The organism is Paraburkholderia sp. J7 (assembly GCF_905220155.1).
Taxonomy (GTDB): Bacteria; Pseudomonadota; Gammaproteobacteria; order Burkholderiales; family Burkholderiaceae; genus Paraburkholderia.
This window is the reverse complement of sequence record NZ_CAJMYZ010000024.1, coordinates 113,440-157,636: the sequence shown is the minus strand read 5'-3', so window position 1 is coordinate 157,636 and position 44,197 is coordinate 113,440. Positions and strand designations below refer to the sequence as shown.

43 protein-coding genes and 1 pseudogene (1 of these 44 cut by a window edge) are annotated in these 44,197 nt (G+C 64.8%); 20 read left to right on the top strand and 24 right to left on the bottom strand.

Annotated elements, in window-relative coordinates:
• Positions 1 to 135 (bottom strand): annotated as a pseudogene (locus U5A58_RS32525) (acetyl-CoA C-acetyltransferase); the annotation flags it as partial.
• Positions 136 to 269: 134 nt separating this feature from the next.
• Positions 270 to 848 carry a TIGR01841 family phasin gene (gene phaP, locus U5A58_RS32520; RefSeq protein ID WP_321964481.1) on the bottom strand — a complete coding sequence of 193 codons (579 nt, stop codon included), beginning with the start codon at positions 846 to 848 and terminating at the stop codon, positions 270 to 272.
• A 402-nt stretch (positions 849 to 1,250) separates the two neighbouring features.
• Between phaP and U5A58_RS32515 the strand changes: the two genes are divergently transcribed.
• The 5 genes from U5A58_RS32515 to U5A58_RS32495 all read left to right on the top strand — a co-directional run bounded on the left by U5A58_RS32515 (position 1,251) and on the right by U5A58_RS32495 (position 5,596).
• Positions 1,251 to 1,916, top strand: a complete 666-nt coding sequence (locus U5A58_RS32515; RefSeq protein ID WP_321964480.1) for an RNA polymerase sigma factor — start codon at positions 1,251 to 1,253, stop codon at positions 1,914 to 1,916.
• A complete protein-coding gene (locus U5A58_RS32510) occupies positions 1,913 to 2,380 on the top strand; it encodes a hypothetical protein (protein WP_321964479.1) in 468 nt (155 codons plus the stop codon). Before U5A58_RS32515 ends, U5A58_RS32510 begins: the two co-directional genes overlap by 4 nt.
• The gene (locus tag U5A58_RS32505) at positions 2,377 to 2,889 is read left to right on the top strand and encodes a periplasmic heavy metal sensor (protein WP_321964478.1); all 513 of its coding nucleotides are present in this window, start codon (positions 2,377 to 2,379) and stop codon (positions 2,887 to 2,889) included. Before U5A58_RS32510 ends, U5A58_RS32505 begins: the two co-directional genes overlap by 4 nt.
• Before the next feature lie 86 nt (positions 2,890 to 2,975).
• Complete coding sequence (locus tag U5A58_RS32500) at positions 2,976 to 4,442, top strand: DUF1800 domain-containing protein (RefSeq protein WP_321964477.1); 1,467 nt, start codon at positions 2,976 to 2,978, stop codon at positions 4,440 to 4,442.
• Between the two features lie 5 nt (positions 4,443 to 4,447).
• Positions 4,448 to 5,596 carry a DUF1501 domain-containing protein gene (locus U5A58_RS32495; protein ID WP_415774325.1) on the top strand — a complete coding sequence of 383 codons (1,149 nt, stop codon included), beginning with the start codon at positions 4,448 to 4,450 and terminating at the stop codon, positions 5,594 to 5,596.
• A 33-nt stretch (positions 5,597 to 5,629) separates the two neighbouring features.
• Here the strand turns inward: U5A58_RS32495 and U5A58_RS32490 are convergent, their stop codons facing one another.
• The 8 genes from U5A58_RS32490 to U5A58_RS32455 all read right to left on the bottom strand — a co-directional run bounded on the left by U5A58_RS32490 (position 5,630) and on the right by U5A58_RS32455 (position 14,655).
• Positions 5,630 to 7,108 carry a M81 family metallopeptidase gene (locus U5A58_RS32490; protein ID WP_321964476.1) on the bottom strand — a complete coding sequence of 493 codons (1,479 nt, stop codon included), beginning with the start codon at positions 7,106 to 7,108 and terminating at the stop codon, positions 5,630 to 5,632.
• Between the two features lie 89 nt (positions 7,109 to 7,197).
• Positions 7,198 to 8,685 (bottom strand): M81 family metallopeptidase, encoded by a 1,488-nt coding sequence (locus U5A58_RS32485; protein ID WP_321964475.1) that lies wholly within the window; start codon positions 8,683 to 8,685, stop codon positions 7,198 to 7,200.
• The gene (locus tag U5A58_RS32480; protein ID WP_321964474.1) at positions 8,682 to 9,971 is read right to left on the bottom strand and encodes a Zn-dependent hydrolase; all 1,290 of its coding nucleotides are present in this window, start codon (positions 9,969 to 9,971) and stop codon (positions 8,682 to 8,684) included. The genes U5A58_RS32485 and U5A58_RS32480 overlap by 4 nt, the downstream gene beginning before the upstream one ends.
• A gap of 34 nt (positions 9,972 to 10,005) precedes the next feature.
• Positions 10,006 to 10,707 carry an ABC transporter ATP-binding protein gene (locus tag U5A58_RS32475; RefSeq protein WP_321964473.1) on the bottom strand — a complete coding sequence of 234 codons (702 nt, stop codon included), beginning with the start codon at positions 10,705 to 10,707 and terminating at the stop codon, positions 10,006 to 10,008.
• Entirely contained in the window at positions 10,704 to 11,471 is a 768-nt protein-coding gene (locus tag U5A58_RS32470; protein ID WP_321964472.1) for an ABC transporter ATP-binding protein, read from the bottom strand. The genes U5A58_RS32475 and U5A58_RS32470 overlap by 4 nt, the downstream gene beginning before the upstream one ends.
• Complete coding sequence (locus tag U5A58_RS32465) at positions 11,468 to 12,508, bottom strand: branched-chain amino acid ABC transporter permease (RefSeq protein ID WP_321964471.1); 1,041 nt, start codon at positions 12,506 to 12,508, stop codon at positions 11,468 to 11,470. Before U5A58_RS32465 ends, U5A58_RS32470 begins: the two co-directional genes overlap by 4 nt.
• Positions 12,505 to 13,365 carry a branched-chain amino acid ABC transporter permease gene (locus U5A58_RS32460; protein WP_321945863.1) on the bottom strand — a complete coding sequence of 287 codons (861 nt, stop codon included), beginning with the start codon at positions 13,363 to 13,365 and terminating at the stop codon, positions 12,505 to 12,507. Before U5A58_RS32460 ends, U5A58_RS32465 begins: the two co-directional genes overlap by 4 nt.
• 78 nt (positions 13,366 to 13,443) lie before the next feature.
• Positions 13,444 to 14,655 (bottom strand): ABC transporter substrate-binding protein, encoded by a 1,212-nt coding sequence (locus tag U5A58_RS32455; RefSeq protein ID WP_158761461.1) that lies wholly within the window; start codon positions 14,653 to 14,655, stop codon positions 13,444 to 13,446.
• A 252-nt stretch (positions 14,656 to 14,907) separates the two neighbouring features.
• On the opposite strand from U5A58_RS32455, the gene U5A58_RS32450 reads away from it, so the two are divergent.
• Together U5A58_RS32450 and hmpA are read left to right on the top strand one after the other, a co-directional pair.
• A complete protein-coding gene (locus U5A58_RS32450) occupies positions 14,908 to 15,753 on the top strand; it encodes a FadR/GntR family transcriptional regulator (protein ID WP_321938597.1) in 846 nt (281 codons plus the stop codon).
• Between the two features lie 91 nt (positions 15,754 to 15,844).
• Complete coding sequence (gene hmpA, locus U5A58_RS32445; protein WP_321964470.1) at positions 15,845 to 17,056, top strand: NO-inducible flavohemoprotein; 1,212 nt, start codon at positions 15,845 to 15,847, stop codon at positions 17,054 to 17,056.
• 52 nt (positions 17,057 to 17,108) lie between these two features.
• Here hmpA and U5A58_RS32440 read toward each other — a convergent pair whose 3' ends face one another.
• On the bottom strand, positions 17,109 to 18,089 hold the full coding sequence (locus U5A58_RS32440) for an amidohydrolase family protein (RefSeq protein ID WP_321945159.1): 981 nt from the start codon (positions 18,087 to 18,089) through the stop codon (positions 17,109 to 17,111).
• A gap of 102 nt (positions 18,090 to 18,191) precedes the next feature.
• On the bottom strand, positions 18,192 to 19,475 hold the full coding sequence (locus U5A58_RS32435) for an MFS transporter (RefSeq protein WP_321964493.1): 1,284 nt from the start codon (positions 19,473 to 19,475) through the stop codon (positions 18,192 to 18,194).
• A gap of 151 nt (positions 19,476 to 19,626) precedes the next feature.
• On the opposite strand from U5A58_RS32435, the gene U5A58_RS32430 reads away from it, so the two are divergent.
• Positions 19,627 to 20,529 carry a LysR family transcriptional regulator gene (locus tag U5A58_RS32430; protein ID WP_321964469.1) on the top strand — a complete coding sequence of 301 codons (903 nt, stop codon included), beginning with the start codon at positions 19,627 to 19,629 and terminating at the stop codon, positions 20,527 to 20,529.
• A gap of 21 nt (positions 20,530 to 20,550) precedes the next feature.
• Here the strand turns inward: U5A58_RS32430 and U5A58_RS32425 are convergent, their stop codons facing one another.
• Complete coding sequence (locus U5A58_RS32425) at positions 20,551 to 21,423, bottom strand: LysR family transcriptional regulator (protein ID WP_321915111.1); 873 nt, start codon at positions 21,421 to 21,423, stop codon at positions 20,551 to 20,553.
• Positions 21,424 to 21,527: 104 nt separating this feature from the next.
• On the opposite strand from U5A58_RS32425, the gene U5A58_RS32420 reads away from it, so the two are divergent.
• The 5 genes from U5A58_RS32420 (at position 21,528) to U5A58_RS32400 (ending at position 27,538) form a co-directional block, all read left to right on the top strand.
• On the top strand, positions 21,528 to 22,421 hold the full coding sequence (locus U5A58_RS32420; protein WP_321964468.1) for a CoA ester lyase: 894 nt from the start codon (positions 21,528 to 21,530) through the stop codon (positions 22,419 to 22,421).
• Complete coding sequence (locus U5A58_RS32415; RefSeq protein WP_321964467.1) at positions 22,418 to 23,620, top strand: CoA transferase; 1,203 nt, start codon at positions 22,418 to 22,420, stop codon at positions 23,618 to 23,620. The genes U5A58_RS32420 and U5A58_RS32415 overlap by 4 nt, the downstream gene beginning before the upstream one ends.
• 67 nt (positions 23,621 to 23,687) lie before the next feature.
• Positions 23,688 to 24,563 (top strand): amidohydrolase family protein, encoded by an 876-nt coding sequence (locus tag U5A58_RS32410; protein WP_415774324.1) that lies wholly within the window; start codon positions 23,688 to 23,690, stop codon positions 24,561 to 24,563.
• A gap of 78 nt (positions 24,564 to 24,641) precedes the next feature.
• The gene (locus U5A58_RS32405) at positions 24,642 to 26,009 is read left to right on the top strand and encodes a short-chain fatty acid transporter (RefSeq protein WP_321964466.1); all 1,368 of its coding nucleotides are present in this window, start codon (positions 24,642 to 24,644) and stop codon (positions 26,007 to 26,009) included.
• Between the two features lie 44 nt (positions 26,010 to 26,053).
• Positions 26,054 to 27,538 (top strand): MmgE/PrpD family protein, encoded by a 1,485-nt coding sequence (locus U5A58_RS32400; RefSeq protein ID WP_321964465.1) that lies wholly within the window; start codon positions 26,054 to 26,056, stop codon positions 27,536 to 27,538.
• A gap of 18 nt (positions 27,539 to 27,556) precedes the next feature.
• Here U5A58_RS32400 and U5A58_RS32395 read toward each other — a convergent pair whose 3' ends face one another.
• From U5A58_RS32395 to U5A58_RS32370, 6 genes are all read right to left on the bottom strand, one after another.
• Complete coding sequence (locus tag U5A58_RS32395) at positions 27,557 to 29,143, bottom strand: Na+/H+ antiporter (protein WP_321964464.1); 1,587 nt, start codon at positions 29,141 to 29,143, stop codon at positions 27,557 to 27,559.
• Positions 29,144 to 29,254: 111 nt separating this feature from the next.
• Complete coding sequence (locus U5A58_RS32390) at positions 29,255 to 29,446, bottom strand: hypothetical protein (RefSeq protein WP_321964463.1); 192 nt, start codon at positions 29,444 to 29,446, stop codon at positions 29,255 to 29,257.
• A gap of 22 nt (positions 29,447 to 29,468) precedes the next feature.
• Positions 29,469 to 29,702, bottom strand: coding sequence for a hypothetical protein (locus U5A58_RS32385; RefSeq protein WP_321964462.1), 234 nt, complete (start codon positions 29,700 to 29,702; stop codon positions 29,469 to 29,471).
• Between the two features lie 103 nt (positions 29,703 to 29,805).
• A complete protein-coding gene (locus tag U5A58_RS32380) occupies positions 29,806 to 30,711 on the bottom strand; it encodes a LysR family transcriptional regulator (protein ID WP_321964461.1) in 906 nt (301 codons plus the stop codon).
• Between the two features lie 92 nt (positions 30,712 to 30,803).
• Positions 30,804 to 31,571, bottom strand: coding sequence for an SDR family NAD(P)-dependent oxidoreductase (locus U5A58_RS32375; protein WP_321964491.1), 768 nt, complete (start codon positions 31,569 to 31,571; stop codon positions 30,804 to 30,806).
• Between the two features lie 34 nt (positions 31,572 to 31,605).
• Positions 31,606 to 35,136, bottom strand: coding sequence for an indolepyruvate ferredoxin oxidoreductase family protein (locus U5A58_RS32370; RefSeq protein ID WP_321964460.1), 3,531 nt, complete (start codon positions 35,134 to 35,136; stop codon positions 31,606 to 31,608).
• A gap of 141 nt (positions 35,137 to 35,277) precedes the next feature.
• Between U5A58_RS32370 and U5A58_RS32365 the strand changes: the two genes are divergently transcribed.
• Positions 35,278 to 35,751: an Lrp/AsnC family transcriptional regulator gene (locus tag U5A58_RS32365; protein ID WP_321964459.1), complete on the top strand. Its 474-nt coding sequence runs from the start codon at positions 35,278 to 35,280 to the stop codon at positions 35,749 to 35,751.
• A gap of 61 nt (positions 35,752 to 35,812) precedes the next feature.
• Here U5A58_RS32365 and U5A58_RS32360 read toward each other — a convergent pair whose 3' ends face one another.
• Positions 35,813 to 36,670 (bottom strand): DNA-binding protein, encoded by an 858-nt coding sequence (locus U5A58_RS32360; RefSeq protein ID WP_321964458.1) that lies wholly within the window; start codon positions 36,668 to 36,670, stop codon positions 35,813 to 35,815.
• A 120-nt stretch (positions 36,671 to 36,790) separates the two neighbouring features.
• On the opposite strand from U5A58_RS32360, the gene U5A58_RS32355 reads away from it, so the two are divergent.
• Entirely contained in the window at positions 36,791 to 38,344 is a 1,554-nt protein-coding gene (locus U5A58_RS32355; RefSeq protein WP_321964490.1) for a phospholipase D family protein, read from the top strand.
• Positions 38,345 to 38,374: 30 nt separating this feature from the next.
• On the opposite strand, the gene U5A58_RS32350 is transcribed toward U5A58_RS32355, so the two are convergent.
• Positions 38,375 to 39,835 (bottom strand): mechanosensitive ion channel family protein, encoded by a 1,461-nt coding sequence (locus U5A58_RS32350; protein WP_321964457.1) that lies wholly within the window; start codon positions 39,833 to 39,835, stop codon positions 38,375 to 38,377.
• 230 nt (positions 39,836 to 40,065) lie between these two features.
• Positions 40,066 to 40,275 (bottom strand): DUF1059 domain-containing protein, encoded by a 210-nt coding sequence (locus U5A58_RS32345; RefSeq protein ID WP_321915124.1) that lies wholly within the window; start codon positions 40,273 to 40,275, stop codon positions 40,066 to 40,068.
• A 460-nt stretch (positions 40,276 to 40,735) separates the two neighbouring features.
• On the opposite strand from U5A58_RS32345, the gene U5A58_RS32340 reads away from it, so the two are divergent.
• Both U5A58_RS32340 and U5A58_RS32335 read left to right on the top strand, forming a co-directional pair.
• On the top strand, positions 40,736 to 42,130 hold the full coding sequence (locus tag U5A58_RS32340) for an FAD-binding oxidoreductase (RefSeq protein WP_321964456.1): 1,395 nt from the start codon (positions 40,736 to 40,738) through the stop codon (positions 42,128 to 42,130).
• 47 nt (positions 42,131 to 42,177) lie between these two features.
• Positions 42,178 to 42,471, top strand: coding sequence for a GYD domain-containing protein (locus U5A58_RS32335; protein ID WP_321964455.1), 294 nt, complete (start codon positions 42,178 to 42,180; stop codon positions 42,469 to 42,471).
• Here U5A58_RS32335 and U5A58_RS32330 read toward each other — a convergent pair.
• Complete coding sequence (locus tag U5A58_RS32330) at positions 42,464 to 42,847, bottom strand: hypothetical protein (protein WP_321964496.1); 384 nt, start codon at positions 42,845 to 42,847, stop codon at positions 42,464 to 42,466. The genes U5A58_RS32335 and U5A58_RS32330 overlap by 8 nt on opposite strands.
• Between U5A58_RS32330 and U5A58_RS32325 the strand changes: the two genes are divergently transcribed.
• The 3 genes from U5A58_RS32325 to U5A58_RS32315 all read left to right on the top strand — a co-directional run bounded on the left by U5A58_RS32325 (position 42,768) and on the right by U5A58_RS32315 (position 44,010).
• Complete coding sequence (locus tag U5A58_RS32325; RefSeq protein WP_321915242.1) at positions 42,768 to 43,112, top strand: hypothetical protein; 345 nt, start codon at positions 42,768 to 42,770, stop codon at positions 43,110 to 43,112. The two genes, U5A58_RS32330 and U5A58_RS32325, sit on opposite strands and share 80 nt — an antisense overlap.
• A 4-nt stretch (positions 43,113 to 43,116) precedes the next feature.
• Positions 43,117 to 43,467: a hypothetical protein gene (locus U5A58_RS32320; protein WP_321964454.1), complete on the top strand. Its 351-nt coding sequence runs from the start codon at positions 43,117 to 43,119 to the stop codon at positions 43,465 to 43,467.
• A gap of 111 nt (positions 43,468 to 43,578) precedes the next feature.
• Positions 43,579 to 44,010, top strand: a complete 432-nt coding sequence (locus U5A58_RS32315; protein ID WP_321964489.1) for a lytic transglycosylase domain-containing protein — start codon at positions 43,579 to 43,581, stop codon at positions 44,008 to 44,010.
• 71 nt (positions 44,011 to 44,081) lie between these two features.
• On the opposite strand, the gene U5A58_RS32310 is transcribed toward U5A58_RS32315, so the two are convergent.
• A protein-coding gene (locus U5A58_RS32310; protein WP_321964453.1) for a hypothetical protein crosses the window boundary here: on the bottom strand, positions 44,082 to 44,197 show its 3' end. 160 nt of this gene lie beyond the right edge of the window; the window shows 116 of its 276 coding nt (coding positions 161–276); its start codon lies off the right edge, out of view — the gene reads right to left on this strand; the stop codon is at positions 44,082 to 44,084.

Genomic DNA, 44,197 nt, shown 5'->3' with positions numbered 1-44,197 from the left:
AGGCGCAACGCCTGCGCGCTCGAGCGCGGCCTTGATGACGATCGCACCCAGGTCGGGCGCCGCCACCTTCGCGAGCGAACCGCCGAATTTGCCAACTGCCGTACGTGCGGCCGAAACGATCACAATGTCAGTCATGTTGAGCTCCTGCTCTGCAATTACGCTGAAATATCGATGTCTTGAAGCTGAGCCGGCAAATGCCGCGCCCTCGTCGTTCAGTCACGACGACGAAGGCGGGTATTGGCGTATTGCCGGTGTGGCAGGAACGGAAATCAGGCCTTGGCCTGGCTCGTCGACTTCGCGGAAGCCGCCTGGACGGCAACCGGCGCGGCTTCCTGGACGGAGGCGGCAACGTTCTGGAAATTGCTCTGGGCCGTTTCGATGGCCTGGCGGGTCACGCCGCGCAGCGTTTCGGCAGCATTGTTCACGGCGGCGAACGTGGAGTTCATGGCCGCGATGAACGACTCGGCGCCAACGGGCGCGTTCTGCGTCAGGCCTTCGGAAAAGGCCTTGAAGCGCTGCTCCTGCTCGCCCGATTGCACCTGGGCGGCCTGGATGAGCTCGTTTTGGGTCGTCGTCGCGATGTCGACGAGGTGGCGGCCGTACGACATGGCCTTGGCGGCGGCCTGCTGCGACGCACCAATCTGCTGCGTCAGGAACTCAGAGGGATTCCCGCTTTGCAGGGCACCCTTGAGCGTCGCTTCGCTTTCGGCAATGGCAGCCTTGCTGGCCTGCACGTTGAGATCGATCACGGCCTGCACGCCCTGGAAAACGGGTTTCGTGAGCGCAAAGAACGCTGCGACGCCGGCTTGGTAGTTCGCGCGGAATTGTTCGGGTGCGGAAACGGACATCAGCTCATGCTCCTTGGTTAGTCAAACTAATTAAAGCGCCAACCCCCGATGGCCTGACTGACGGCTGTATATCTATGTTTGAAAACTAATGCTGCATCGCCGCAGTCAATCTAGAGTGTCCATTCTAAGACAGAAATTTAACAATTTTGTGGCGCTTCTTATTAGGTAAAAACCCTGATCTCAAGTCCTTCGGGTTCGGAACTTGCAGTTGTCAAGCAACATACGTTCCGAATCGAAAAACACGACGCTGAGCGCGGAAATTGCATGCGGGATAAACGGCCCGAGCGACGGATTTTTGCGGCGGCGCCGTTCAAGTCATATGGGGACTGTTGACCCCGCTCCGGCTACAAAGGGATTGCGGGCCACCGGGCATGATGTGGCATAGATCGGCATAAGGCGTGAATGCCCGACTTCAAACTGGGAAACGACTATGACAGCGCGGCAGAGGGTTCGCATGCGGTTCAACCGTTGCGGACCGCCGGGGCCGGGAAGGCCTTGAACGAACGCGATCCAGACGCAGACCTCGTCGCGCGCGTGGGCGCGCGCGATCCGCTTGCCGTGCGCGCGCTCGTCGCGAGCAAGCTGCCGCGCCTCATCGCACTTGCCACGCGCATGCTGGGCGATCGCAGCGAAGCCGAAGACGTCGCACAGGAAGCATTCGTGCGGATCTGGAAGCAAGCGCCGGCCTGGCGCACCGGCGAAGCGAAATTCGACACGTGGCTGCACCGCGTGGCGCTCAACCTGTGTTACGACCGCTTGCGCGGCCGCCGCGAAGAGACCGTAGACGACGTGCACGCCATGAGCGAGCCAGCACCCGATCCCGCAGGCTCGCCCGACCAGCAGATCGAAGCGCGCACGCGCGACGAACGCGTGCGCGCCGCACTCGCGGCGCTGCCCGTGCGTCAGCGCGAAGCGCTCGTGCTCACTTACTATCAGGAGCTGTCGAACCTCGAAGCAGCCGCCTTGATGGACATTTCGGTGGACGCGCTCGAAAGCCTGCTGGCGCGCGCCCGGCGCACCTTGCGCGCACAACTGGCCGGTGAAGCTGCCGGTAAGGACTCCGTATGACACCCGAACGATTCCACACTCTCGTCGCGGCGTATGGCGCCGACCCGCAGCGCTGGCCGCAGCATGAGCGCGACGACGCGCTCGAGTGGGCGCGCTCACATCGCGCGCAAGCCGACGCGGCGCTCGACGAAGCCATGGCGCTCGATAGCTGGCTCGCGCGCGACATGATCGCGCCGCCCACGCGCGCGCTCTTTGAGCAGATCGTTGCGGGCGCACCGGTCAAGCCTGCTGTGAAGCCCATCTCCGCCGCGAAACGCCACAGCTTCTGGTGGTCCGGCGCGGCGTTCGCGGGCGCGGGCCTCGCCGGAGCGCTCGCGGGCGCGCTGACGATATCGTTTGTCGTGCTCGGCGGCACGACGCCCGTAGCGCCGCACGAGCCTTATCTCAGCACGAGCTTTGGCGGGACGAGTTCGGACTGGAGCGAATCGAACCTCAACACGGGCGCCGAAGGGAGCGACGAATGAACGGCCGCTCATGGAAGACGCTGCTCGTCGGCTCGGTGCTCCTGAATGTCTTTCTGCTCGGCGCCATTGCGGGCGGCGCCTGGCGCTGGCTCGCCGTGCGCGACGAGCCGCAGGCACAACCCGCGCAGCGCGTGGCGTTGCGCTTCGCCACCGAGGCGCTTTCGCCGGAACGCCAGCAGCAGTTCGCGCAAGCGCTCAAGTCCTCGCGCCGCGAAGGCCGAGAGTACGCGCGCGACGGACGCGACGGACGGCGCGCGGTGCTCGACCTGCTCGCCGCGCCGCAACTCGACCGCAACGCCATCGACGCCGCGCTCGCGCGCACGCGCACGGCGGATAGCGCGTTGCGTGCGCAAATCGAAAGCGGCGTAGTCGATTTCGCGGCCACGCTCACGCCCGAAGAACGCGTGAAGTTCGTCGAGGGACTCGAGAAGCGCGGCCAATGGCGGTTGCCTGTGCCGCAGCAAAAGCAGCCGCAACGCGCCGCAAGCGAGGCAAGCGACGCGCAATAAAAAAGTAGGCCGACCAGCGACGGATCACACGGGCGATGACCGTTTAACGGAAATACGCAACGCTCCAGCGAACCCAAGGACCGCGCATGGAAAGCCCTTCGAATCCCCGCGCCGGCGCAATCGCCATGAACCGCTTCGGCCTGGGCGCGCGCGCCGATGAAACGCCGCCCGCCAACCCGCAAAGCTGGCTGCTCAGCCAGTTCGCTGCATACGAACCGTCGCCCGCAGCATGGCGCAACGAGCCGGGTGTGCTGGCACTCGCCGCCCGCTTCGGCACCGAGCGCCAACAAGGCATGGCGGACGTCGCGGCAGCGAGCGCGGCTTCTGCGACTAGTACGCAAACGAACGGCCAACCCAACGCACAACAAGCCGCGCGCCGCGCGGTCAATCAGGCGATCCGCCGCGAGAGCGTGGGCATCTACCGCAGCGCGGTCAATGCGCGCCTCACGAGCGCCCTGCAGACCGACACGCCCTTCGTCGAGCGCCTCGTGCATTTCTGGTCGAACCACTTCGCCGTATCGGTGGATAAGGCGCTCATTGCAGGCATTGCGGGCGCATTCGAAAGGGAAGCGATACGGCCGCACGTGCTCGGCAATTTCGCGGACATGCTGGTCGCTGTCGAGCAGCACCCAGCCATGCAGCTCTTTCTCGACCAGACGCGCTCGGTTGGGCCCGACAGCCGGGCCGCGCTGCGCGCCGATCAGCGCGACCCCGCGCACAAGCGCGGCCTGAACGAGAACCTCGCACGCGAGATCATGGAACTGCACACGCTCGGCGTGCGCACCGGCTACACGCAAGACGATGTGACCGAATTCGCGCGTGCGCTCACGGGCTGGAGCGTGGCGGGCGTGCGCGGTCCTCAGCCGGGGAATGTGGCCAATGCCGCCGCGCCCGGCAGCTTCGTGTTTCGCCCCGCCCTGCACGAGCCGGGCGAGCGCACCGTGATGGGCAAGCGCTACGATCAGCCTGGCGAACTGCAGGCGCTCGCCATCCTCAACGACCTCGCGCATGCGCGCGCCACGAGCCGCCATATCGCGTTTCAGCTCGCACGCCACTTCGTCGCCGACAATCCGCCGCCCGCACTCACCGAGCGCCTGGCGCTTGCCTTCGAACAAAGCAGCGGCGATCTTCCCACCGTGTACCGCGCGCTCGTCGAAGCGCCGCAAGCGTGGGCGCCGGTCGATGCGAAGTTCAAGACGCCGTGGGAATGGACCGTATCGTCGATGCGCGGTCTCGGTTGGCGCGAACCCGGCGACATGAATGCGGCGCCGCTGCTCACGCAACTTGGCCAGCCGGTGTGGCGGCCAGGCTCGCCCGCCGGTTACGACGACATCGCCGCGAGCTGGGCCGCGCCCGATGCGCTCGTGCGCCGCGTGGAAGTCGCGCAGCGTTTCTCGGCGCGCGTGGGCGACCGGCTCGACCCGCGCACGCTCGGCAACACGCTCATGGGCGCCACGCTCAGCACGTCTACAGCAAGCGCAGTCGCGCATGCCGAAAGCGCGTCCACGGCGATCGCCTTGCTGCTCGTCTCGCCCGACTTTCTGAGGAGATAACCGCCATGGTTTCCCGCCGCCATTTCCTGCGCGTCACTGCCGCTGGCGCAGGCGCGATGCTCGTCGCGCCGCAGATCGTGTTCGCCAGCGTCGAAACCGAGCGCCGCTTCGTGTTCGTGATCCAGCGCGGCGCGGCCGATGGGCTCAACATCGTCGTGCCCTATGCGGAGCCGGCCTATGCCACGCTGCGCGGCCCGCTCGCCATCGACATCGACCGCACCACGAAACTCGACGGCACGTTTGCGCTGCATCCGTCGCTCGGACAAATGGCCCAGATGTATGGCGAGAAACAGGCGCTCTTCGTGCATGCGATTGCCTCGCCGTATCGCGACCGCTCGCACTTCGACGGTCAGAACGTGCTGGAAACGGGCGGCCGCGCGCCTTACCAGGTCAAGGACGGCTGGCTCAACCGGCTCGTCGCCATGCTGCCTGCCTCGCGCGAAAACGCCGTTGCGCTCGCGCCCACCGTGCCGCTCGCGCTGCGCGGCACGGTACAGGTGAGTTCTTATGCGCCCTCGGCGCTGCCCAACGCTTCCGACGATCTGCTCACGCGCGTTTCGGCGCTCTACGAAGCCGATCCGCAACTGCGCTCGCTATGGACGTCGGCGATGAACGCACGCGGACTCGCCGGCGACGCGAGCGCGCGCCAGGACCCCGCGAGCGTGGGCAAGCTGGCCGCGAGCTTCCTCTCGCGTCCCGATGGCCCGCGCATCGCCATGATCGAAACCGGCGGATGGGACACACACAGCGCACAGAATGCGCGACTCGCGAATCAGCTCAAAGCGCTCGACACGATGCTCGCCTCGCTGCGCGACGGCCTCGGCCCCGCGTGGGACAAGACCACGGTGCTCGTCGCGACGGAGTTCGGCCGCACGGCCGCGGCGAACGGCACGGGCGGCACCGACCACGGGCAGGCTTCGGTGGCGATGCTCGTGGGCGGCGCCGTGGCTGGGGGGCGCGTCCAGGCCGACTGGCCGGGGCTGCGCACCGCTGATCTCTACGAGTCGCGCGACCTCAAGCCCACCGCATCGCTCGACGCATTGATCGCGGGTGCCGCCGCGGAAAGCCTTGGGCTCGATCCGCAGCGCACCGCATCGACGCTATTCGGTGAGGCAGGTGCGAAAAATGCGGCTACGGGTTTGATCAGGGCGTGAACGTTTCAAGCAGACAAACACAGCGTTCAGCGGTCAAATCGCATCCAGCGGATAAATCGGCCGCCGCACCTTCCTGAATTCAAGCTTGCCGTAATCCGAAGTCGTGACGCCCACGCCCGCGCATTCGATCACCTCGCGCGCAAGGTCGCCGAAACCAGCGCGCCAGTGCACGCGGCTTTTCAGCACGATATAGCGCTTTTGCGTCGGGTCGACGCCTACCGAGGAAAGGCAGTTCAGGTCGAACGGCTCCTGATGCGCCGATACCACCACGATCTCCACGTTGCCGGTATCGAGCACCACAGTAGGCCCGGTATTGTTGAGCGCGCCGCGATACATCGGTCCGCGATTGCGGAACACGCCGTCGAACACGAGCTTCACGCGCGCCGTCACTTCGATGGGGCGGCTCGTCTCCTGCAATGCAGGCATCGGCAGCTTGCCGCCTAACGAGAGCGTGACTTCATTGCCGATGCCCGCCGCGATCGCCTGCTGCACCGCTTCGGGATCGTAGATCGCATAGAACACTGCGTTGTCGAGGCCTTGCTTCAGGACCTCGGCCAGCACCTCGGTGGTATCCATCGTCCCACCCGACGCTGTGTTGTCGCAATGGTCGAGCAGCACGAGCGGCCCAGCGCTCGTCGAAGCCTTTGCGCGCGCAACCGATTCGGCCAACGGCTCGCTTGCATAGAGAAACTGCTCGCGCTCGCGCCACGCTTCGTCGAGCAGCGCGTCGCGCAATTCGCCCGCTTTCGCTTTGTCGCCATCGGTGCACACCACAACGCTCAGGCCCGCGTTTTCGATATCGGCGTTCGGAAAGCCCACGAACAGCGAGGCCGCCAGCGCATCGCCCTGCTCGTACCTCATGCAGCGCCCCTGCAGCGATCGGTTCGGCTCGGCGTGCGTGCCCTGACGCATCACGTGAGGCAGCATCGGTTTGTTGCCCCACGCCATCACCGGCTTGATCTCGCCCGCGATCGTACGCGCGAGTATGCGCGCCGCGCGCAATCCGGCCTCGTACATGTCGACGTGCGGATACGTGTGATAGCCGGTGACGACCGTCGCGTGCTTCACGATGTCGTCGTAAAGATTCGCGTGCATGTCCAGTGTCACGGCCACCGGCGTATGCGGGTCGATCTCACGCAGGCGGCGCAGCAGCGTGCCTTCGCCGTCGTCGAGCGATTGCGTAACCATGGCGCCGTGCAGATCGAGCAGGATGCCGTCGTAGCCGCCCTTCGCCACCTCGTCGAGAATCAGTTGCGTGATGCGGCGGTAAGCGTCGTCATGCACGGGGCCGCTCGGAAAGGCATCGGCGGCAACCGGCAGCACGATTTGCGCGCCGAGTTCGTCGGCCACGTCGATGTAGGCGCCCAGCGCGCCGCCCGTGCCGCGGTAGGCTTCGAGCGCCTGCTCGCCCGCGACCGCGCCGCCCGTGCGGCGAAAGAACCGCTCGAACGGCGTGGGAACCGGCGAAAACGTATTGGTTTCGTGTTTGAACATCGCGAGCAGCAAACGCATGAAGGTTTCCTTTCGATGTGGAGGACGTTTCTTCGCACTGCCTGGCTAGTTATAAAAACCCCGATGTATTGCCAACGCCTGGCCGACTTTCAATCCGCGTGCCATTGCCTGTCGGCATCGAGCGGATACACCGGGCGCGCGAGCCGCTCGTACTGAAAGAGACCGTAATCGGAGCCGGTCACGCCGCGGCTGTCGCATTCCACAAGCGCAGCCGCGATCGGCACGAACACCGGACGGCAATACATGCGCGACTTCAGCAGCAGAAAGCGCGCGCGGCGCGGGTCGATGCCCACGCTTTCGAATACGCCGAGGTCCCACGGCTCGTGGGTGCGCTCGGTCACGACGAGCGTCGCGGCGCCGATATCGAGCACCGCCGCGCGCCCCATGTACGCGCGCTGCCCCGTGTAGGTCGGGCCGGTGATCACATATTCGCCGTCGGTGATCGCCCGCACCACGCCTGTCGCCATGAAGGGCGCGCGCGGTGCGGCGCCATTGCGTGCGAGCTTGTTCCCAACGCCCAGCGTGACCTTGGCGCCCACGCCCGCGTCGATGAGCGCCGCCACGGCCTGCGGGTCGCATAGCGGGCCGCTCACCATGCCGGTCAGTCCTTGCGCGAGCGCGGCTTCGAGCAGGTCCATCGTGTCGCAGGTGCCGCCCGACATGCAGTTGTCGCCGTGGTCGAGCAGCAGCACGGGTTTGCCGGCGCCTTGCGCCAGCTGCGCCGCCTGAGCGACCGACGCTTCGAGCGGCGCACTGCGATAGACGAATTCGCTGCGTTCGTTCCAGATCTGCCGCGCGATGCGCTCCGCAACGGCATCCGCCGCCGCCGCGTCGCCGTTGCCCACCACCACCACGCTGATGCACGGCGCGGGAATATCGGCAAGCGAAAAGCCCGCCAGTACCGAAACGGCCAGCATGCCCTGCGCCTCGGCCTCGCGTGCCGCCTCGACGGCGCGGTGCATGGCGCCTTCGGCGCTCGCGCTTAGCAGCGTCGAAGTGAGCAGCGGCGGCTGCCGCCACGCCAGAACCGGCTGCGCGCGGCCATGAATGCGATCGAGCAACAGGCGCGCCGCGTGTTCGCCGGTCTCGTACATATCGACGTGCGGATAGGTCTTGAAGCTCACGATCACATCCGCGTTGTCGATCATTTTCTGCGTGACGTTGCCATGCAGATCGAGCGCGACGGCAATCGGCACCTCAGGCAGCGCGGCGCGCACGCGTGCGAGCAGATCGCCCTCGCCGTCCGCCGATTGCTGCGCCACCATCGCGCCGTGCAGGTCGAGCATCACCGCGTCGCAGCCGGGCGAAGCAGCGACGATGGCCTCGCAGATCGCATCGTAGGCATCCGCGGCAACGGGGCCGCTCGGATTCGCCGAAGCCGAAACGGGCGTGACGAGTTGCGCGCCTTCGCGCTCTGCCGCGTCGATGAACGCCGCCATCGCCGTGCGCATGCCCTTGTTCTCGCGATACGCCGCTTCGCCCCACGCGGGGCCGTCGCCGCCGAACGCCGCAAGCGGCGTGGCCACCGGCGAGAACGTATTGGTTTCGTGATTCATGCGCGCGATCAGGATCTTCATGCAGCGTCCTCCTCACGCACAGCAGCCACGCCCGCAGCCGTCAGCATCGCGTGCAGCAGCACGTTGCAGCCGGCCTCCAGATGTTCGGGGCGCGCGTCCTCGATTTCGTTGTGGCTGATGCCGTCCTTGCAGGGCACGAAGATCATGGCCGTGGGCGCCACGCGCGCGAGATACACGGCATCGTGCCCCGCACCGCTCACAACGTCCATGGCGGAAAGGCCGAGCGTTTGCGCGCCCGCTCGCACGGCTTCCACGAGCGCGGGATCGAAGGGCTGCGGGGGGAAGTACACGACCTGCTCCACGTCGATGCTCATGCCTGCCTCGCGCGCCGCCGCGCCGCACGCTGCGCGCAATTGCGCGTCCATTGCCGACAACGCAGCGTCATCGGCGGCGCGCAGGTCTACTGTCAACGTCACGCGGCCCGGAATCACGTTGCGCGAATTGGGATGCACGTCGACCCAGCCCACGGTGCCTCGCCCATGCGGCGCGTGCGCAAGCGCAATGCGGTTCACTTCCTGGATGAGGCCCGCTGCAACGAGCAGCGCGTCGCGGCGCGAATCCATCGGCGTGGGTCCCGCATGGGCCTCCATGCCGTGCACCGTTACGTCGTACCAGCGTTGGCCGAGCGCGCCTTGCACCACGCCGATCGTCTTCTCGTGCGCTTCGAGCACGGGCCCCTGCTCGATATGCGCTTCGAAATACGCGCCCACACGATGCGGCGCGAAGGGCCCCGCGCCCGCATAGCCAATCTTCGCAAGCGCTTCGGATACCGAAACGCCATCCCGATCGCGCTGCACGAGCGCGTGCTCGAGTGTGAACGCACCGGCGAACACGCCCGAGCCCATCATCACCGGCACGAAGCGCGAGCCCTCCTCGTTGGTCCACACGGCCACTTCGAGCGGCGCGAGCGTGCGCGCGCCCGCTTCTTCCAGCGTGCGCAGCACTTCGAGCCCCGCCAGCACGCCGTAGTTGCCGTCGAACTTGCCGCCTGTGGGCTGCGTGTCGATATGGCTGCCGGTCATCACGGGCGGCAGGTCGTCGCGCTCGCCCGCACGCCGCGCGAAGATGTTGCCGATGGCATCCACGCGTATCGTGCAGCCCAACTCTTTCGCCCACGCCACGAACAGATCGCGCCCTTCACGGTCGAGCGGCGTGAGTGCGAGGCGACACACGCCGCCCTTTTCCGTTGCGCCGATCTCGGCCAGCCGCATGAGGCTGCCCCACAGGCGAGCGCCGTTCGTGCGCAGGCCGGCGAGCGGCCCGCGAGTCATTTCCTGAACTTGCATCGATTGGGTTCCTTGCTTGAATGGGAGGCGACGTTCAAACCACGCCCACGCCCAGATAGCGGTCCTTGACCGTATGATCGGCGGCGAACTCGGCGTTGCCGCCCGTGTAGACGATCACGCCCTGCTCGATGATGTAGTGACGGTCGGCCAGTTGCGTGCACACTTCGAGGTTCTGCTCGACCAGCACGATCGCCACGCCCGCTGCCTTGATCTGCTTGAGCTGGTCGACGATCTCCTCGACGATCACAGGCGCGAGGCCTTCCACAGGTTCATCGAGCATCAGAAGACGCGGGTGATTCATGAGCGCGCGCCCGATCGCGAGCATCTGCTGCTCGCCGCCCGAGAGCTGCGCGCCGCCGTTCTTGCGCCGCTCCTTCAGGCGCGGGAAGATCCGGTAGATGTCTTCGAGCTGCCACGGCGAATCCTTGCGCGCGCCTAGGCGCAAGTTTTCCTCCACGCTCAGCAAACGGAAAATGCCGCGATGCTCCGGCACGAAGCACAGGCCAGCCGCCGCGATACGGTGCGCCGGCTGTCCGCTAACCGTCTTGCCGGCGAAGTCGATCACCCCGCCACGCGGCGCCACCACGCCCGCAATCGTCTTGAGCGTCGTGGACTTGCCCGCGCCGTTGCGGCCGAGCAGCGTGACCGTTTCGCCTTCGTTCACCTGCAGCGACACGCCCTGCAGAATATGGCTCTTGCCGTAGTACGCGTGAATATCCCGCACGTCGAGCATCATGCGCGGCCTCCCGTAATCATGTTGCCGAGGTAGGCGCTGCGCACGCGTTCGTCGCCGCGTATTGCATCCGGTTTGCCCTCCACGAGCACGCGGCCCTGCTGCATCACTGTGATGGTGTCGGAGATGTCCATGACGATGCCCATGTTGTGCTCGATGAGCACGACCGTATAGTCGTCGCGCAGGCCGCGGATCAGCGCCTTCATGTCGTCGAGATCGTCGATGCCCATGCCCGAGGTGGGCTCGTCCAGAAAGATCGCGCGCGGCCGCGCGGCCAGCGCCATGCCCACTTCGAGGCGCCGCTGCTGGCCATGTGAGAGCGCGCCCGCCGCCGTATCCGCATGGCGTTGCAGCGCGAGGCGCTCCAGCACGCGCTCCACCGTTTCCACATGGGCGAGCGCGCCGTGCGGCGGGGTCCAGGCGTTGAGCGCCCGGCGCGCCTGAACACCCTGGGCCGCCACGCGCAGGTTCTCGCGCACGCTCAGGTTCTGAAACAGGCTCGTCACCTGGAACGAACGCGCAATACCGCGCCGCACGCGTTTGTGATCGGGCTCGCGCGAGATGTCGTGGCCATCGAATACGATGGTGCCCGAAGAAATCGGCACCGTACCCGTGAGCACGTGAAAGAGCGTGGTCTTGCCCGCGCCGTTCGGCCCGATCACCGAATGCACCGTGCGCGGCGCGATGCGCAGGTCCACGCCCGAAAGCGCCGTGAATTTGCCGTAGCGCTTCACCACGCCGCGCGCCTCCAGAATCGCTTCGCTCATGCCTGCTCCTTGCTGTGCGCATCCGCGCCTTCTGTGCGCCGCAGCGCGGCCACCACGCGCTCACCCAAACCCCACAGACCGCGCTGCATGAAGAGGCTCACGGCGATCAGCACGAGGCCGAGCAGCAACAGCCAGCGCGGCCAAAGGGTGGAGAGCCAGTCGGCAAAGAGCACATAAAACGCCGCACCGATCACCGAGGCGAACAGGTTGCCGCTGCCGCCTATCACCGTCATCAGCAGGATCATTTCGCTCGTGTGATAGTCGATGTTGGACAGCGGCGCGATGCCGGTCATCATCGCGTGCAGCGCGCCGGCGAGACCGGTGACCGCCCCCGAGATCACGAACGCCATCAGCTTGAAGCGGCTCACGTGATAGCCCGCCGCACCCGCGCGCGCCTCGTTGTCGCGAATCGCGAGCAACGTGCGGCCGAATACGGAGTGCGACACGCGCACCATCAACGCGAACACGACCACGAACACCACCGCGACAAAACCGTAGTACTGCCACGGCGAATCGAGCGCGACGAGTGCGTGCGAGCCGATTGAAAGCGCCGAACGCGGGATGTCGAGCAGACCGTTGTCGCCGCCGGTGATATCGGGCAACGAATAGGCGAGAAAGTAGAAGAGCTGGCCGAACGCGAGCGTGAGCATCACGAAATACGTGCCGCGCTGGCGTATGGAGAACCAGCCGACCATCGCCGCAGCGAGTGCACCCAGTACGGCCGCAGCCGCCAGCGCCACGAGCACCGAAGGCACGCCATGCGTGAGCAGGATGCCGGCGGTATAGCTGCCAAGGCCGAAGAAAATGCCCTGTCCGAACGAGAGGAGCCCTGTAAAGCCGAGCAGCAGATTGCAGCCCAGCGCGGCGAGTGCGAACACGAGCACTTCGGTCGCGAGCGACCCCGAGCGGATGGTGAGCGGCAAAGCGCACACCACGACGATGGCAAGCAGAACATAACGATAGCGCCGCAGCAGGCCGCCAGTCCCGGCCGCATCGGGTGTGCCCGCGCCAGTGGCGAGCTTTGTCGATTCGATCATGCGGCCCTCCCGAGCAGTCCGTTCGGACGCAGCAGCAACACGGCCGCCATCGCCACGTAAATCATGAGCTGCGCGCCTTGTGGCCAGAGCGTGCTCATGAGGCTCTGCACAATGCCGACCAACAGGCCGCCCACCAGCGCGCCAAGAAAGTTGCCCATGCCGCCCACGACGACGACGACGAACGCCACGCTCAACGCCTCGAGCCCCATGAACGGATCGACGCCGCGTATGGGCGCTGCCAGCACGCCCGCGAGTGCCGCCGTGGCCGCGCCGAGCGCGAACACGAGGCTGAACACGCGTGTGACATTGATGCCGAGCAGCGACACCATTTCGGACGACTCACTGCCCGCCCGCACCGCGCTGCCAAGCCGCGTGCCTTCGAGCACCCACCAGAGCAGCACGGCGAGCACGGCGGTGAAGCCGATCACGAACAGACGGTACTTCGGATAAACGAAGCTGCCCCAGATCACCACGCCATTGAGCGCGTCGGGCACGGCCACGTTGTCGCCGAGCGGTCCCCACACGAGAATCGCGCACTCCTGGATCACCAGTGCGAGCCCGACGGTGGCGAGAATATGGAACTCGTGCTGCTGCGCATAGATATGCCGCAATACGAGTTTCTCCACGACCCAGGCAAGCGCGCCCACCGCAATCGGCACGATCACGAGCGAGAGCCAGAAGTTGCCCGACCACTGCAGAAACTGATAACAGCAGTACGCGCCGAGCAGGTAGAACGCGCCGTGCGCGAAGTTCACGAAGCGCAACAGGCCAAAGACGATCGAGAGACCGACCGCCAGCAGGAAATACAGCATCCCGACGCCGATTCCATTGATGATCTGCAGCAGATAGACATTCATGGGGTGCGTAGCGTAGAAGTAACGAACACGTGCCGAACCAACAACGAACAAACGGCACCTGAGCCCGCAATGAAAACCTCAGGCGATCTTGCACTCCGTCTTGTCGAGCGGAAGGAACGACTGGCCCGAGCTGACGATATCCACGTAGTCGTCGGCATTCTTCATCGCCGACTTCTTCTTGCCCTTCAACAGGTAGTAGTTCTTGAGCACCTGGTGGTCGCCCTTGCGAATTTCTTCAGGGCCCGTCAAACCCGCATACTTCATGCCTTCCAGCGCGGCAACGACTTTCTTCGGATCGGCGCTGCCCGCCTTCACCATGCCGTCGAGCAGGATCTTCGAGCAGATGTACGAGCCCGCGAGGCTGTAGTTGGGGTTGGCCTTGAAGGCCGCCTGGGTGCGCTGCACGAGGTCATGATTGAGCGGCGTGTCGATGCCATGCCAGTATTGCGCGCCGAAGTACACGCCATCGCACAGGTCCGGGCCCAGCGCCTCGAACTGTTCGAGACCCGAGGCCCACGCCATGAGGATCGTGCAGTTGTTCTTCATGCCGAAGCTCACGGCCTGGCGCAGCGTATCGGAGGACTGCGAACCGAAGTTGAGAATGAGCAGCACGTCGGGCTTGGCCGCCACAGCGTTCGTCAGATAGCCGCTGAATTCCTTCTCGGTGAGCGAGTGGTAGCTGTTGCCCACGTGCTCGATGCCCTTCTCCTTGAACACGTTCTTCGCGGCGGTGAGCAGGCCTTCGCCGAACACGTATTGCGGCGTGATCGTGTACCAGCGTTTGGCCTTCGGCTGCATCTGGATCAGCGGGCGCACGGTCTGCTCGATCGCGCCGAAGGTCGGCACCGACCAGCGGAACGTGGCGGCGTTGCAGTCCTTACCCGTGATTTCGTCGGCGCCGGCCGTGGTGATGAACACGCCGCCGCTCTTGTCGACTTCCTTGCCCATGGCAAGCGCTTCGGACGACAGCACGCCGCCCGCGAAGAAGCGCACGCCCTTTTGCTGCTCGATCTCCTGCACGCGGCGCACGGCCGTGGCGGGCTTGCCCTCGGTGTCGAGCGTGGTGTAGTCGAGCGGCAAGCCGAGCACCTTGCCGTACTGCTTGACCGCGAGCTGCATGCCGAGATCGGCGTACTTGCCGTTGGCCGCGAACGGCCCCGACATCGGCACGGGGCACGCGAGCTGCACGCCGGCCGCCCCCTGTGCGAACGCCCGTGAGGACGAGAGGACGCTCAGCGCGCCCGGCATGGCCGACAGCGCGGCCAGTTTCAACAGTTCTCGGCGATTCAAGTTGAGGCTCCTTGTGGGGAAACACAGACACGAACGACGCGGCAGACTGCAAAACCGTACCGGCGCCAGCGAGACGGCCTGCGAGACGGTGATTTCTATTTATCATGATAAATAGAATGAACCCGATGCTAGGTATAATTAATTGCAGTGTCAATCCGTCAAAAACCTCGTCGGCCTGGCCACGCCTTCTCACAAGCGGCGGCGCGGCCGGCGCGAAACAACGAAACCAACATTACGCAGGGAGTCGCGAAGATGGTCACGAACCGGGTCAGATCGGGGACCGCCGTCGAAATCAAGCAGCCCAAGCGCGCCGATCTCGTCGCCGAGGAGATCAAGCGCCTGATTACCGAAAAGGACTTGAAACCGGGCGACCGGCTGCCGCGCGAAGCCGAGTTGCAGCAGCTCTATTCGGTCAGCAAGAGCACGATTCGCGAGGCGCTGAAGTCGCTCGAGGTGCAAGGTCTCATCAAGGTGTCGACGGGGCCGAGCGGCGGGGGCATGGTCGTGGAAGTGCCGCTCGACCGCACGCTGCAATTGCTGCAGAACTATCTGTTCTTCAAGGATGTCTCGATCGACGACATCTATACCGTGCGCCAGCAGCTCGAACCCGAACTGGCCGCGGGCGCCGTGCCGCATCTCACCGAAGCGGACTTTGCCGCGCTCGAGGCGAACATCGAATGCTGCGATGGTGCGAGCGCGCCGCATGACCGCGGCCACCTCGTGCGTCAGCGTCAGGAGGACATGACCTTTCACGACATCCTCGCGGCCGCGAATCCCAATCCGTTTCTGCGCTTTATCTGCGAGCTGATCAACGAAATGATCCGGCAGCTGATCGAGTTCAGGAACGACACGCCGATTGCCGAGCATCGCCGCTTTGGCGCTTCGAACGTCAAGATTCACCGCGAGATCGTGAAGGCCGCGCGCGAGCGCGACGTCGAACGTGTGCGCGCGCTCATGGTCGAGCACATGACGGAGGCGCCCAAGCATGTCAAGCGAATGAAAGGCAAGCTGCGCGGGCGGCTGATTCTCGATTCGGAAATCCGCAAACGCGTGCGTGTGATCACAGGGGCTAGCGCAGCGGACGAAAAGGAGGAGTGAGGCATAAGCGCCCGTCCCTGCGATCGCGCCTGTCATTGACTAGACTGGAATGAGTACGCGTGCTTCCCCACTCGTGAAAGGAGGAACGGAAATGCTCACGCAGCGAACGAAGGACATCGTGAAGGCAACCGCGCCCGTGCTCGCGGATCACGGTTACGCCATCATCAAGCGCTTTTACACGCGGCTCTTCGAGGCCCACCCTGAACTGAAGAATGTCTTCAACATGGCGCACCAGGAACAGGGGCAGCAACAGCAGGCGCTCGCGCGCGCCGTCTATGCGTATGCGGAAAACATTGAAGACCCTTCGAGCCTCGGCGCCGTGCTCAAGAACATCGCCAACAAGCACGCGAGCCTCGGCGTGCTGCCCGAGCACTACCCGATCGTTGGCGAACATTTGCTAGGTGCGATCAAAGATGTGCTGGGCGCTGCGGCCACCGAGGACATCATCTCCGCATGGGCGCAGGCCTACGGCAATCTCGCCGACGTGCTCATGGGCATGGAATGCCAGCTATATGAAGATTCCGCCGACAAGCTCGGCGGCTGGACCGGTTGGCGCACGTTCGCCGTGCGCGAGAAGCGGCCCGAAAGCAGCGTGATCACCTCGTTCGTGTTCGAACCGGCAGACGGCGGCCCGGTCGCGAACTTTGAGCCCGGCCAATACATCAGCATCGGCGTGAACGTGCCGGCGCTCGGCTTGCAGCAGATCCGGCAATACAGTCTTTCCGATATGCCCAATGGCCGGACCTACCGCATTTCCGTGAAACGCGAGGCCGGCGGCCCACAGCCGGCCGGCTATGTTTCGAATCTGCTGCACGACCATGTGAACGTGGGCGACGAGGTGAAACTGGCCGCGCCCTATGGCAGTTTCCATATCGACGTGAACGCGCATACGCCTATCGTGCTCATCAGCGGCGGCGTGGGCCTCACGCCGATGATCAGCATGCTCAAGCGAGCGCTTCAGGATCCGCAGCGCAAGGTGGTATTCGTGCATGGCGCGCGCAATAGCGGCGTGCACGCGATGCGCGACCGTTTGCGCGAGACCGCCGCCACGAACGCCAACTTTCAGCTAGAGATTTTCTACAACGAGCCGTTGCCCGGCGACGTGCAAGGACGCGATTACGACTATGCGGGGTTCGTCGACATCGGCCAGATCAAGCAGTCGATTCTGCAACCCGACGCCGACTACTATATTTGCGGTCCCATTCCCTTCATGCGTATGCAGCACGATGCGCTAAAGCATCTCGGCGTTCACGAAGCCCGGATTCACTACGAAGTCTTCGGGCCGGATCTTTTCGCGGAATAGGCTTTCGTGCCGGCAAGCGCGGCCCAAAGGCCGCGCTTGCCGTCTCCATCGCTCAGAATCCAAACACCTTCAATGCGTTGCCGCCGCGCACCGCATCGCTTTGCGCCTTAGGCAAGCGCGCGGTATTGGCAAACGCACCGCGCGTGTCATGCACCTGATGCGGCCAGTCCGTGCCGAACATCACCTGGTCTGCGCCCACTACCGAAATCAGGAACTCGAGCGACGCCGGGCTATACGTGATGCAGTCATAGTAAATATGGCGCAAATAGTCGATGGGCTTGCGCTTCATCTGGCGCCGCTGCGGAATTTCCACGTCGTCGCCCTTGCCGAAGCGGCCCGCGAGATACGGCAGCGCGCCGCCCGCATGCGAGGCGATGATCTTGAGGTTCGGATACTGGTCGAAGAAGCCTTCGAAGATCATGCGCGTGATGGCGAGCGTCGTATCGAACATGAAGCCCACCGACCAGCTCAGGTCGAACTTCGTCATGTCCATTTGCTCGACGCCCGGCGGATCGGTGGGGTGCACGAGCACCGGCAGCGCACGCCGGTCAATCTCGGCCCAGATCGGAGCGAACATCGGGTCGGTGAGGCTGCGGCCCGCCACGTTGGCGAGCACCATTACGCCGCTCGCGCCATTGGCGCAGGCGCGCTCCAGCTCCTGCACCGCGCGTTGCGGATATTCCCACGGCAGCGAAGCGAACCAGCGGATGCGCTCGGGGTGAGCGGCCTGCCCCTCGGCAATCGTGTCGTTGGTCTCGCGCGCGGCCTGGCAGCTCGTTTCCTCGTCGCCCCAGAATACGTTCGGGCATGTCAGCGAAACGACCGAAACGTCGATGCCCGCTTCGTTCATGTGCCTGATGCGAAGGTCGAAATCGAAATGGCCCTTCTGCGGAATCACGACCGGCGTGTTGCCGCGAAACACTTCCTGCTGCCCGTCGGGCCGCGTTTGAATGTTGTAGGCGCCACCGCGCTCCTTGAGCAGTTCGAGCCATTTGTGCGTGAAGATATGGGTATGGACGTCAATGACGGGCATGCTGGTTTCTCCTGTTCGAGATTCGCCGATGGAATGGCTAACGCTTCGTCATCCTTATCGTATGGATCAAAGCATCAGCGTGTATGGATTGCGCTGCTCCGCTCAAATGGACGAAGGCGCCGAAAGGTCGTTCAAGTGCGGTGCTTCGCGCTTGAGCATGAACGCGCCAATCAGACCCAGCGCGAAGAACACCGCGCAGAAGTGGGCAGGCGCCATGTTGTTGCCCGTGGTGTGCAGCAGCCAGGTCAGCACGAACGGCGAGAATCCGCCGAAAATCGCCGCACCGATGTTGTACGAAATCGCGAGGCCCGTGGAGCGTACTTCAGTGGGAAAGAGCGCCGCGAGCGCCGTGGGAATCGGGCTGTTCGAAGCACCGATCAGCAATGCGAACAGCAATTCGACCGTCATGATCGAAACGATGGAAGGCGCGCTCACGATCCAGTAATAGGCCGGATACAGCACGATGAGAAATATGATAAGCGAGCCGCAAATCATGCGGTTGCCGCCCACACGGTCCGCCATATGGCCGAATAGCGGAATGGTGACCACGCGCAACAGTACGCTCGCCAGCAGTACGTTAAAGGGCAGCGTCACCGGCATGTGCAGATTCTGGACCGAGTAAATCGGCAGATAGGTGATGATCACGTACGCCATGACGTTGAGCGCGGCGCTCAGCGTAGTCGCCACGAATAGCTCGCGCGGGTATTGCGACACCACGCGGCTAAACGGCGCCTTCACGCGCTTGTCGATCTGCTCGAATGCCTCGGTCTCCGGCAGACTGCGGCGAATATAAAAACCCACCGGGCCAATGAGCAGACCAAAGAGGAACGGAATGCGCCACGCCCATGACTCGAGCGCATGTGGCGTGAAGAGATGCGTGAGCGCGCTGCCCATGGCCACGGCCAGTAGCGCGCCAAGCGCCTGGGCGAACATCTGCCAGCTGCCGTAGAGGTTGCGCCGCCCCTTCGGCGCGTACTCGATCAGCATGGCCGTCGCCGTGCCGAACTCGCCGCCGGCCGAAATACCCTGCAGCAGCCGCGCACACAAGACGATTGCGGGCGCAACGAGTCCGATCTGCTGGAAGCCGGGCGTAAAGGCGATCATCGCGGCCGCCAGCGTCATCAAGGCGATGACGAGCGTAAGGCCCGCCTTGCGGCCCTTGCGGTCGGCGTACATGCCGAGCAGCACGCCGCCGAGCGGCCGCACGACGAACCCCGCGCCGAACGTGGCCGTGGTCAGCATGAGCGCCGCGTATTCGCTGTCGCCGGGAAAGAACTGTTTGGCGATGATGATAGAGAGAAACCCGAATACGACGAAGTCGTACCACTCCAGCACGTTGCCGAGCGTCGACGCCACGGCGCCGCGCCAGCGTATGCGCGTATCCATTGCTCTCACGACTGTCTCCATGCGGTCAGCTCATGGCTGGCCTGCCTCTATTGGACCTTTAACGACTTCATCGAATCTGCCGCAATGCAATGTAAGGCACTATAGTCATGAAGACAATCGAACAAATTCAATGGCTCCATAAAGTTACTTTATGCAACCGACCATCAAGCAACTGCGCGCGTTCGCGCTTGTCTGCCGCTTCGGGGTGCTCACGCGCGCCGCCGACGAAATGTTCATCACGCAGCCGGCCGTCAGCGTGCTGATCCGGCAGATGGAGGAAGCGCTCGGCATGCGCCTGTTCGACCGTACGTCGCGCTCGCTTCGGCCCACGGTGGCAGCACAGGAAATCCTGCCCACCGTCGAGCGCATGCTGCGCGACCTCGAATCGATCCAGTCGAGCGTGAAAGAGCTGGCCGGGCGCGAGCGCGGACAGTTGCGCTTCGCCGCCACGCCTTCCATCGCGGCAGCCGTCGTGCCGCGCCTCGTGGCCGAGTACCGCGCCCTGTATCCGAACATCGAGGTCTCGATCGACGACGCGGCGCCCGACCGGCTCACCGCCTCCACGCTCACCGGCGACGTGGAGTTCAGCATCGGCACCATCAGCGACAAACCCGAAGGCATTACGCTGCAATGTCTCGCGCGCGACCGGCTTTGCGCGATCTGCCGCAAGGATTCGCCGCTCGCGAAAAAGCGCCGCGTAACGTGGGCCGACGCGCTCGGCTACCCGTGGATCGGCGTGAAGCCGGGCAGCGGCATTCGCGGCCTGATCGACGAAACGCTCTTCGCGCTAGGCGAGCGCAAGGCCATTGAATATGAGGTGGCCTATATGACAACCGGGCTTTCCATGACGCAGGCCGGACTCGGCATCGCGATCTTTCCCGGCATGCTGCTCGGCTCGTTTCCACACCGCGATCTCGTCGCGCGCAAGCTCGAGGCGCCCGTTGTCACGCGCGACGTCAATCTGATCCGTCGCGCCGAGCATTCGCTTTCGCCCGCCGCCGAGTCGTTCATCGAGCTTTGGTACAAGCGCATCGGCAAGCCGGCGGCCGCCTGAAGCCCGCGCGAGCGCGTCACATCACCTGCGCACCACCTCTGCCGAGCATTCGATGAGCCCGCGTATCACGCGGCTGCGCGTGGAAGCGCGCGACCACAGAATGCCGAAGCGGCGTGGCTCGGTTGCCTCCGGCAGCGGGAGGCGCGCGAGCCGCAAGCCCTTTGTAAGCGGCGTGCCGATATCGGGCACGAGCGAGACGCCAAGGCCGCGATCCACCATCAGCGCAATCGCCATCAGCGAATTCAATTCGAACAGCTCGCGCGGCACGATCTTCGCGCGGCGCAGATACTGGTCGGCCTGCTTGCCGCCGCCAAGCGCGCGGTCGTAGCGTATGAACGGCTCGCGCCGCAGCAGTTCGTGCGGATCGGTCCGCGCGAGCTTTGCAGGCGCTAGCACGACGATGGGCTCTTCGCGCAACAGATGCCAGTCATACGATTTCGGCAGCGCGAACGCGGGGTGCAGGCAGATGGCCACGTCCAGCTCGCCGCGCTGCAAGGCCTCGAATAGCTCCGTCGAGGTGCCAGCGCGAATCAGCAGCTTGACTTGCGGAAAAGCCGCGGCGAAGCGTGCCAGCACGTCGGGCAGCACGCTCAGCAGCGCCGACGTGATGGTCCCCACACGCAGCTCGCCGCCCATTTCCTGCTCCTGCGCCAGCGCTTTCAGCTCGTCGAACCCGCGCACCAGCGAGCGGGCGCGCTCCACGACACGCTGGCCCGCCTCCGTGGGAATGACGGTACGCCCCGCGCGCATGACGAGCGCTACGCCCAGCTCGCGCTCGAGCGTCTGGATTTGCTGCGCGATCGCGGCGGGCGTTACGCCCACGCGACGCGCAGCCTCCGCCATGGAGCCGCTCTCCACGACCAGCAGCAGGTTGCTCAGGAAGCCAGTGTCCATAAACGTAGCTTTTCTATAGTTTAAAGATAGATCCGCATAGTTTATCTAAATCATTGCCAATCGTAGACTGCCCTTCAGTGGTGACCTATACGGAATACGTGGAGATGAGAAGCAAACTGTTCGTGCCGGCATCGCGCCCGGAGCTGTTCGAAAAGGCGCTCGTGAGCGCCGCGGACGCATTGTCGTTCGACCTGGAAGACTCGGTGGCACCTGCGCGTAAACCCGAGGCCCGCGAGGCACTGCGAGCCCTGCTGGTTTCGCCCGCCGTGCGTGAACGCGGCAAGGTGCTGATCGTGCGCGTGAACGCGCTCGACACACCGTGGTTCGCCGACGATATCGCCGCCGTGGTTCAGCCCGGCCTCGATTACGTGAATCTGCCGAAACCCGAATCCGCCGACGATGTGCGCGCCGCCGCCGCCGCGATCGAGCGCGCGGAGCGCGCCAACGGCGTAAGCCGCCCCGTGAAGCTGCTGCTCAACGTCGAGTCGCCGCGCGCGCTGCGCGAAGCCGCGACGCTCGCGTCCGCCCATGCACGCGTGGCGGGACTGCAATTGGGTCTTGGCGACTTGTTCGAGCCGCTCGGCATCGCGCGGCGCGATCCGGCAGCCGTGCAGCAGGCCATGTTCAGCCTGCGGCTCGCTGCGGGCGAAGCCGGTGTGTTCGCGTACGATTCGGCTTTCGCCAATATCAAGGATGCCGAAGGATTTCGTGCTGAGGCCGAGTTGGCCCGTGCACTCGGCTTCCTCGGCAAGAGCTGTATTCACCCGAGCCAGATCGCGCTCGCCAACGACGTGTTCCGGCCTTCCGACGACGAAATCGCCCACGCACTGCGCGTGGTGGAAGCCGCGCGCAACGCCGAACGTGACGGCGTGGGCGCTTATGTCGTGGACGGCAAGATGATCGACGCGCCCTTCGTCGAGCGCGCCCGCGCGCTCGTGCAAAGCGCCGAGCGGCTTGGACTCGTTGCGCCCGCAACGTCGAGCGAGGTGCGCCAATGAACTCGCTGCCCGAAATGAACGCCGCGCCGCGCGGCCCGCTCGCTGGCGTGCGCGTGCTCGACCTGAGCGCCTATATCGCGGGCCCGTATGGCTGCACGCTGCTCGCCGATCAAGGCGCGGACGTCATCAAGATCGAACCGCCCACGGGCGACAACCTGCGCAAGTACCCTTCCACGCTCGAAGCCGAAAGCCGTGCCTTTCTCGGCGTGAACCGCGGCAAGCGCGGCCTCGTGCTCGATCTGAAGCAAGCACGCGCGCAAGAGGTGCTGCAGCGCCTCGTCAAACAGGCCGACGTGCTCGTGCACAACTTCCGCCCCGGCGTGCCGGCACGCCTGGGCATTGCGTGGGAACAGCTGCGCGAAGTGAATCCGCGGCTCATCTACTGCGCGGTCACCGGCTACGGCGACCAGGGGCCGAACAAGGACAAGGCCGGCTACGACCAGGTGCTGCAAACCATGACGGGCATGTGCACGTTCCAGGGCAAGCCCAGCGGTCCGCCCGAGATTCTCTATGGCTCGGTGGTGGACTATTACGCCGCCGCGCTCGTTGCAGCAGGGGTCTCCTCCGCGCTGTTCGAGCGCGAACGCAGCGGCGCGGGCCAGTACGTGGGCGTTTCGCTGTTGCGCAGCGCGCTCACCATGCAGTCGGCGCGCATGATCTGGGCCGACGGCGAACCAAAGGACGTAGGCCGCGACATGCGCTCGGGCGGCATCACCGGCATTCATCCCACGCGTGAAGGCTGGCTCTATATCTCGGCGAACACGCCGCATTTCTGGCAGGCGCTCTGCGAAAAAACCGGGCTCGCTGCACTCGCGCAGGACCCGCGCTACGATTCGGTGCGCAAGCGTGCGGAGCATCGCGACGAGATCGTGCCGCAACTGCACGCCGCGTTGCAGGCGCGCAGCGCGCTCGAATGGGAAGCGCACTTCGGCGAGGCGGTGCCCTGCGCGGCCGCGCGCACGATCGAAGATATGTTCGACGACCCGCAAGTGCTCGAGGAAGAGATGGTCACGCGCTACGCCTATCCCGGCGTGGGCGCGTATCGCGGCTTTCGCGAGCCGATTCGTTTCGGCGCCTCGCCTGCACCCGATCCGATCGCTGCGCCCGCCTTCGGCGAACATTCGGACGCGGTGCTGCGCGAGGCGGGCTGGAGCGATGCGGAGATCGAACGCTTGAGAAGCGAGCACGCCGTGCTCTGAACAGAAAAAGCCGCAACCGCGCACGCCGATTCCCGTTAGCGTGCGCGGCAAACAAGGAGACAACGCGATGGACCGTGAGCATCATGTCCATACGATCGATACACCCAACGCACGCATGCAGGCGCCCGCCTTCGCGTGTGATTCGCATATCCACATCTACGATCGCCGCTTCGCGGCATCGCCCGGCAACGGCGCGCATATCGTTGAAGGCGCAACGGTCGAGGATTATCGACGCGTGCAGCAACGCACTGGCACGCAGCGCACGGTAATCGTCACGCCGCGACCTTATGGCACCGATAACTGCGTGACTGTCGACGCGATCCGCCAACTGGGTATCGACAACGCGCGCGGCGTAGCCGTCCTGCGCCCCGAGGTGAGCGACGCCGAACTCGACATGCTCGATCGCGGCGGCATACGCGGCATCCGCTTCACGTTGTACACGCCGCATCAGGCGGTCGTCACCTTCGACATGGTCGAGCCGCTTGCGCGGCGCATCGCGGAACTCGGCTGGCATGTGCAGCTGCACTGGACCGCCGACCAGATCGTCGAGCACGAAGCGTTGCTCACGCGCCTGCCCTGCAAGATGGTGTTCGACCATCTCGCGCGCCTGCCCTTGCCAGTGGGCACCTCGCACCCCGCGTATGGCGTGGTGCGCCGCCTCGCGGCTTCTGGGCGTGTGTGGGTCAAACTCTCGGGCGCCTACCTCGATTCGCAAGCGGGACTCGCGGGCGGTTACGCCGACGTGGCCGAAACCGCGCGCGCATGGGCCGCACTGCTGCCGCAGCGCACCGTGTGGGGCAGCGACTGGCCGCACGTAACGGAAACGCACAAGCCCGACACCGCCTCGATCTTCGATCTGCTCGGCACGTGGGTCGAGGACGAAGCGGCGCGCAAACGGATTCTCGTAAGCAACCCCGCCGAACTCTACGGCTTCGCCCGATGAACTAGCACCACTGCGCCACCGATACAAACAGCCGCGCGCGAGGTACGCGCGGCCACTTTCAGCACCAGGAGACAATACGTGAAGTCCACCGCCACCGCCGCACCCGTGCGCAAGACGCGCTTTACCGACGCGACGATCAGCCTGTTCGAACGCACCATTCCCGACCCGTTCGTGCTCGCGATCCTCATCACCGCGGTCGTGGCCGCGCTTTCGGCGATGTTCGCCCCGCATGCCACGCTCAACACGCTCGTGGTCGGTTGGTACAAGGGATTCTTCAATATCCTTACGTTCGCCTTCCAGATCACACTCGTTCTTGTAACGGGCCACGCGTTCGCCCACGCCGCGCCCGTGCAGCGCGTGTTCAAGGCGCTCGTGGGCATGGCCCGCACCCCCGTACAGGCCGCCTCGCTTACCTTCGTGCTCGTGGCTGTGGCCTCGTTCTTCAACTGGGGCCTCGGCCTCGTGGTCAGCGCGCTGCTCGCGCGCGAAGTGGCCAAGCGCATGCGCGTGGACTTCGCATGGATCGTCGCAGCGGGCTTTTCGGGCTGGGTGGTATGGGCAAGCGGCATTTCCAGCTCCATCGCGCTCGCACAGTCCACACCTGGAAGCGCGATGAACGTCGTGCAAAAGCTTACTGGCCAGGTGCTGCCGTTCAACGACACCGTGTTCACGGCATTCAACCTCGTGCCGGTGATCGTCATGCTCATCGCCACGCCCGTCGTGCTCGCGTTCCTCAAGCCGCGCGACGAAGACGCTGTCGTGCTCGACATCGAAAAGAACCCCGACCCGGAACCGCGCAAGCGCCCCGAAGGCAAGCTGAGCTTCGCGAAGTGGCTCGAATACTCGTGGATCGGCAGCGCGTTCATCGGTCTCGTGGGCGTGACGTTCCTCGTGCTCGCGCGCCTCGAGCACATCGAAGCGTTTTCCGGCGTGAACGCCGTGATCTTCGTCATGTTCATCGCGGGCGTGATCCTGCATGGCTACCCGCTCGCTTACGCAGATGCGGTCAAGAACGCCGCCAAGCAAACCGGCTCGATGATGCTGCAATACCCGCTCTACGGCGGCGTAATGGGCATGATGGACGCCACGGGCCTGCCCAACGTGATCTCGCACTTCTTCATCGCGATCTCGAACACGCACACGCTGCCGTTCTGGAGCTATGTGTGCTCGCTGATCGTCACGTTCTTCATTCCGAGCGGCGGCGGTCACTGGGCCGTGCAGGGTCCGTTCGTCGTGCCTGCCGCGATCGCGCTGCACGCCTCCATGCCCGCCACGACGATGGCCGTCGCAATGGGCGAACAGGTCTCCAACATGATGCAGCCGTTCTGGGCCGCGCCCGTGGTTGCGATGGCCGGCATTGGCGTGCAGCGCGTGCTGGGCTTCACGGTCATGACCTTCCTGCTCGGCACCGTGGTATTCGGCGCAGCGCTGCTGCTGCTCGTCTGACCCGCATTCTTCCCTAAAACCATTAAAGAACAAGGAGACACCGCATGCAACGGCGTGCATTCATGGCGTCGCTCACGGCGCTCGCCGCGGGCGCGGGCACATTGGGCGGCATGGGCGCGGCGCGCGCGCAGAAGGTTGCGTCCGCACCGGCTTCGCCCACCATCGCGCAGCGTCTCGCGGCTTACGCCGCCGCGCTGAACTACGATGACCTCGACGCGAACACGATCGAAGCGGTCAAAACCCACACCACCGACGCGCTGGGCTGCGGCATCGCCGCGCTCGGCGAGAAACCGGTGGGCATCGCGCGCCAGGTTGCGCTGAACTACGCGAGCGGCGACGGCCGGGGCGCCACGGTGCTCGGCACGCAGCGCCGCACGTCGCCCGACCTCGCCACGTTTGCGAATGGGGCCGCCATCCGCTACTACGATCTCAACGACGTGTATGCGGGCAAGGAAATCGGCCACCCGAGCGACAATATCGCAGCGTGTCTTGCGCAGGCCGAGGCCGAAGGCGCGAATGGCCGCGACCTGATTGTCGCCATCGCCCTCGCCTACGAAATCGACTGCCGCCTCATGGACGCCGCTTCGATCAGCTCGCGCGGCTGGGACCACCCCATCTTCAGCCTGCCCGCAGCCGCGCTTGCGGCGGGCAAGCTCATGAAGCTCGACGAGCGGCAACTGGCCGAAGCCGTCAACATCGCGCTCAACGGCCATCTCGCGCTGAACCAGACGCGCGTGCAAACCATGTCGAACTGGAAGGGTCTCGCCGATGCCGACGCCGCGCGCAACGCCGTCTTTTCGGCCGCCCTCGCGCGCGACGGACTCACAGGCCCCGCGCCGATCTTCGAGGGGAATGCGGGGCTGTTCAAGCAGGTATCCGGGCCATTCACCATCGACACGGCGAGCTTCGGCGGCAAAGGCCGGCCGTTTCGCATCAACGACTGTGCGGTGAAGTTCTACCCGGCGCAGGCACTCACGCAAACGGCCATTGCCGCGGGCATCGACGTCGCGAAACAGGTGGGCGATCTCAACCGCATTGCCAGCATGGAGATTCGCACCTCGCACGAAGGCTATTTCTCGGCGGGCATGGACCCGCAGAAGTGGGCGCCGGAAACGAGCGAAACCGCCGATCACAGCCTGCCCTATGTGACCGCGCGCGCCATGTTCGACGGCGACATCAGCCTGGCGAGCTACCGCTCCGAGGCGCTGCATGACCCGAAGATTCGCGCGTTCATGCAAAAGATCAAGGTGATGGAGGACCCCGAACTGACCCGGCTCTATCCGAAGTATTACGCGACCATCGTGAGCGCCACGCTCACGGACGGACAAACCGTGTCGAAGCGCGTGGACGACATTCCAGGCTTCGCCACGCGGCCGATGCAGCGCAGCGACTTCGCGGTGAAGTTCCGCAAGAACGCGGCGCCTGTGATCGGGAGCGCGCGTGCCGAGGATGCGCTGGGCTTTCTCTGGAGTCTCGACCAGCAGCGCGACCTTTCGACTCTGTTCGCGCCGCTTGTCGTGCACGCCTGAGGAACGCGAAGGAGAGTATCAGCCCCTTCCGTGCCGCGCCGAAAGCTCCTCCAGATCGAGATCGCGTTCGAGCACACGCAGCAGTTCGTCGTGGATCTGGCCGGCGCGGTGCAGCTTCAACAGCTCCGCGCGCCCGGCCTCCACCGCGGCCAGCACGACGTCGTAGTGGGAGGTGCGCATTTCCTGGGGATAGCGCTCGGCGTTTTCAAAATTGCGCGTGAGGTTCGCGCGATACGTGTATTGCTCCAGCAAACGCGGGTGGATGACGCTGCCGTCCGGCCCGTGTACGAGCGGCGTGATCGCCGCAAGCTGGGCGGCTTCGAGGCGCGCCCACGCCTGCGGCTCGCTGAGATAGGCTGACTCCCCTTCGAGATCGTTCGCAGGCCTGATCAGCTTGATGAGCGGCCCTATGGTCGTGCCTTGCAGCAGCACCGTGAACAGAATGACGGCAAACGCGGCGAAAAGAATGAGGTCACGCCCCGGCATCGCCTCCGGCAAGGCGAGCGCAATGGCCAGCGTAACCACGCCGCGCATGCCGGCCCAGCTCACCACCGCCGCGCCGCGAAAGTCCGCGGCGCTCACGCGGCGCGGCAATATGCGATGCAGCGCTGCCCGGATGACCTCGATGCCATACGTCCACACGCAGCGAGAAGCGACGACGGCGAACACCACGGCCATCGCGGCGGGACCGAGCAGCGCGACGGCGTTGCCCGTACCGCCAAGGCGAAGCATGACCCCGCGCAGCGAAAGGCCGATCAGCACGAATACGAGCCCCTCAAGCACGAAAACCATGACCTGCCAGAACGCCGTGCCGCGGCTGCGCACGGTAGCCGAAAAAACTTCATGCTGATGCCAGCCTAGCTGCATGCCACACGTGACCGTGGCGATCACGCTAGACACGCCCAGCATGTCCCCCGCGATATAGGCGATCCAGCCCGCCAGCACCGAAGCGGTGATGATCAGGTATTCGTCTTCGAGCTGACGCAGCAGACAAACCACGACATAGCCCACGACAAAGCCAACCACGATCCCGCCGAGCGCGAGCCCGACGAAACTGAGCGCCGCATTCGGTTCGCTGAACGCTCCCGTCAATGCCGCCGCCACGGCGAAGCGAAACAGCACGAGACCGGCGGCGTCGTTGAGCAGGCTCTCGCCTTCGAGCAGCACCATCAGGCGGCGCGGCAGCGCGAGCCGTTCGAGCACGGCTTTCGCGGCGACGGCATCGGGCGGCGACACCACCGCGCCCAGTGCGAAACAGGCGGCCCACGGCAGCGAAGGAACGGCCCAATGCGCAACCACGCCAACCGCCCACGTCGTGAAGGCCACCGCGCCGATGGCGAAGAGCAGGATGGGCGCGAGGTGGCGCTTGAAATCAGACCAGACGAAGGAGTAAGCGCCGTCCATCAGCAGGGGCGGCAGGAACACGATGAGGACGAGGTCGGGGTCGATGACGACCGGCGGCAGGCCGGGTACGAACGCCAGGGCGGCGCCACCGACCAGCAATGCGGCAGCGGGTGGCAGGCGCAGTCGTTTCGCGAGCAGTTCGAGCGCGATGATGGCGATGAGCGCGAGGAGCACAAGCTTGAACGCCGACACGGCCGACATGACGCTTCCTTATTGTTGCCCGGGTACGGTGCCCGGGGTGGCGCGAGGGAATGCGTATCTTGCCATGAAGGCCGTGGAGGAGAAACCGGCGTGTAGCCCTGCCGCTGGCGGCTAGATCGCGAGGTTGAGCCAGTCGGCGATCACGTGCGCCGCGACGACCAGGCAGACGACCCCCACCAGGACGCCCATGCACATGCCGATATCGACGTACAAATGACGGTGCCGCTCGATGATGGCGGCGAGGTAACTATCCGGGTCGACCGGCTTTTTGCCCGCCCGGTAACGTTCGCGGAGTTTGGACATTGGAATGGCCTCGTCGGATCGATTAGAGGCGTTCGAGCAAAAGGTACACGCCGATCACGATACCCATGCAAAATGCCGCGCAGCCGAGCGCCACGCCGAGGCTGATGATTTCGGTGCACTGGCGCCGAACGAAATCGACGGCGATACGCTCGTGCCGCGCAACAGGCTGCGCGTTGGCGTGCGTGTGGATAGACTCGCCCAGCGCATCGACGTGTTTCATCAGATGCGACGTATCGAGCAACAGTTGCGGACCCATGACTTGCCTCCAGCGCGGAAGATTGCGATGAAGGCTTCAGATTAGGGAAATGGGTGTGGCGGGGATATCAGAGGAATTCGAAATGAGAGGCGGCGACCGTCCCTCAATTCCCGCAAGCGTGAATCAAGAACTGCTGCATCGCGCGCGCCGGATCGCTCAACACAGCGCCCGGATGCCACAACATGCCCGCCTCCATCTGCGGAATGGCGTCCTCGATGGCGCACGCGTCAATGCGCTTGCCTTCCAGCGACCACGGCCTGAACACCATGTCCGAGAGAATCGTCACGCCAAAGCCATGCGCCACGAGGCCACGCAACGCCTCCATCGAACTCGTGCGAAACGCAATATTCGGCGCAATGCGCCGCTTCTTCCAGTAGCGCAGCGTCGAGGCCTCGCCCTCGTCCACCGTGATCAGGATATAGGGGTAGCGCGCGATGTCGCGCAGCGTGACGGTGCCCGTCTGCGCCAGGGGATGCGTGGGCGCCGCCCACAACTGGCGTCGCGAGCGCATCAACACGTGGTGGCCAAAACGCGCGCGCCGCTCCACGTTGGAAAGCAGCGCCACGCCAAGATCCACCTTGCCCGCGAGCACCGCTTCCTCGATCGCCGGGCGGTCGAGATCGTGCAGATCGATCTCGATCTCCGGATACGTCGCACGAAAGCGCGCGAGCAGTTCCGGCAAAAAATAGCCGAGCAGCGTATACGAGGCAGCCATGCGCACCGTACCGCGCAGGCTGTGCGCGCGAAACGGCGCTTTGTGCAGCGCGTCGCGCACCGACTCCAGCACGTGGCGCGCGTGATTGAGGAAGTCCTGCCCGTCGGGCGTCAGCTCCACGCCCTGGGGCAAGCGGACGAAAAGCCGCGTGCCGAGCGCCTCTTCGAGCGCGAGCACCGCATTGGTGATCGCGGACTGCGAGACATGCTCGGCCGTCGCCGCCATCGAAAACTGCCCGTTTTGCGCCGCCGCCACGAAGTAGCGGAACTGCCGCAAAGTCACGTCCTTGGCCATGTGCTTTTCGAATATCGTGAGTCGATGGTTCCGATTCTACGATACACAGTCTTCGACGTCCCAGCGGCGATCCGTCCAACGCGGAACGTCGACTAGCGCGGCGCCATGCGCAAAGCACCGTCAAGGCGTATCACTTCGCCATTCAGGTAGCGGTTGCCGACGATATGCTCGACGAGCGCCGCGAACTCCGCGGGCTGGCCAAGGCGTTGCGGAAACGGCACGCCCGCGCCCAGCGCCTGCTGCACTTCGGTAGGCATGGCGAGAAGCATCGGCGTTTCGAAGATGCCTGGCGCGATCGTCACCACGCGAATTGCGTTGCGCGCCAGCTCGCGCGCCGCCGGCAGCGTGAGCGACACCACGCCGCCCTTGGAAGCCGCATAGGCCGATTGCCCGATCTGGCCATCGTAAGCCGCCACGGAAGCCGTGTTGACAATCACGCCGCGCTCGCCGCCGGCGTCGGGCGTATTGTTCGCCATGGCCACGGCCGCGAGGCGCATCACGTTGAAGGTGCCGATGAGGTTGACGCTCACGACCTTCGCGAACAGATCGAGCGAATGGGCGCCCTCTTTTCCGACGATGCGTTGCGCCGGTGCGATGCCCGCACAGTTGACCACACCATGCAGCGCGCCGAAGCGCTGCGTGACGAGCGCAATCGCCGCCTCGACGCTTGCTGTCTGCGTCACATCGACCTCTACGGCAAATGCACGCTCGCCGCCATGCGCCGCTTCGTCGCGCGCACGCGCGATGTCGATATCGGCGAACACGACGTTCGCGCCGCGTTCGAGCAAATGCCGGCCCACCGCCGCGCCGAGTCCTGAACCACCGCCCGTGATCAAAAAAGTCTTGTCCTGCACCACCATCTGAATCTCCTCCATCGATTAGTTATCCGATCTTTCAAACCATCTCAGCCATCAGTTCCGCACGATACCGCTCGCGCATGCCGCGCGAATGCTCGTAATTGCGTTCTTTGACGATACCGAACCCACGAACCGCACCCGGCACGCCAAGCAGGCCGATGGCCGCCGCAAGCGTCTGCTGCGTGAGCTTGCCGAGCACGAGGCGCACGTCGTCCTCGAATTCACCGATCATCGCGCGCTCGATCACGCGGTCGCGCTGGCGTGCGAACGGATCGAGCGGCGTGCCACGCAGCGCCTTGCCATGCTTGAGCACGCGCAGCAACGGCTCGGCCCACACGCCGCGCAGCGCGATCTTGTTGCGGCGTCCCGTTTGCGCGTCGCGTCGCGTGAGGAGCGGCGGCGCCATGTGGAAGGTCTTCTTGCCCGCCGTGCCGTCGAACAAACCGGCGAGGTACGCGCTAAAGCCCCCGTTCGTGTGCAGGCGCGCCACCTCGTACTCGTCCTTGTAGGCGAGCACTTTGAAATAGTGGCGTGCGGCCGCTTGCGCAAGCTCACCGTGCGCACCGTCAATGCCGCGCTCCGCCTGCGCGACGGTTTCGACCAGCGCACGATAGCGCGCAGCATAAGCGGCGTTCTGGTACTGCGTGAGATCGCGCTCGCGCTCAGCCACGAAGCGCGCAAGATCGAACGGCGCGCTCGCGGCTGCCACGTCCGCTCCCGCCACACGTTCGAGCACGCGAGCGTCCTGCGCGATCAACCGTCCCCACAGGAACGCGCGTTCGTTCATCTTCACGGCCGCGCCATTGAGTTCGATCGCACGCAGGATCGATGCCTCCGTGAGCGGCACGAGGCCCCTCTGATACGCGTAGCCCACCATCATCATGTTCGAGGCGATGGCGTCGCCGAAAATTGCTTCTGCCGCCGCCGTGCAGTCCCAGAACGCCGCGCCCTCTGCGCCCATCGCGCTCTCTATCGCTGCTTGATGCACGGCCTTGCTCACGGGCAGGTCGCCGTCGCGCACGAAGTCGGCCGTTGCGGTGATGCGCTCGTTCACGATGGCGCGCGCGCCGCTGGCCGGCAGGCGCGAGAGCGCGCCGGACGAGGCGGCCACCACGGCGTCGCAACCGAGCAGCACGTTGGCCGCATGCGCGCCGATGCGCGACGTGGTGATGAGCCCGCGGCTCTGCGCGATCTGCACGTGGCTCAACACCGCGCCGTTCTTCTGCGCGAGGCCGGTGAAGTCGAGCGTCGAGGCGCCGCGCCCTTCCAGATGCGCGGCCATGGCGAGGATCGCGCCGATCGTCACGACGCCCGTGCCGCCCACACCGGTCACGACCATGCGCAGATGCTGCTCCAGCGCCTGCGGCACGCGTACGGGCGGCGCGAGCGTGGCGCGCAGCTCGGCTTCGATGCGTTGAATACGCGCGGCGTCCGGGCGCTTCGGCTCCATGCCCTCGACCGTCACGAAGCTCGGGCAAAAGCCCTTCACGCACGAGGTGTCCTTGTTGCAGCTCGATTGATTGATGGCCCGCTTGCGGCCCAGCTCCGTTTCGAGCGGCTCGATTGCAATGCAGTTCGACTGCACGGAGCAGTCGCCGCAGCCTTCGCACACAGCCGGGTTGATCACCACACGCGTGGGCGGATCGATCAGCTTGCCGCGCTTGCGACGGCGGCGCTTTTCGGCGGCACAGGTCTGGTCGTAGACGATCACCGAAACGCCCTTCTGCTCGCGCAAGCGGCGTTGCAGCGCGTCGAGCGCGTCGCGGTGCATGAGCGTCACGCCCGTGGGCAGCATTTGCGCGCCCACGTATTGCTCGGGCCGGTCGGTCACCACGGCGACTTCGCTCACGCCTTCGGCCTGAACCTGCGCCACCACGCGATGCACGGTGAGGCCGCCTTCGGCGGGCTGACCGCCTGTCATGGCGACCGCGTCGTTGAAGAGAATCTTGTAAGTGACGTTCGCGCGCGCCGCCACGGCCTGGCGTATCGCGAGGCTGCCCGAATGCTGGTAGGTGCCATCGCCGAGATTGACGAACAGATGCGGCATGTCCGTGAACGTCGACATGCCGACCCACTGCACGCCTTCACCGCCCATCTGGCAAAACGTGGCTGTATTGCCCGCGTCGCCGAGCGCCATGATGTGACAGCCGATGCCGGCCGCGGCATGCGAGCCGTCGGGCAAACGCGTCGAGGTATTGTGCGGGCAGCCCGCGCAGAAAAACGGCTTGCGGGTGAGCGGTTCCCCCGCCGGTGCCGAAGCGAGCGCGATCACGCGCTGCGCGGCCGATCGCGCATTTGTTGCGCCCGCAACGACATGCGGAATGTCGACCGCAACGTGATGGAAAAACCGCTGCAGCGCACGGGCAAGCTGCTCCGGCGCGAACTCCATCGCCGCCGGCAGTAGCGGCTCGCGCTCGCCAAGCGTCTTGCCGTGCACGGACGGCCGCTGGTCCGCATGCACGTTGAAAAGCGCTTCCTTGATCTGCCGCTCCACGAACGAGCGCTTTTCCTCCACGACGAACAGCGCCCGCATGCCGCTGGCAAACGCTTTGAGCCCTTCCGTTTCGAGCGGCCAGATCATGCCAACCTTATAGAGCCCGATGCCGAGCTGCTCGAGGCGCTCGGGCGTGAGGCCCAGCGCCTCGAACGCGGCCAGGACGTCCGCATGTGCCTTGCCCACCGTGACGATGCCCACGCGCGCATGCGCGGGGCGCAGCAACGCGCGGTCGAGCGGATTCGCCCGCATGAACGCGAGTGCGGCGGGCAGGCGCTCTTCGAGCACGCGGCGCTCCAGTTCGGCGCGTTCCGCGGGCCAGCGCAATTGCGGGTCATAGTTGAAGCCACGCTGCGGCGGAACCGCAATGTCCTCGGGCAAACGCAACGCCACGCCGCGGCTCACGCGCATCGAGCGGCCGCTTTCCACCGTCTCCGTAATCGCCTTGTAACCGACCCACAACCCGCTGAAGCGCGAAAGCGCATAGCCCGTGAGCCCGAACTCGATGTACTCCTCGACCGAGGCCGGAAAGAGGATGGGCATCATCGCGCCTTCGAATACGTGGTCCGTCTGGTGCGGGAACATCGAGGACTGCGCCGCATGGTCGTCGCCGGCCACAGCCAGCACGCCGCCGTTCCGTGCGGTGCCGAGCATGTTCGCATTGCGGAATACGTCGCCCGTGCGGTCCACGCCCGGCCCTTTGCCGTACCACATCGAATACACGCCTTGCACACGCTTGCCGGGAAACGCGTCGAGTTGCTGCGCGCCCCACAGCATCGTCGCGCCGAGGTCTTCGTTCAGACCCGGCTCGAAACGCACGTCGAAGTCCGCCAGCAGCGCCTTCTGGCGCCACAGTTCCTGATCGAATCCGCCGAGCGGCGAGCCGCGATAGCCGGAGACGAGACCCGCCGTTTTCAGCCCGGCCTGCCGGTCCGCGCGCGCCTGTTCGATCAGGACGCGCACGAGCGCCTGAGTGCCGGTGAGAAAGACCGCGCCGTCCTCGCGCAGGTAGCGGTCTTCGAGGCGATAGTCCGTATCGATCTGGCGCCCGGTCTCGACGGCTCGCATGTTCATGGTTGTCTCCGCTGTTCGGCTTGTGGGTATTAGCCGATTCTAGGTAGCCAATAGCGGCGATTCGTGCCAAACTGAGCCACACATCACTCTCGAATTAGCAACACTCGCCTAAAATTCGGCCTTTCCAGGGAAACTTAGCCAATGAAATTCGATCGCGTGGATGTGGCCATCCTGCACGCCCTGCAGCGCGACGCGCACGTGAAGTCCGCCGACCTCGCGGAAACGCTCGGGCTTTCGCTCTCGCCGTTCTACCGGCGCATCCGCATGCTCGAAGAGCGCGGCGTCATCACGCAGTACGTCACGCTGCTCGATCAGGAGAAGGCGGGCTTTCCTGTGAACGCGTATGTGTCGGTAGCGATCGAGAAGAAGAATGAGACACGGCTAGCCGCGTTCGAGCGCGCAATCTCGAACTGCGACGAAGTGATGGAGTGTTATTTGATGACCGGCGCGTTCGACTACATGCTGCGCGTGGTGGCGAGCGATATTGCGGGCATCGAGCGTTTCGTCATGACGCGCCTCACCAAGATCGAGGGCGTGCGTGACATTCACACTTCCGTGGCGCTGCGCCGCGTGGAGTACAAAACCGAGCTGCCGGTACGCGTGCGCGACGAGTGAAACGCTGCAAACGCGATCATTCACTCAGGATGACGAACGAATATTCGTGTCATTCAGACTTTCACGTCTTGGGTCCTGTCTTGCGCGCCGCCCGCAACGGTTTCGCGGGGGCATTCTGACGCTCGCGCACCGAAACTTCGCGGGTCGAACGCAGTGCGTCGAGCCGGCCTTCGAGCATACCCACCTGATGGCGCAAATCGCCCACCTGCGCCTGTAACGCCTGAATCTCGGCGCGCGCGCTTTCCTCCGCGCGCAGCGCGCGTTGCGCTCCGGCTTGCGCGAGTTCGGCGCTTGCGCGCAACTTGTCGCGTTCCGCGGCAAAATCGGCGCGTGCCTGGGTCAGCGCGGTGTCGCGTTCGCGACTCGCCTCGCGCTCGCGCGCCAGTTCCGCTTCGAGTGCGCCGCGCGTAGCAACGGCGGCGGCCTGCGCCTGTTCCAGTTCCTGAATGCGCACCTGCGCCGTGAGCAGCGCAGCGGTGCGCTGTTCGAGCGCCACCTCCGTGTGCCCGAGGTCTGCGCGCACGGCTGCGGTCGCGCCTTCTGCGGCGCGACGCGCCTCTTCCACTTCGAGGCGCAGCGCTTCGAGCGAAGCCTGCGCGGCCGCCGTGGCGCGCGTCCAGAGCGCACCCATGAGTTCGCCGGCGGCCCCTTGCAGTTCCTCAGGCAGATCGGCGTGCTCGATACGCACGCGGCTCTTTTCACGCAGGGTGGCCCAGAACTCCGAAAGCACTGCCGTAGGCGTGCTCATACTGCCGCGGTGCACGAGCTGATAGAGCCGGTTGGCCGTGGGCGTGATGCCGTAACGGAAGAACATCAACGCGCACACTTCACGATACAGTTCGCGCGTTTTGGGAAACTCGGCTTTGAGCCGCTCGATCTCGGCGGCGAGGCGCACTTCGTCGGGGGCGACGTCGGTCATGGGGCAATGCTGGGCTGGTGTGCGTCGATAATACAACGTAAAGCGTATGATTCCTACCGCCAATGCCAGTGGCAAGAGGGGCGCCACTCGCCCAACCGGATGCTCCAGCGAGGTGTGAACATGACAAAGCTTCAGCGTCTTATCGTCATCGTTGTTGCCTGTGTGTTGAGCGCGTGCGCGAGTCTGCCGCCGCAGACCAACCGGCCGCAGACATTTGCGTTGCAAGATACGGCGTCCACACCACTCGGCACGCTCTTCGCATCCGAAGCACAAAGCCATCCAGACGAAAGTGCGTTTCACCTGCTGCCGGACCCCACCGACGCGCTCGTGGCCCGCGTTGTGCTCACCGAAAAGGCGGAGCGCTCGCTCGACCTGCAGTACTACATCTGGCACGACGACCTGACCGGCCGCGAACTGGCGGCGGCGGTGCTCAAGGCGGCGGACCGCGGCGTGCGCGTTCGTGTCCTGCTCGACGACCTCGGCACGAATGCGGACGACCAGGTGCTGCTCACGCTCAGCTCGCACCCGAACGTGCAGATACGGCTATTCAATCCGGTCGCGGGGCGCCGCTTCAAGGCACTTTCGTCCGCGCTCGAATTTTCTCGGGTCGACCGGCGCATGCACAACAAGGCGCTCGTTGCCGACAACGAGGCCGCTATCCTCGGTGGCCGCAATATCGGCGACGAATACTTCGGTGCGTCGAGAGTCGTTGCCTTCGGCGATCTGGATGTGCTGGTGCACGGCCCCATTGTCGGGAAGGTCTCCAACGTCTTCGACGCGTTCTGGAATGCCGAATCGAGTTATTCGATCGAGCAATTGATGGGGCATCCGGCAGATCCGTCCGCATTGGCCGCCTACCGCGCGAAGCTCGACGAATACATCCAGTCGGAGCGTGACTCGCCCTATGTCGTGCAAGCGAGGCAACGACTGGCCAAGGCCCTCGAGGCCGGCAACACCACCTTCTCCTGGGGAAAAGCCACACTCCTCTACGACGATCCCTCCAAGATCGCTCGCGACCCGGCCAACCCGGTAGGCCATCTCATGACACGGTTCGCCGCGCTTAACCTCAAACCCACGCATGAGATGCTCATCATCTCGCCTTACTTCGTGCCGGGAAAAGCGGGCGTGGCGTGGCTAAGCGATCTGACCGGGCACGGAGTACGTGTCACGGTGTTGACCAACTCCCTGGCTGCGACTGACGTCGTCGCTGTGAATGCGGGATATGACCACTATCGCGAGGCTCTCCTCGCGGCTGGCGTGCGGCTCTATGAACTGAAGCCGGTTGGTGCGTCCAGCGTGAAGGCGCAACGACGGTTTTTTGGTTCTTCGAGAGCCTCGCTGCATGCGAAAACCTACGTGTTCGACCGGCAAAGCATCTTCATCGGCTCGATGAATCTCGACCCTCGTTCGAGCAAACTCAATACGGAGATTGGCGTGCTGTGCGACAGCCCGGCAATTGCGGGCCAGGTGATCGACGAGGTCGAGCCGCAACTGGACCAGATTGCCTGGCGAGTCGAGCAACGCACGGAAGCGAACGGCAAGACCCGGATCGTCTGGATCGACACTGCCGCGAACGGAACCGTGACCGAATATGATTCGGAGCCCGATGTATCCTTCATGCGACGCACCAGCGTCTGGTTCATGGGCCTTCTGCCGATCGAGTCCGAACTGTAAGCGCTCGCTCGAGTGCTGAAACAAAGGCGGTCAGGAATCGTACAGCGAATGGATATTGCGCACCTTGCCGAACAGCCATTCGAAGAGGGAATGACCTTGCTCCTGTTCTGCGGGGAGCGCCGTCGTCAACTTGGCGATTTTGTCCTGCCGGTACGCCAGTAGCTGGCAAAGTTCCTTTGCGACTTCCGGGTGCTCTTTCAGGAATGCGGTCATGTCGTCCTTGCCAATTTCGAAAAGGACCGATGGCGTGAGCGCGGTAATGGATACATGCATGGGCAGGCCCGCCAGCAGCCCCGCCTCGCCGAATGCTTCGCCTGGACCGATCCGGGCAAGCTCGTGCTCGCCCGACGGCTCGCGGAAAGTCACCGACAGCACACCCGCATAAATAATGGCGAGACTGTCCGGCACGGTATCCGGGGCAAGGATCTGTTGATTGGCCTGATACTCGTGCCGGGAAAGACGCTTCGCGAGCTGGGTCACCTCGTCGGCACTCAGGCTCTCGAACAGCGACACGCGCTTGAGCAGCGCCTCCTTCGCGTCATGCGCTTCGATGGCGGGCGCGGGCACGCCCAGTGCACGCAACGACACGCCGGAGGCCGCCAGGTGCCGGTAGCACAAGTCGAACAGCTCGTTGGACGTCACCCTCTTCTTGCTCATATCGTCAACGAACCCGACCACCTCGTAATGGATCGAGTTCAGCGTGGCGCGCTGCATGCGGGCATAGGGCGCGGGCGTCTTGAGGATGGTGTGGCTTCCGGTCAGCGCGCGTTCCAGCGCGTCGATCACCGTTTTCGGCCGGGCTTCCGGGTCGATCTCGAGCACGATTGACAGGCCGTGAACATTGGCCGGCCTGCTGTTGTTCGAGATCTTCGCCTTGGAAGTCATGGCGTTCGGGACAATGAGCGTGTTCCCCTGACCGGTCAGCAAGTGAGTGGCGCGCCAGTTCATTTCGACGACCTTGCCTTCCACATCGTCGATCACGACCCAGTCGCCAACGGTGTACGGCTCCGTGGCGTTGAGCACAATTCCGGCGAAAACGTCGCTGAGCGTGCTCTGAATGGCGAGGCCGAGCACGATAGCCAGCGCACCCGACGTGGCGACCAGACCGCGCACCGGCAGTTCCAGCACGAACGCCAGTGCGGCAACGACCGCCGCGAGAAAAACAACGGCGCCGAAGACGTCCGAGAACAGTCGTTGCTTTCGCCAGGCGCGAGGCAACAGCAGCGAGTCGAGCGACAGGGTAAACAGCCGCGCGGCCATCAGCCACCAGACGATTTCCAGAACCTGGGCCAGCCAGTGCAGCGCTGCCGCATCCCGGTACGGCGCCTGCCCGAACGGATTCATGCCCGACGAAAACAGCACCCAGCTCAACGCCGCGAAGAGCGCCAGCCGGATGAAGAGCCTGACCAGATCCTGTGGAGGCAGCCGCGCACGCCACACGACGACATCGACGAAAACGATACTCAAGCCAACGATTAGCGGGTATTTCACGGGGGCTCCCGGCTGGAAAGGCCTAGCGCTGATGTTGGGACTGCGGGACGCGCTTGATTCTGCCACGGACGACCCAGCCGGGGCGAACGGGTGGCAATGGCAGCTGGACGGTGTTCAGGCGCGGCCCGGATTCGGGCGCCCGAAACGCTGGGGTGCGGTGCTGGAGGCTCGCGGGCGCCGTGTGGGAACGGCGCACAGGCCGGCACATTGCATGCCGGCCCTCTTTGGCGTCATGCGCGTGGCGATGCGACGGGCGGCGAGCCCTCGTGAAAGAGCTGGCTGAGCTGCGCACGCAGTTCCGGCGAATCGACGTGACGGTGCACGCTCACCGCGTGCTGCACGGCCGCTTCCAGAAGCTCGGAGTCCGAGTCCGCCGAAATCGCCACCGAGCAGTTCATTTCACTAGGGAACTCCCGGCAGTCAATGTACTTGCGCGTCATGGTGAGACCTCTCGTTGGGCATAGGAGAACATTCACGCTGCCCGTATGTACGTACGTGAAAATTATAGAATCCATGCAATGTGCTTGCTAAACTATTAATGCGAATCCACGCGCGACAATAATCTGAATTAACTGCACGCGATTTTATTTATCAGGCTGCGTAATTTAGGTTATCTAATGATCCGGCGAGGCTCGGTGGCGGCCTGGGTAGAAACCCGGCAAGGTCACGAAGCGCTCGCCGCCCGGTCCCTCGCGGTCCGGTCACAGGCTGCCCCCGCCGCCCTTTGCGAAAGCGCTTCCTTCCTGCTTTCCCGACCGGACGCACGCCGCGTTTCGCGCGTGCGTCAGCCGCATTGATTCGACAATTGAGGCGGTCGCCCGCAGTTCCGTTCAGTCCATGAAAACGCACGCCCGGCTATGGGTGTGCGTGTGTCCGATCCGTTGAATTGAGAGGTGAGCCATGTCCAGCCTGTCGAGCGAATCCATCGCCACATTGAAAAGCGCGCTGCGCGGCGAAGCGTTGCAACCCGGCGACGCGGCCTACGAAGAAGCCCGGCAGATCTGGAACGCGATGATCGAGCGCCGCCCTGCACTCATCGTGCGCTGCCGGGGCTGCGCCGACGTGCGGCAAACCGTGGCGCTCGCGCGCGAAACGGGACTGCCGCTCGCCGTGCGTGGCGGCGGCCACAATATCGCGGGCAGCGCGCTATGCGACGGCGGTATCGTCATCGATCTCTCCTTGATGAAGTCAGTCAGAGTCGAACCCGCCACGCGCCGCGCGTATGTGGAGCCCGGCGCCACGCTCGGCGACTTCGACCACGAAGCGCAAGCGTTTGGCCTGGCTACCCCGCTTGGCATCAATTCGACAACGGGCGTGGCCGGCCTCACGCTGGGCGGCGGCTTCGGCTGGCTGAGCCGGCGGTTCGGCATGTCGATCGACAACCTGGTGGCCGCCGATATCGTGACCGCCGACGGCGAACTGCTGCGCGCGAACGCCAAGGAAAACGCCGACCTGTTCTGGGCCATTCGCGGCGGCGGCGGCAACTTCGGCGTGGTCACAATGTTCGAGTTCGCGCTTCACCCCGTCGGCCCCGAGATTTACGGCGGGCTCGTCGTGCTGCCATTCGACGCCGCGAAAGAAGCGCTCGTGAAGTATCGCGAGGCGGCTGCCACGATGCCCGAAGACCTGACAGTGTGGAGCGTGTCGCGCCTCGCACCGCCGCTGCCTTTCCTGCCGCCCGAGGTCCATGGCAAGCCGATCATGGCGTTCGCCATCTGCTATTCGGGACCGGTGGAAAACGGTCCGAACGCGGTGGAGGTGGTGCGGCGCTTCGGCAAGCCTTATGGCGAACATCTCGGGCCGATGCCGTACGCCGCGTGGCAACAGGCATTCGATCCGCTCCTTACGCCGGGCGCGCGCAACTACTGGAAATCGCACAATCTCGCCACGCTGCCCGACGGCCTCATCGACACGCTGACCGACGCCATCGCCACACTGCCCTCGCCCGAGTGCGAAATTTTCTTCGGGCAGATCGGCGGCGCGACGTTGCGCGTCGCGCCCGATGCGATGGCCTACCCGAGCCGCGACGCGCTCTACGTGATGAACGTGCACGGCCGCTGGACCGATCCCGCCGACGACGCCCGCTGCGTTGCGTGGGCACGCGACTTTTTCGAAGCTTCCGCGCCGTATGCGCTCGGCAGCGTCTACGTGAACTTCCTCACCGACGACGAACGCACGCGCGTCGAGGCGGCGTATGGGCCGAACATGAGCCGTCTCGTCGAAGTGAAGACGCGTTACGACCCGCACAATCTTTTCCGCCATAACCAGAACATCCGGCCCGACGGGTCGGCCTAAGGGGAGCCCGTGATTCGAGTTTCGATGTCATCGTAAGGGGAATCGTCATGTCGACCTATGTGGTGCTTGCGCAATTCACCGACCAGGGTATTCGCGCTGTCAAGAACAGCGCACAGCGGGCCGGCCAGGCCGCGGAGATGGCCAAAACTTTCGGCTGTGAAATGAAGCAGATCTACTGGACGCTCGGGAAGTACGACATCGTCACGGTGATCGAAGCGCCCGACGAGCAAAGCTTCATGGCGTTCGGCCTCGCGCTCGGGTCGCTTGGCAATATCCGCACGCAATCGCTGCGCGCCTTGAGCAAGGACGAGTTCACCGCGGTGCTCGGCAAGCTCAATTAAAGAGAGCCTGCGCGCGGCACCCGGGCCGGTGCCGCGCCGCCGCTTCGTATTCTTCATACTTATTCGCCGCATGCGCGGCGCATTTCCTGCTGGTTTCGGGAGGCAGTTCTGTGCCCGAACGCCGCCTCGACGCGAGCGACCTTCCGGGAAGCGGCACTGCGCGAGCGAACTCTTTCTTTTTGGCAAACGTTTGCTGCCCGGGTATCAAGTCCGCGCGCGCGAGGCCGAAAACGCGTACATCGCCACGAATTTTTGGAGACCCGGCCGTGACGCGCGTTTTGCTTTTACTTGCCGTAATGGTTATGACAGGCTGCGCGCAACTGCAGCCGCCCGCGACGGCGCAAACCGGGAAACCCGCCGTGTCGAACGTCATCATGAAGTTCGACATTCCCGCCGATGCGCTCGGCGCGCACGACCCGCAGCTGAGCGCGGTGCTCGCCAAGGCGGGCGCGCTCGCCGCCGCGCAGAAGCAGCCCACCGTGATCCGCGTGACGGCCCTCGGCCAGGACCTCAAGTACATCAATCAGGCCATCTGGCGCGGCGTGCCCGCGCAGGGGCCCAAGCCCACGCTCGAAAACCTGACGGCCGGCGCGAACCAGACGTACAGCGTCTCGATCGAGCCGTTGCATGCGGGGAGCTGACACGATGCGTTCGATCGTTTTCGCCGCCGCCGCACTCTGCTGTTGTAGCGCCGCCTGGGCGGGCCAGCCCGCCGCCAGCACGCCTGCCGCCGGGGTTGCCACCGCCGTTGCCGCTGCCGCACCGCCCGCCGCCGCCGACAAGGTTTATCCGCCGCTGCCCACGCTCGCCATGCTGCCGCCCTCCACCGGCGACGACGACGAGCTGCCCACGACGCATTCGTCCTCGCACAAGAAGAAGCCGCGTCAGCGCGATTGCCACTGCGCGATGCCCACGCCGCGCCTCGTTGTCTCCGACACGTCGCGCGCCTACCTCAAGGACATTGAGCAGCAGCTCGATTCCGCCCTTGCGCAGTAACGTCGCGCGTTGACGTCGCGCATGACGCCTAACCCGGAGCTTCGCCCCATGCAGCAGCAGACCAACGCCCTGAGCCTGCGACGCCGAGTCGTCCGCGCGTGGGTCACGCTCATGAGCCTCGCGGCGCTCGGCGCAACGGCCGCGCACGCCGCGTCGCCCGCCGACGAATGCTTTGAAAAGGCCGGCGCCTACCAGGGCGTGAATCCGCTCGTGCTGCGCGCCGTGGCGTGGCGTGAATCGAAAGGGGACGCCGCGGCCATCAATCACAATGCCAACGGCTCGATCGATGTAGGGCAAGCGCAGATCAACTCGATCCATTTTTCCGAGCTTTCGCGCGAGGGCATTCCGCACGGCGCCCTCACGGACCCGTGCGTGAATATCTTCGTGGCCGCGTGGCTGCTCAAGCAAAAGATGGTGCGATACGGCAACACGTGGCGCGCCATCGGCGCGTACCACTCCGAATCGCCGCACGAGCGCGATGCCTACGCGCGCAGCATTCAGGCCATTCTCGTGAGCTGGGGCCACTTGCAGCCGGGGCGATGAACGAGGCTCGCGCGGCTTCGCTTCACACTCGTTGTCCGCGCAACGGCGGCCCGATTGACCGCACGGCTTGTTCATATCACCACCATACAGAAACGGTTGCGGGCCAGCATCGAAGATTCGACGACGCATATAATGCGTACGAAAACATCCCCGAGTTCGAGTACGGCCTGATCGGTGCACTGTTCGA

What these genes read in the sequence shown, in the direction of transcription:
- phaP (WP_321964481.1), bottom strand. Translation starts at nt 848, where the DNA reads ATGTCCGTTTCCGCACCCGAACAATTCCGCGCGAACTACCAAGCCGGC.
- U5A58_RS32515 (WP_321964480.1), top strand. Translation starts at nt 1,251, where the DNA reads ATGCCCGACTTCAAACTGGGAAACGACTATGACAGCGCGGCAGAGGGT.
- U5A58_RS32510 (WP_321964479.1), top strand. Translation starts at nt 1,913, where the DNA reads ATGACACCCGAACGATTCCACACTCTCGTCGCGGCGTATGGCGCCGAC.
- U5A58_RS32505 (WP_321964478.1), top strand. Translation starts at nt 2,377, where the DNA reads ATGAACGGCCGCTCATGGAAGACGCTGCTCGTCGGCTCGGTGCTCCTG.
- U5A58_RS32500 (WP_321964477.1), top strand. Translation starts at nt 2,976, where the DNA reads ATGGAAAGCCCTTCGAATCCCCGCGCCGGCGCAATCGCCATGAACCGC.
- U5A58_RS32495 (WP_415774325.1), top strand. Translation starts at nt 4,448, where the DNA reads ATGGTTTCCCGCCGCCATTTCCTGCGCGTCACTGCCGCTGGCGCAGGC.
- U5A58_RS32490 (WP_321964476.1), bottom strand. Translation starts at nt 7,108, where the DNA reads ATGCGTTTGCTGCTCGCGATGTTCAAACACGAAACCAATACGTTTTCG.
- U5A58_RS32485 (WP_321964475.1), bottom strand. Translation starts at nt 8,685, where the DNA reads ATGAAGATCCTGATCGCGCGCATGAATCACGAAACCAATACGTTCTCG.
- U5A58_RS32480 (WP_321964474.1), bottom strand. Translation starts at nt 9,971, where the DNA reads ATGCAAGTTCAGGAAATGACTCGCGGGCCGCTCGCCGGCCTGCGCACG.
- U5A58_RS32475 (WP_321964473.1), bottom strand. Translation starts at nt 10,707, where the DNA reads ATGATGCTCGACGTGCGGGATATTCACGCGTACTACGGCAAGAGCCAT.
- U5A58_RS32470 (WP_321964472.1), bottom strand. Translation starts at nt 11,471, where the DNA reads ATGAGCGAAGCGATTCTGGAGGCGCGCGGCGTGGTGAAGCGCTACGGC.
- U5A58_RS32465 (WP_321964471.1), bottom strand. Translation starts at nt 12,508, where the DNA reads ATGATCGAATCGACAAAGCTCGCCACTGGCGCGGGCACACCCGATGCG.
- U5A58_RS32460 (WP_321945863.1), bottom strand. Translation starts at nt 13,365, where the DNA reads ATGAATGTCTATCTGCTGCAGATCATCAATGGAATCGGCGTCGGGATG.
- U5A58_RS32450 (WP_321938597.1), top strand. Translation starts at nt 14,908, where the DNA reads ATGGTCACGAACCGGGTCAGATCGGGGACCGCCGTCGAAATCAAGCAG.
- hmpA (WP_321964470.1), top strand. Translation starts at nt 15,845, where the DNA reads ATGCTCACGCAGCGAACGAAGGACATCGTGAAGGCAACCGCGCCCGTG.
- U5A58_RS32440 (WP_321945159.1), bottom strand. Translation starts at nt 18,089, where the DNA reads ATGCCCGTCATTGACGTCCATACCCATATCTTCACGCACAAATGGCTC.
- U5A58_RS32435 (WP_321964493.1), bottom strand. Translation starts at nt 19,475, where the DNA reads ATGGATACGCGCATACGCTGGCGCGGCGCCGTGGCGTCGACGCTCGGC.
- U5A58_RS32430 (WP_321964469.1), top strand. Translation starts at nt 19,627, where the DNA reads ATGCAACCGACCATCAAGCAACTGCGCGCGTTCGCGCTTGTCTGCCGC.
- U5A58_RS32425 (WP_321915111.1), bottom strand. Translation starts at nt 21,423, where the DNA reads ATGGACACTGGCTTCCTGAGCAACCTGCTGCTGGTCGTGGAGAGCGGC.
- U5A58_RS32420 (WP_321964468.1), top strand. Translation starts at nt 21,528, where the DNA reads ATGAGAAGCAAACTGTTCGTGCCGGCATCGCGCCCGGAGCTGTTCGAA.
- U5A58_RS32415 (WP_321964467.1), top strand. Translation starts at nt 22,418, where the DNA reads ATGAACTCGCTGCCCGAAATGAACGCCGCGCCGCGCGGCCCGCTCGCT.
- U5A58_RS32410 (WP_415774324.1), top strand. Translation starts at nt 23,688, where the DNA reads ATGGACCGTGAGCATCATGTCCATACGATCGATACACCCAACGCACGC.
- U5A58_RS32400 (WP_321964465.1), top strand. Translation starts at nt 26,054, where the DNA reads ATGCAACGGCGTGCATTCATGGCGTCGCTCACGGCGCTCGCCGCGGGC.
- U5A58_RS32395 (WP_321964464.1), bottom strand. Translation starts at nt 29,143, where the DNA reads ATGTCGGCCGTGTCGGCGTTCAAGCTTGTGCTCCTCGCGCTCATCGCC.
- U5A58_RS32390 (WP_321964463.1), bottom strand. Translation starts at nt 29,446, where the DNA reads ATGTCCAAACTCCGCGAACGTTACCGGGCGGGCAAAAAGCCGGTCGAC.
- U5A58_RS32385 (WP_321964462.1), bottom strand. Translation starts at nt 29,702, where the DNA reads ATGGGTCCGCAACTGTTGCTCGATACGTCGCATCTGATGAAACACGTC.
- U5A58_RS32380 (WP_321964461.1), bottom strand. Translation starts at nt 30,711, where the DNA reads ATGGCCAAGGACGTGACTTTGCGGCAGTTCCGCTACTTCGTGGCGGCG.
- U5A58_RS32375 (WP_321964491.1), bottom strand. Translation starts at nt 31,571, where the DNA reads ATGGTGGTGCAGGACAAGACTTTTTTGATCACGGGCGGTGGTTCAGGA.
- U5A58_RS32370 (WP_321964460.1), bottom strand. Translation starts at nt 35,136, where the DNA reads ATGAACATGCGAGCCGTCGAGACCGGGCGCCAGATCGATACGGACTAT.
- U5A58_RS32365 (WP_321964459.1), top strand. Translation starts at nt 35,278, where the DNA reads ATGAAATTCGATCGCGTGGATGTGGCCATCCTGCACGCCCTGCAGCGC.
- U5A58_RS32360 (WP_321964458.1), bottom strand. Translation starts at nt 36,670, where the DNA reads ATGACCGACGTCGCCCCCGACGAAGTGCGCCTCGCCGCCGAGATCGAG.
- U5A58_RS32355 (WP_321964490.1), top strand. Translation starts at nt 36,791, where the DNA reads ATGACAAAGCTTCAGCGTCTTATCGTCATCGTTGTTGCCTGTGTGTTG.
- U5A58_RS32345 (WP_321915124.1), bottom strand. Translation starts at nt 40,275, where the DNA reads ATGACGCGCAAGTACATTGACTGCCGGGAGTTCCCTAGTGAAATGAAC.
- U5A58_RS32340 (WP_321964456.1), top strand. Translation starts at nt 40,736, where the DNA reads ATGTCCAGCCTGTCGAGCGAATCCATCGCCACATTGAAAAGCGCGCTG.
- U5A58_RS32335 (WP_321964455.1), top strand. Translation starts at nt 42,178, where the DNA reads ATGTCGACCTATGTGGTGCTTGCGCAATTCACCGACCAGGGTATTCGC.
- U5A58_RS32325 (WP_321915242.1), top strand. Translation starts at nt 42,768, where the DNA reads ATGGTTATGACAGGCTGCGCGCAACTGCAGCCGCCCGCGACGGCGCAA.
- U5A58_RS32330 (WP_321964496.1), bottom strand. Translation starts at nt 42,847, where the DNA reads ATGATGACGTTCGACACGGCGGGTTTCCCGGTTTGCGCCGTCGCGGGC.
- U5A58_RS32320 (WP_321964454.1), top strand. Translation starts at nt 43,117, where the DNA reads ATGCGTTCGATCGTTTTCGCCGCCGCCGCACTCTGCTGTTGTAGCGCC.
- U5A58_RS32315 (WP_321964489.1), top strand. Translation starts at nt 43,579, where the DNA reads ATGAGCCTCGCGGCGCTCGGCGCAACGGCCGCGCACGCCGCGTCGCCC.